Annotated in this window: 44 protein-coding genes and 1 riboswitch (2 of these 45 only partly in view); of the genes, 24 read left to right on the plus strand and 20 right to left on the minus strand. The window is 72.6% G+C overall.

The annotated features are described in order from the left end of the window. The 6 genes from ACFW47_RS06840 to ACFW47_RS06865 all read left to right on the plus strand — a co-directional run. On the plus strand, positions 1-1,733 hold the 3' portion of the coding sequence (locus ACFW47_RS06840; protein WP_386305032.1) for a protein kinase. 1,042 nt of this gene lie to the left of the window's left edge; the window shows 1,733 of its 2,775 coding nt (coding positions 1,043-2,775); its start codon lies off the left edge, out of view; the stop codon is at positions 1,731-1,733. 156 nt (positions 1,734-1,889) lie between these two features. Further along, complete coding sequence (locus ACFW47_RS06845; protein ID WP_386281452.1) at positions 1,890-3,599, plus strand: protein kinase; 1,710 nt, start codon at positions 1,890-1,892, stop codon at positions 3,597-3,599. 124 nt (positions 3,600-3,723) lie between these two features. Further along, entirely contained in the window at positions 3,724-4,824 is a 1,101-nt protein-coding gene (locus ACFW47_RS06850; protein ID WP_386305235.1) for a serine/threonine-protein kinase, read from the plus strand. Positions 4,825-4,906: 82 nt separating this feature from the next. Beyond that, on the plus strand, positions 4,907-6,667 hold the full coding sequence (locus tag ACFW47_RS06855; RefSeq protein WP_386305034.1) for a protein kinase: 1,761 nt from the start codon (positions 4,907-4,909) through the stop codon (positions 6,665-6,667). Between the two features lie 335 nt (positions 6,668-7,002). After that, positions 7,003-8,616 (plus strand): succinic semialdehyde dehydrogenase, encoded by a 1,614-nt coding sequence (locus ACFW47_RS06860; protein ID WP_386305035.1) that lies wholly within the window; start codon positions 7,003-7,005, stop codon positions 8,614-8,616. Positions 8,617-8,664: 48 nt separating this feature from the next. After that, complete coding sequence (locus tag ACFW47_RS06865) at positions 8,665-10,482, plus strand: GMC oxidoreductase (protein WP_386281444.1); 1,818 nt, start codon at positions 8,665-8,667, stop codon at positions 10,480-10,482. 78 nt (positions 10,483-10,560) lie between these two features. On the opposite strand, the gene ACFW47_RS06870 is transcribed toward ACFW47_RS06865, so the two are convergent. After that, the gene (locus tag ACFW47_RS06870) at positions 10,561-11,637 is read right to left on the minus strand and encodes an LAETG motif-containing sortase-dependent surface protein (protein ID WP_386281442.1); all 1,077 of its coding nucleotides are present in this window, start codon (positions 11,635-11,637) and stop codon (positions 10,561-10,563) included. Positions 11,638-12,273: 636 nt separating this feature from the next. Further along, entirely contained in the window at positions 12,274-12,561 is a 288-nt protein-coding gene (locus ACFW47_RS06875) for a chorismate mutase (protein ID WP_217245427.1), read from the minus strand. 376 nt (positions 12,562-12,937) lie between these two features. Here ACFW47_RS06875 and guaA point away from each other — a divergent pair, with 376 nt between their 5' ends. Further along, positions 12,938-14,518 carry a glutamine-hydrolyzing GMP synthase gene (gene guaA / locus ACFW47_RS06880; RefSeq protein WP_386281440.1) on the plus strand — a complete coding sequence of 527 codons (1,581 nt, stop codon included), beginning with the start codon at positions 12,938-12,940 and terminating at the stop codon, positions 14,516-14,518. A gap of 12 nt (positions 14,519-14,530) precedes the next feature. On the opposite strand, the gene ACFW47_RS06885 is transcribed toward guaA, so the two are convergent. Continuing rightward, complete coding sequence (locus ACFW47_RS06885; protein WP_386305036.1) at positions 14,531-15,040, minus strand: pyridoxamine 5'-phosphate oxidase family protein; 510 nt, start codon at positions 15,038-15,040, stop codon at positions 14,531-14,533. Positions 15,041-15,472: 432 nt separating this feature from the next. Between ACFW47_RS06885 and ACFW47_RS06890 the strand changes: the two genes are divergently transcribed. Then, a complete protein-coding gene (locus ACFW47_RS06890) occupies positions 15,473-16,768 on the plus strand; it encodes a hypothetical protein (protein ID WP_386305038.1) in 1,296 nt (431 codons plus the stop codon). A 78-nt stretch (positions 16,769-16,846) separates the two neighbouring features. Here the strand turns inward: ACFW47_RS06890 and ACFW47_RS06895 are convergent, their stop codons facing one another. The 3 genes from ACFW47_RS06895 to ACFW47_RS06905 form a co-directional block, all read right to left on the minus strand. Next, positions 16,847-17,365 (minus strand): DoxX family membrane protein, encoded by a 519-nt coding sequence (locus ACFW47_RS06895; protein WP_386281434.1) that lies wholly within the window; start codon positions 17,363-17,365, stop codon positions 16,847-16,849. 187 nt (positions 17,366-17,552) lie between these two features. Continuing rightward, positions 17,553-17,795 (minus strand): hypothetical protein, encoded by a 243-nt coding sequence (locus ACFW47_RS06900; RefSeq protein ID WP_386281432.1) that lies wholly within the window; start codon positions 17,793-17,795, stop codon positions 17,553-17,555. Next, the gene (locus tag ACFW47_RS06905; RefSeq protein WP_386281430.1) at positions 17,782-19,185 is read right to left on the minus strand and encodes a PspC domain-containing protein; all 1,404 of its coding nucleotides are present in this window, start codon (positions 19,183-19,185) and stop codon (positions 17,782-17,784) included. Before ACFW47_RS06905 ends, ACFW47_RS06900 begins: the two co-directional genes overlap by 14 nt. A 180-nt stretch (positions 19,186-19,365) precedes the next feature. Between ACFW47_RS06905 and ACFW47_RS06910 the strand changes: the two genes are divergently transcribed. Further along, positions 19,366-20,658 (plus strand): PspC domain-containing protein, encoded by a 1,293-nt coding sequence (locus ACFW47_RS06910; protein ID WP_386281427.1) that lies wholly within the window; start codon positions 19,366-19,368, stop codon positions 20,656-20,658. Further along, positions 20,655-21,401, plus strand: a complete 747-nt coding sequence (locus tag ACFW47_RS06915) for a LuxR C-terminal-related transcriptional regulator (protein WP_386281424.1) — start codon at positions 20,655-20,657, stop codon at positions 21,399-21,401. The genes ACFW47_RS06910 and ACFW47_RS06915 overlap by 4 nt, the downstream gene beginning before the upstream one ends. A gap of 23 nt (positions 21,402-21,424) precedes the next feature. On the opposite strand, the gene ACFW47_RS06920 is transcribed toward ACFW47_RS06915, so the two are convergent. Then, positions 21,425-22,480: an NlpC/P60 family protein gene (locus tag ACFW47_RS06920; protein WP_386305039.1), complete on the minus strand. Its 1,056-nt coding sequence runs from the start codon at positions 22,478-22,480 to the stop codon at positions 21,425-21,427. A gap of 316 nt (positions 22,481-22,796) precedes the next feature. Here ACFW47_RS06920 and ACFW47_RS06925 point away from each other — a divergent pair, with 316 nt between their 5' ends. Then, on the plus strand, positions 22,797-23,150 hold the full coding sequence (locus ACFW47_RS06925) for a hypothetical protein (protein ID WP_073724938.1): 354 nt from the start codon (positions 22,797-22,799) through the stop codon (positions 23,148-23,150). On the opposite strand, the gene ACFW47_RS06930 is transcribed toward ACFW47_RS06925, so the two are convergent. Then, positions 23,128-24,159 (minus strand): tellurite resistance/C4-dicarboxylate transporter family protein, encoded by a 1,032-nt coding sequence (locus tag ACFW47_RS06930; protein ID WP_386281420.1) that lies wholly within the window; start codon positions 24,157-24,159, stop codon positions 23,128-23,130. The genes ACFW47_RS06925 and ACFW47_RS06930 overlap by 23 nt on opposite strands. 27 nt (positions 24,160-24,186) lie before the next feature. Beyond that, positions 24,187-25,368 (minus strand): NlpC/P60 family protein, encoded by a 1,182-nt coding sequence (locus ACFW47_RS06935; protein ID WP_386305040.1) that lies wholly within the window; start codon positions 25,366-25,368, stop codon positions 24,187-24,189. A gap of 6 nt (positions 25,369-25,374) precedes the next feature. Continuing rightward, positions 25,375-25,556, minus strand: a riboswitch (cyclic di-AMP (ydaO/yuaA leader). Between the two features lie 231 nt (positions 25,557-25,787). Between ACFW47_RS06935 and pcrA the strand changes: the two genes are divergently transcribed. Then, positions 25,788-28,277 carry a DNA helicase PcrA gene (gene pcrA, locus ACFW47_RS06940; protein ID WP_386305042.1) on the plus strand — a complete coding sequence of 830 codons (2,490 nt, stop codon included), beginning with the start codon at positions 25,788-25,790 and terminating at the stop codon, positions 28,275-28,277. A gap of 71 nt (positions 28,278-28,348) precedes the next feature. Here the strand turns inward: pcrA and ACFW47_RS06945 are convergent, their stop codons facing one another. Both ACFW47_RS06945 and ACFW47_RS06950 read right to left on the minus strand, forming a co-directional pair. Beyond that, on the minus strand, positions 28,349-29,950 hold the full coding sequence (locus ACFW47_RS06945) for a M23 family metallopeptidase (RefSeq protein ID WP_386305043.1): 1,602 nt from the start codon (positions 29,948-29,950) through the stop codon (positions 28,349-28,351). Positions 29,951-30,179: 229 nt separating this feature from the next. Beyond that, positions 30,180-31,136: an esterase/lipase family protein gene (locus ACFW47_RS06950; protein WP_386281412.1), complete on the minus strand. Its 957-nt coding sequence runs from the start codon at positions 31,134-31,136 to the stop codon at positions 30,180-30,182. A gap of 433 nt (positions 31,137-31,569) precedes the next feature. On the opposite strand from ACFW47_RS06950, the gene ACFW47_RS06955 reads away from it, so the two are divergent. Then, positions 31,570-31,986, plus strand: coding sequence for a cobalamin B12-binding domain-containing protein (locus ACFW47_RS06955; protein WP_191884683.1), 417 nt, complete (start codon positions 31,570-31,572; stop codon positions 31,984-31,986). Positions 31,987-32,208: 222 nt separating this feature from the next. Here ACFW47_RS06955 and ACFW47_RS06960 read toward each other — a convergent pair whose 3' ends face one another. Both ACFW47_RS06960 and ACFW47_RS06965 read right to left on the minus strand, forming a co-directional pair. Further along, the gene (locus ACFW47_RS06960; protein ID WP_386305044.1) at positions 32,209-33,903 is read right to left on the minus strand and encodes a DUF5691 domain-containing protein; all 1,695 of its coding nucleotides are present in this window, start codon (positions 33,901-33,903) and stop codon (positions 32,209-32,211) included. A gap of 60 nt (positions 33,904-33,963) precedes the next feature. Then, positions 33,964-35,319: an SWIM zinc finger family protein gene (locus tag ACFW47_RS06965; protein WP_386305046.1), complete on the minus strand. Its 1,356-nt coding sequence runs from the start codon at positions 35,317-35,319 to the stop codon at positions 33,964-33,966. 131 nt (positions 35,320-35,450) lie between these two features. Between ACFW47_RS06965 and ACFW47_RS06970 the strand changes: the two genes are divergently transcribed. From ACFW47_RS06970 to sucD, 7 genes are all read left to right on the plus strand, one after another. Beyond that, positions 35,451-36,605, plus strand: a complete 1,155-nt coding sequence (locus ACFW47_RS06970; RefSeq protein ID WP_386281404.1) for an AAA family ATPase — start codon at positions 35,451-35,453, stop codon at positions 36,603-36,605. A 102-nt stretch (positions 36,606-36,707) separates the two neighbouring features. Further along, complete coding sequence (locus ACFW47_RS06975; RefSeq protein WP_386305047.1) at positions 36,708-39,365, plus strand: DUF5682 family protein; 2,658 nt, start codon at positions 36,708-36,710, stop codon at positions 39,363-39,365. Further along, complete coding sequence (locus tag ACFW47_RS06980) at positions 39,362-40,531, plus strand: vWA domain-containing protein (protein WP_386305048.1); 1,170 nt, start codon at positions 39,362-39,364, stop codon at positions 40,529-40,531. The genes ACFW47_RS06975 and ACFW47_RS06980 overlap by 4 nt, the downstream gene beginning before the upstream one ends. Before the next feature lie 175 nt (positions 40,532-40,706). Continuing rightward, positions 40,707-41,753, plus strand: a complete 1,047-nt coding sequence (locus tag ACFW47_RS06985; RefSeq protein WP_386305049.1) for a hypothetical protein — start codon at positions 40,707-40,709, stop codon at positions 41,751-41,753. A gap of 198 nt (positions 41,754-41,951) precedes the next feature. Then, on the plus strand, positions 41,952-42,935 hold the full coding sequence (locus ACFW47_RS06990) for a hypothetical protein (protein WP_386305050.1): 984 nt from the start codon (positions 41,952-41,954) through the stop codon (positions 42,933-42,935). A 519-nt stretch (positions 42,936-43,454) separates the two neighbouring features. Further along, a complete protein-coding gene (gene sucC / locus ACFW47_RS06995; RefSeq protein ID WP_019330005.1) occupies positions 43,455-44,636 on the plus strand; it encodes an ADP-forming succinate--CoA ligase subunit beta in 1,182 nt (393 codons plus the stop codon). Positions 44,637-44,664: 28 nt separating this feature from the next. After that, complete coding sequence (gene sucD / locus ACFW47_RS07000; RefSeq protein ID WP_386281392.1) at positions 44,665-45,549, plus strand: succinate--CoA ligase subunit alpha; 885 nt, start codon at positions 44,665-44,667, stop codon at positions 45,547-45,549. A 135-nt stretch (positions 45,550-45,684) separates the two neighbouring features. Here sucD and ACFW47_RS07005 read toward each other — a convergent pair whose 3' ends face one another. Continuing rightward, positions 45,685-46,989: a helix-turn-helix domain-containing protein gene (locus ACFW47_RS07005; protein ID WP_386281390.1), complete on the minus strand. Its 1,305-nt coding sequence runs from the start codon at positions 46,987-46,989 to the stop codon at positions 45,685-45,687. A gap of 96 nt (positions 46,990-47,085) precedes the next feature. On the opposite strand from ACFW47_RS07005, the gene ACFW47_RS07010 reads away from it, so the two are divergent. Beyond that, positions 47,086-48,738, plus strand: a complete 1,653-nt coding sequence (locus tag ACFW47_RS07010; RefSeq protein WP_386281388.1) for a DUF6350 family protein — start codon at positions 47,086-47,088, stop codon at positions 48,736-48,738. Positions 48,739-48,948: 210 nt separating this feature from the next. Here ACFW47_RS07010 and ACFW47_RS07015 read toward each other — a convergent pair whose 3' ends face one another. Further along, complete coding sequence (locus ACFW47_RS07015; RefSeq protein ID WP_386281386.1) at positions 48,949-49,737, minus strand: hypothetical protein; 789 nt, start codon at positions 49,735-49,737, stop codon at positions 48,949-48,951. Positions 49,738-50,037: 300 nt separating this feature from the next. Between ACFW47_RS07015 and purN the strand changes: the two genes are divergently transcribed. Both purN and purH read left to right on the plus strand, forming a co-directional pair. After that, entirely contained in the window at positions 50,038-50,676 is a 639-nt protein-coding gene (gene purN, locus ACFW47_RS07020; RefSeq protein ID WP_217249215.1) for a phosphoribosylglycinamide formyltransferase, read from the plus strand. Next, a complete protein-coding gene (gene purH / locus ACFW47_RS07025) occupies positions 50,673-52,250 on the plus strand; it encodes a bifunctional phosphoribosylaminoimidazolecarboxamide formyltransferase/IMP cyclohydrolase (protein ID WP_386305052.1) in 1,578 nt (525 codons plus the stop codon). The genes purN and purH overlap by 4 nt, the downstream gene beginning before the upstream one ends. A gap of 62 nt (positions 52,251-52,312) precedes the next feature. Here the strand turns inward: purH and ACFW47_RS07030 are convergent, their stop codons facing one another. Both ACFW47_RS07030 and ACFW47_RS07035 read right to left on the minus strand, forming a co-directional pair. Then, positions 52,313-52,906, minus strand: coding sequence for a peptidoglycan-binding protein (locus tag ACFW47_RS07030; RefSeq protein WP_386281381.1), 594 nt, complete (start codon positions 52,904-52,906; stop codon positions 52,313-52,315). A 40-nt stretch (positions 52,907-52,946) separates the two neighbouring features. Next, a complete protein-coding gene (locus ACFW47_RS07035) occupies positions 52,947-53,531 on the minus strand; it encodes a peptidoglycan-binding protein (protein WP_386281378.1) in 585 nt (194 codons plus the stop codon). A gap of 439 nt (positions 53,532-53,970) precedes the next feature. Here ACFW47_RS07035 and ACFW47_RS07040 point away from each other — a divergent pair, with 439 nt between their 5' ends. After that, positions 53,971-54,159 (plus strand): DUF397 domain-containing protein, encoded by a 189-nt coding sequence (locus tag ACFW47_RS07040; protein WP_386281376.1) that lies wholly within the window; start codon positions 53,971-53,973, stop codon positions 54,157-54,159. On the opposite strand, the gene ACFW47_RS07045 is transcribed toward ACFW47_RS07040, so the two are convergent. From ACFW47_RS07045 to ACFW47_RS07055, 3 genes are all read right to left on the minus strand, one after another. Further along, complete coding sequence (locus tag ACFW47_RS07045) at positions 54,131-54,778, minus strand: hypothetical protein (RefSeq protein WP_386305054.1); 648 nt, start codon at positions 54,776-54,778, stop codon at positions 54,131-54,133. The two genes, ACFW47_RS07040 and ACFW47_RS07045, sit on opposite strands and share 29 nt — an antisense overlap. Positions 54,779-54,789: 11 nt before the next feature. Continuing rightward, a complete protein-coding gene (locus ACFW47_RS07050) occupies positions 54,790-56,976 on the minus strand; it encodes a glycoside hydrolase domain-containing protein (protein WP_386305055.1) in 2,187 nt (728 codons plus the stop codon). 85 nt (positions 56,977-57,061) lie between these two features. Beyond that, positions 57,062-57,671, minus strand: the final stretch of a protein-coding gene (locus ACFW47_RS07055; RefSeq protein ID WP_386281369.1) for a protein kinase. Its footprint extends 746 nt past the window's final position; the window shows 610 of its 1,356 coding nt (coding positions 747-1,356); its start codon lies off the right edge, out of view — the gene reads right to left on this strand; its stop codon occupies positions 57,062-57,064.

The raw sequence follows: 57,671 nt of genomic DNA on the forward strand, positions 1-57,671 counted from the left end.
GCGCCCGTGCCGCCGCCCGCGTCCAGGAGGGGAGGAACGGCCGCGCGGCCCTGCCCGGCGCCCGCCCCGCCCCCGACGACGGCCCCGACGGCTCTCCCCGCGCCGTAGGCGTCGGCACCGGCACGGAACCCGGCACCGGCACCGACCGGGGACGGCCCTCGTACGCGCCGGACCGGCCCTCGCACCCCGTCGGCCACGACGCGGAGCCCGGCGCCCACACCCCCGGCCCTCACCTCGCCGTCCCCCGGCCCGCCGACGCCACCGGGCAGCACGCACCGCCCGCCGCTCCGCCGGGACAGATCGCCGACCCCTACGGCGTACGCACGACGGCCTCCTGGCACGGCGCCACCCCCCGCGCCACCGGTGAACCGCCCGCCTCCGCCCTGTCCGCCGCCCCGCAACCGGAGACGGCCCCCGCCGCGCCCACCGGGCACGGTCACTGGGACGCCCCGGCCGCCCGCACCCCCCTCCCGCGCGGCCCGGCCACCGCCCTCGCCGCCGAACGGGCCCGCCAGACCCGGATGGCCGTGGTCGGACCGGTGACCGAGCGCTGGGCCCCGGAGCAGGCCGGGCCCGTGCACGAGAACTGGCAGCTGGCCGCGCCCATCGGACCCGCCACCGACCTGTGGGCCCTGGGCGCCCTGCTCTTCCGCGCCGTACAGGGCCACGCACCGTACCCGGAGGAGTCCACCGCCGAACTGGTGCAGATCGTCTGCGCGGAGCCGCCGGCGTTCGCCGAGGAGTGCGGGCCGCTGCGTCCGGTCGTCGAGTCGCTGCTGCGACAGGACCCCACCGAGCGCCTCGACTTCGAGGAGCTGCGCGGCTGGCTGCGCTCCCTCGTCAGGTCGGCGCCCGAGCCGGAGGCGGGCCTGCACGTCGTGTCCGCCCCGCCCGCCGAGACCGGCCGCCTGCCCATCGTGCGCCGCCGGGGCGAGCTGGTGCGCAAGCGGCGCGCCGGCCTGCCCGCACACCACGGACGGCACAAACGCGACCGGCGGGAGACGGCCCGCTCCCCGCGCAGCCTCGGCCGCATCCTGCTCCTGCTGATACTGCTCGCCCTGGCCGGAGCGATCGCGTACGCCATGCTGTTCATGCCCAAGAGCGGCACGGACGGGGCCGGCGACCGCACGGGCGCCGCCGGAGAGGCGAGCCAGGCGCCGCCCGAGCGGTCCCCGGACGGCGGAGCCGGGCCCCGCCCGGAGCAGACGTCACCGGAGAACGAGTCCGCCCCCTCCCGGTCGGCGTCCGGTGCCACCGAGACGCAGGGCAACGCCCCCGCCCTGGCCGACGGTTTCACCCTGCGCGAGGACGCCGAGGGCTTCCGCGTCGCCGTCGCCGAGGGCTGGGAGCGCACACCCCGCAACGGCAGCGGGCAGGTCGTCTACAGCAAGGGCGACTTCGAGCTGATCGTCGTACCGGGCCGGGACCGCGCCGCCGAGTACGGCGACGACCCGATGGCCTACCAGCGCGACGCCGAGCCGGAACTGGCGTCGTACCGCGCCTCCAGCTGGGCCACCTCCAGCGGGCTGAAGACCATCGAGGTCGGCGGACGGACCATGGCGGAGGGCCAGTTCACCTGGACCGGCGCGGACGGCGAGCTGTACGTGCGCAACCTCGCGATGCTCGTCGACGGGCGCTACCACGTGGTCCAGGTCCGCGGCCCGGTGACGGACCGGGACGAGGTGACCCGGCTGTTCGAACAGGCCTCGGTCACCTACCAGTACACCGGCTGACCGTTCAGCGCCCCCCCGCCGTCACGTTGGTTGAGCCATTTCACGGAAAGCGACAACCGTCACAGAGCGGTTTCCATACCGCCCCACCCGTTCCCCGCGGGGTGAGCGGTCCCTAGTCTGACCTTGACCAGATCATTGCGGGGCAACGTGAATCAGATGCAGGGCCGGCTCGTCGCGGGCCGTTACCGGCTCAGCGACGCCATCGGCAGCGGCGGCATGGGCCGGGTGTGGCGCGCACACGACGAGGTGCTGCACCGGGTCGTCGCCATCAAGGAGTTGACCGCCGCGCACTACGTCTCCGAGAGCGACCAGGCGATACTGCTGGCGCGCACCCGGGGAGAGGCGCGCGCGGCGGCGCGGATCAACCACTCGGCCGTCGTCACCGTGCACGACGTACTCGAACACGACGGCCGGCCGTGGATCGTGATGGAGCTGGTCGAGGGCCGCTCCCTGGCCGACGCGGTCAAGGAGGAGGAGCGGGTCGAGCCGCGGGAGGCGGCCCGCATCGGGCTGTGGGTCCTGCGGGCCCTGCGCGCCGCGCACACCGCGGGCGTGCTGCACCGCGACGTCAAGCCCGGCAACGTGCTGCTCGGCGAGGACGGCCGCGTACTGCTCACCGACTTCGGCATCGCCCAGATAGAGGGCGACTCCACCATCACCCGGACCGGAGAGGTCGTCGGCTCCGTCGACTACCTGGCCCCCGAGCGCGTCCGCGGCCACGACCCCGGCCCCGCCTCCGACCTGTGGGCGCTGGGCGCGACCCTGTACACGGCGGTGGAGGGCAGATCGCCGTTCCGCCGCACGTCACCGCTCACCACCATGCAGGCGGTCGTCGAGGAGGAGGCCACCGAGCCCCGGTACGCCGGTCCGCTCGCGCCCGTCATCGACGCCCTGCTGCGCAAGGACCCGGCCACGCGCCCGGACGTGACCGAGGCCGAGCAGATGCTCGCGGAGGCCGCGGAGGGGCGGCGGCCGAAGTCCGCCCAGGCGTATGTGCCGACGCGCTACTCGGGCCCGTCCGGGCAGGACGGCACGGTCCACCAGGGGGCCGCGGGGCCGCCGGGCGGGACCACCGCGACGCCGTACCGGACGGCCACCGGCCCGACGGCGGTCGGCCCGACGCCCGTCGGACACGCCGCGCCCGGCCCCGTGCCGGCGGCCCGCACGGCGGCGGGGTACCCGCAGGCGGCCACCTCCCCGCCCCGCCGCCGTCGCCGCCTGCGCACGGCCGTCCTGGTCGTCGCCGTGGCCGCGCTGATCGGCGCGGGTACCGCCGTGGTGCTGCAACAGCGGGCCGACACGGGCTCGACGGCCGGCCCGGACCCCGCCCGCTCGCCCTCCGCGTCCCCGTCCGCGGCGCAGGGCAAGGGCCCCGGTGGCTCCGTTCCGGCCGACTGGGTGCGCCGCGACGACCCGCTGGGTTTCAGCCTGTACCTGCCCGAGGACTGGCAGCGCGCGGACTTCGGCGGCGACAGCGGCGAACTCCGGCAGATCGACTACACGCCCGACGGCGGTGAACACGTCCTGCGCATATCCGTCGACCGCGCTCCCGACTACAACGACCCGTACGCGCACCAGCTGGACCTGGAGGTGCAGCTCCAGCGGCTGGTCGACTACCGGCGCGTCGTCCTGGAACGGACCGGCTACCGCGACCGCGACAGCGCCCGCTGGGAGTACACCTGGACCGCGCTGGCCAAGGACACCCCCTTCCCCGGGCCGCGCCGCGCGGTGTCGCAGACGTACATGTCCCGGGACGGCGTCGAGTACGCCCTCAACATGTCGGGCCCCGCCGACGACTGGGAGACCACACGGCAGCGGTTCCGTACGGTGCTGCAGAGCTGGCAGGAGAAGACCGGGACCGCCTGACCCGCCTCGCACCGGGCGTCGGACGGACGGTGGCCGGAATTCGTCGCAACGGCGTTCGTACGTTCGTCGGTTGTCGGCCAGCCTGGTGACTGCTGCCCGGAGCCGATGCGTCCGGTGGGGCATGATGGGACGCATGATGACCGAGGGGGCGGGCGGGCGTGTCATCGCGGGCCGTTACCGGCTCCACGAGCGGCTCGGTCGCGGCGGCATGGGCATCGTGTGGCGGGCCACCGACCAGCTGCTCGGCCGCGAGGTGGCCGTGAAGGCGCTCCCCCTCGACGAGACGCTCTCCGCGGCCGAGGCCCGGCGGCGCCGCGAGCGCACCCTGCGCGAGGCCCGCGCGGTCGCCCAGCTCAGCCACCCGCACGTCATCGTCGTGCACGACGTCGTCGAGGACGACGAACGCGCGTACATGGTCATGGAACTGGTCGACGGGGGGTCGCTCGCCGACCGGGTGATCGACCGGGGCCCGGTCGACGCCGCCGAGGCCGCCCGTATCGGCATCGCCCTCCTCGGCGCCCTGCACACCGCGCACGCGGCCGGCATCCTGCACCGGGACGTGAAGCCGTCCAACGTGCTGCTGTCCGAGGACGGGCGGGTGGTGCTCACCGACTTCGGCGTCGCCCAGGTCGCCGGTGCCACCACGCTCACCGAGACCGGCTCCTTCGTCGGTTCCCCCGAGTACACCGCCCCGGAGCGGATGTCGGGCGCCGGGACGGGCCCGGAGTCCGACCTGTGGTCGGTGGGCGTGCTGCTGTGCGCGGTCCTCAGCGGTGCCTCGCCCTTCCACCGGGACTCGCTGGGCGGCGTCCTGCACGCCGTGGTCACCGAGGAGATCCGCCCGCCCGCCGAGGCCGGGCCGCTGCTCCCGGTCGTCCGGGGCCTGCTGGAGCGCGACCCGCGGCGACGTCTGGACGCGGCGGAGGCGGAGCGGATGCTGCGTGCCTTTCTGGCCACGGGCCGTGCGCCCGGGCCGCCCGGGACGGCGGAGCCCCGGCGCACGACCCGGGCCGTGCTCACCGCCGTGCTGCTGGTCGCCGCGGCGGTCGGCGCGGGCGTAACGGCGGCGGCACTGCTCGCCGACGGGGACGGCGGCGACGGGGGTGGCGCGCCGACGCGTTCGCCGTCCGCCACCTCGACGACGGAACCGGCGTCCCCCTCCGGGGTGCCGCCCGTCCCCTCGTCCGCCTCCGGTGCCTCCGCAACACCCTCAAACGGGAGATAAGCGGCAGCCGTGCGTCACGGCTCTGTGACCGCCGCGCACGGGTGGTGGATGCGGGCACGTCCGGCGCGATATGCATGGACCCATGAGCAGCAACGGGGGACCGCACAACGGGCCGGACGAGCCCACGAGTTTCGGCCTGCAACCACCGAACCCGCCCGTGGCGGTGCCCCGTCCCGGCAATCCGTACGCGGCGCCCACCCAGGTCGTGCCGCCGCGGGCGCAGGCCCGGCCGGAGGCCCGAGAGCAGCCGGAGGCCCGGGAGCAGCCGGCGATCCAGATGCCGGCGCCGCCCCGTTCCGCGGGCACCCCGGACCCGGGCGCCGGGCGTCTCATCGCCGGCCGCTACCGGCTGATCGCCAGACTCGGGCACGGCGGCATGGGCACGGTGTGGCGGGCCAAGGACGAGACCGTGGACCGCGAGGTCGCCGTCAAGGAGCCCCGCGTCCCCGACCACCTTCCCGAACGCGAACGGGCCAACGCCTTCGAGCGGATGCGCCGCGAGGCCCGCGCCGCCGCCCGGCTCGACCACCCCGCCGTCGTCGGCGTCCACGACGTGGCGGTGGTGGACGACCAGCCGTGGATCGTGATGGAGCTGGTGCGGGGCCGTTCGCTGGGCGACGCGTTGCAGGAGGGCACGCTCGGCGCCCGCGAGGCGGCCCGGATCGGCCTGGAGGTGCTCGGCGCGCTGGAGGCCGCGCACGCGGCCGGCGTCCTGCACCGGGACGTGAAGCCGGACAACGTCCTGCTCGGCCGGCACGACCGGGTCGTCCTCACCGACTTCGGCATCGCCCAGATCGAGGGCGAGACCAACCTGACCGACACCGGCGGATTCGTCGGCTCGCCCGAGTACATCGCACCGGAGCGGGTGCTGGGCCGGCGCCCCGGCCCGGCGAGCGACCTGTGGTCGCTGGGTGTGGTGCTGTACGCGGCGACGGAGGGCGTCTCGCCGTTCCGCCGCAGCAACACCCCCGCCACGCTCCAGTCCGTGCTCAACGCCGCGCCCGCGCCGCCCGCCGCCGCGCGGGGACCGCTCGCCGAACTCATCACCGGCCTGCTGGACAAGGACCCGGCACGCCGCCCGGACGCCGCCCGCACCCGCGCCCTGCTGGAGGCCGCCGCGAACCCGCCCCAGCCCGCACCCACCCGCGTGGTCCGGGGCGGCGGGGCGGACGGGCCGGAAGGTCCGGGCGGGTCGTCCGGCGCAGGATCCGCATGGAGCGTGCGGCTGGGCCGCAACGTGTGGATCACCCTGGGCGCGGCGGTCGTCGCGGCGGCGGTGGCGTCGTACCTGGTGATCGCGGAGCCCTTCGCGGGGCCGCTGCCGGAGGGGTGGAAGACGCAGGAGCTGAGCGAGAAGGCCGGTGTGAGCGTCGGCCTGCCGGCCTCGTTCGTGAAGGAGAAGGAGCACCCCGACGACTGGGACGGCACCAACGAGACGTTCGCCGACCCGAGCGGCGCCGTGACCGTCCACGTCGACCGCGACATCAAGGCCGAGGACGAGGACGGGGACATGCCGGGCACCGCGATCGCGGGCGCCTGGGCGGACTGGGACATGCTCAAGGACGGTGAGTACTCCTGGGACTTCGCCGACAAGCCCGCGCCCGAGGGGGAGCCGAAGGAGACCGAGTACCGGGGCGAGAAGGCCGCCGAGAACGTCATCGCGTACACGACCACGGACACGCAGGAGCCGCGCGAGCGCGAGTTCCACATCGTCTACTACCGGGCCGCGAACGGCGACATGTACCGGCTGTGGATCGACTACCCCCGCAAGGGCCACTTCGCCGACGAGGGACGCGAGATCGCCCGGACGGTGATCGCCAACTGGGAGGTCGCGAAGCCCTGAAGGGCGTCCGGAACCGGCTGGTCGGGGCAACGGTTGCCCGGCGGCGCCCGGGGCCGCCCGCACCGGGGCCGTGGTCCTGGGCGCGCTGCGCGCCGCGCACTCCCCGGCGCCGCGCAACCGCGGTCCGAGGTCCGACGGCGTCCCGCTCGGCGCCGGGGCCGTCGCCGGCCTCCGGCCCGCCCCGCCGCGAAATGAAAGGATCGGGTGCAACCCTTCCACACAACGCCCTGATCAGCGGGTTTGTTGCCAGCGATCACTGGCAATGTGTGAGCACTCGGTGAATCCCGATTACCGACGGGTACACAAAGCCGTCGCGGCGTCATACCCTGCGGCTCATGACGGACGCGCAGGCCCCGGAAATCACCGGCACCAACCCCCTCGCCCCCAGCCCGGCGGGCGCCCGCACCGCTGCGGACGTGGTCACCCCCGAGCTGGTCGCCCAGCTCACCAAGGGCGTGGCCGGTTCCGGCCGCACCGCCAACCACACGCCGTTCACCGGCGAGAAGCTCGCCGACCTGCCCGAGTCGACGCCCGAGGACGTGGCCGGCGCCTTCGAGCGGGCCCGCGCCGCGCAGGCCGTGTGGGAGCGCACACCGGTACGGCAGCGCGCCGCGGTCCTGCTCCGCTTCCACGACCTGGTCCTGGAGCGGCAGGCCGAGGTCCTCGACCTCATCCAGCTGGAGACCGGCAAGGCCCGCCTGCACGCCCACGAGGAGGTCCAGGCCGTCGCCGTCGCCGCCCGGCACTACGGCCGCAAGGCCCCCGCGTACCTGCGTCCCAAGCGGCACACCGGCGCCGTACCGACCCTCACCAAGGTCACCGAACTGCGCCACCCGCGCGGCGTCGTCGGCCAGATCGCCCCCTGGAACTACCCGCTGGAGCTGTCCGTCGGCGACGCGCTCCCCGCCTTCGTCGCGGGCAACGCGGTCGTCATGAAACCCGACACCGAGACCTGCCTGACCGCCCTGTGGGCCCGCGACCTGCTCATCGAGGCCGGCCTGCCCGCCGAGGTCTTCCAGGTCGTCCTCGGCGAGGGCCCGGTCGTCGGCCCCGAGGTCGTCAAGCGCGCCGACTACGTCTCCTTCACCGGCTCCACCCGCACCGGCCGCGAGGTCGCCCAGGGCGCCGCCGCCCGCCTGGTCGGCGTCTCCCTCGAACTCGGCGGCAAGAACGCCATGCTGGTCCTGGAGGACGCCGACATCGAGAAGGCCGCGGCGGGTGCCGTACGGGCCTGCTTCTCCTCGGCCGGCCAGCTCTGCATCTCCATCGAGCGGCTCTACGTCCACGAATCGGTCGCCGACGCCTTCCTGGACCGCTTCGCCGCCCACACCAAGGCGATGCGGCTCGGTACCTCCCTCTCCTACGGCGCCGACATGGGCTCGCTGGTGGGGGAGCGGCAGCTCCAGACCGTGCAGGCGCACGTGGCGGACGCCGTCGAGCGGGGCGCGAAGCTCGTCGCGGGCGGGGTCGCTCGCCCGGACATCGGCCCGTACTTCTACGAGCCGACCATCCTCGACGGCGTCGTGGCCCCCATGACCGTGTGCACCGAGGAGACCTTCGGCCCGGTCGTCTCCGTCTACCGCTTCAAGACCGAGGACGAGGCGGTCGAGCAGGCCAACTCGACGCCGTACGGCCTGAACTCCTCGGTCTGGACGAAGGACGCCCGGCGCGGCCACGAGGTCGCCGCCCGGATGCGCACCGGCACCGTCAACATCAACGAGGGGTACGCCCCCGCCTACGGCAGCGCCCAGGCCCCGATGGGCGGCATGAAGGACTCCGGCCTCGGCCGCCGGCACGGCTCCGAGGGCATCCTCAAGTACACCGAGGCCCAGACGGTCGCCCACCAGCGGCTGCTGCCGATGGCCCCGTCGCTCGGCATGGACGACGAGAAGTACGCGGCGTTCATGAGCCGAAGCCTGCGGCTGATGAAGGCGTTCCGCTTCCGCTGATCCACCCGAGCAACCCCCACCACCGCCCGTTCTCAACGAGGAGAGCACGTGTCGCAGGAGAACTCTGTCCAGACCCGGGACGAGAACGGGTACGACTACGACGTCCTCGTCGTGGGTTCCGGCTTCGGCGGCTCCGTCTCCGCCCTCCGCCTGACGGAGAAGGGGTACCGGGTCGGCGTCCTGGAAGCGGGCCGCCGCTTCACCCGTCAGTCGCTGCCGAAGAACTCCTGGGACCTCAAGAACTACCTCTGGGCCCCCAGGCTCGGCATGTTCGGCATCCAGCGCATCCACCTGCTCGGGAATGTCATGGTCCTGGCAGGTGCGGGCGTCGGCGGCGGCTCCCTCAACTACGCCAACACCCTCTACGTACCGCCGAAGCCCTTCTTCGACGACCCCCAGTGGCGGGACATCACCGACTGGCAGGACGAGCTGACGCCGTACTACGACCAGGCCAAGCGCATGCTCGGGGTCCGCCTCAACCCGACCATGACCCCCTCGGACGTGCACCTGAAGGCCGCCGCCCAGCGGATGGGGGTCGGCGACACCTTCCACATGGCGCCGGTCGGCGTCTTCTTCGGCGACGGCGAGGACGCCGACGGAACGGCGAAGGCGAAGCCGGGCGAGGAGATACCCGACCCGTACTTCGGCGGCGCCGGCCCCGACCGCAAGGCGTGCAACGAGTGCGGCGAGTGCATGACCGGCTGCCGGCACGGCGCGAAGAACACCCTCAACGAGAACTACCTGTACCTCGCCGAGAAGGCGGGCGCGGTCGTGCACCCCATGACGTCGGTCGTGTCGGTCACCGAGGACTCGCGCGGCGGCTTCGCCGTGGCCACGCTCCCCACCGACCGGAAGAAGAAAGGCGCGGGCCGCACCTTCACCGCCCGCCGCGTCGTCATGGCCGCCGGCACCTACGGCACCCAGACCCTGCTGCACCGCATGAAGGCGAACGGCCAGCTCCCGCACCTGTCCGACAAGCTGGGTGAGCTGACCCGCACCAACTCCGAGGCCCTGGTCGGCGCCCAGACCGACGACCGGCGCTACCGCAAGGCGACCGGCGAACCGCGCGCCGACTTCACGCGTGGCGTCGCCATCACGTCCTCGATCCACCCGGACGCCAACACCCACATCGAGCCGGTCCGTTACGGCAAGGGCTCCAACTCGATGGGCGGCCTGTCCATCCTCCAGGTCCCCTACGCCGGTCACACCGCCTCCGGCGCCTCCCGCGTCCTGGGCTTCCTGGGACACGCGGCCAAGCACCCTCTTCTGGTCCTGCGTTCGCTCTCCAACCGCAAGTGGTCGGAGCGCACCATCATCGGCCTGGTGATGCAGTCCCTGGACAACTCCCTGACCACGCACCTGAAACCGACGGGCGTCGGCAAGGGCCTGCTCACCGCCCGCCAGGGCCACGGCTCGCCCAACCCCAAGCAGATCAAGGCCGCCACCGAGGGCGCCGCCGCGCTCGCCGCCGAGATCAACGGCTTCGCCGGCTCCAACGTCGGCGAACTGATGGGCACCCCGCTCACCGCCCACTTCCTGGGCGGCTGCCCCATCGGCGCCTCCCGCGAGACCGGCGTCATAGATCCGTACCACCGCCTCTACGGCCACCCCGGCATCTCCGTCGTCGACGGCGCCGCGGTCTCCGCGAACCTGGGCGTCAACCCGTCCCTGACCATCACGGCGCAGGCGGAGCGGGCGATGTCGTACTGGCCCAACAAGGGCGAGGAGGACCCGCGTCCGGCGCAGGGCACCGAGTACCGGCGCCTGACGCCCGTCGAGCCCAAGTCCCCGGCGGTCCCGGCCGAGGCCTTCGGCGCGCTGCGGCTGCCGTTCCTCGGGATGCCGGCGGTGCCGCCCAAGAAGTAGCGGGCGATGCACACGCAGAAGGACCTGCGCCCCCCTCCGAGCGCAGGTCCTTCTCGTTCCGTGGAGCCGTGCCGTTGGCTACGCCTCGACACCGGCCCTGCGGCGGCGGACGGCGAACACCGCACCGGCACCCGCGACGACGGCGAGCCCGCCGACGAGGCCGATCATCGGCAGTGCCGAGCTGGAGCCGGTCTCGGCGAGGCTGCCGGTCGGCAGCTCGGAGACGTTGCCCTGCGGCTTCTTCACCGAGATCTTGCCGCCCTTGTCACCCTTGTCGCCGGGCTTGGCGGTACCCGGGTCGGGGTTGCCGGAACCGGCCGAGAGGATCTCGAATTCGTACTGGCTCCAGCCCGCGGCGACGCACTCCTGGCCGTCGACGTTGTCCAGGTAGGCGCCGAAGGCGAAGGAGTACGCGTCACCGGCCGGGGCGTTGGCGTCGACGCTGACCCGCATGTCGACGGTCTGGCTGGCCTTGGCCTTCATCTTCTCCATGTAGAAGAAGTAGTCGCCGGCCCAGTACTCGTCGCCGATGCGCTCCCAGGCCCCGGACTCGGGGTTCTTGAACTCCAGGTCGACGTACGGGCTCAGGAACTTCGACTCGTCCTCGAACTCGTAGTTCTCCACCTCGGCGTAGAAGGCGACCTCACTGACATCGGTCTTCGACTCGTTGGTGACGACGAGCTGGAACGGGTGGTAGCCGTCGCCGGCCACGATCTTGCCGGGCAGTCCCTTGAGGTCCGCGGACACCTTGGCGTCGGCGTAGTCCCCGTCGATCTCCTCGCAGACCGGCGCGTCGGGCAGCTCCGGCTCCGTCGGTCCGTCGGTCGGCGCCGAGACCGACGGCGACGGCGCGGGGCTGGTCGTCCCCGAGCCGGGGGTGCTCTCCTCGGCGGACGGGGTGCTCTGCTTCTCCGAGGGCGTGCTCTCCCCTTCGGACGACGTGCTCTGCGCGTCGGAGGGAGTGCTCTTACCGTCGGAGGGGGAAGTCTGGTCGTCCGTGGCCGTGGCTGTCGCAGTGGCCGTGGCCGTCTCGGACGAGGAACCAGTCGACGGGGAGGGGCTCCCCGTCGCGAAGGCGCCCGGTGCCGACAGCAGTGCCAGCGGGGCGATGACGGACGTCGCGGCCATGGTCACGATGGCGCGGCGAAGCTTCATGAAGACCTCGTGAAGTCAGGCGTACCGCACTCCGGCGGTACGGGGCTCTGAGGAGGCCTCCGCGTGTGGGCGCGGTGGACCCTTCTGCCGATCTACTCGATCGGTTCGGCTTGTTTGATCAGCGAAGCCTGTGAATGGTTGCCCGCGTATTCACGGAATCTTTATGTGTCGTGCGTCACGTACATGTGCTGCACGCATGCGAAGGGCCCCGCAGGGCGTGGCCGCGGGGCCCTTCCTCAGCCAGCACCGGCGTCAGGGCTGCGCCGGTGCCTCGGAGCGGCGCTGGGGGGCGCGCCGCAGGTCCGTCGAGCATGCGGTTGTGAGGGGGAGGGGCGTCCCGGGCCCGGGGCATTTCCCGTCGGCCGGCCCCGGGCGTCCCCGGAGCCGGCCGTTCTCATGGGTGACCGGGCTGCTGTCCCCTGCCGTCCGGTCACTTCCTGGAGCGAGGTCCCACGACGTACGGCACGATCCGTACGTCTCATCGCTCCAGCGAGCCACGCGTGGTTCTTTCGGGCCCGCCCCTGGCTGGCACGGACACCGGGACCAACGAAGCGTCCCGTGCGGCGGTCACGCGCCGTACGGGTGAGAAGTGGCCCGAACTCAGATGCGACGCTCGGCGACGCCCGGCCGCGACGCTCAGACACGCCCCCGGCACAGCTCCAGCAGCGTCATCGCAAGCGACGTACCCGGCTTGCCCAGCGCCTCGCTGTAGTGGCCGAGGACCTCCATCTCGCGGGAGAGATTCACGCGCCGGCCACCGGAGGTGATCCGTGCCTGCTGGATGACGGCGGACACGGCCATCCGTTCCTGGATCAGACCGATGATCCGGTCGTCGAGCGCGTCGATGCGCTCCCGGGCGCCGGTGATCACGTCGGCGGCCTCTGCGGTGCGGGCGCCGGTCTTGTCTGCGGTGGTGACGGTCACGTCGGGGCTCCTCGCCGGGAAGGGGGTGGTGGCGGTGCCCCGGGGCGGCGGGACCCGGAAACGACAGGCGCCCCGGGCCTTGTCGGCCCGGGGCGCCTGGGAAGTAGTCGCTCGTCAGTTGCTCAAGCAGCACGACCATGGCAGCCGGTGGGCCGGTTGCCATAGATAAAGCTGAACACCTGGTACTCGCGCATGGCGCCAGTATGCCCTGCGAACGGTCCGTGGCCAACCCGGTTCGCATGGTGACCCGGAGGCGATCCGCATGGTGAGACGTGCCACCGGGGCGGCGCCGGGCACCGCGGCCGGGACGGGGCGGCCGTCCGCCTCGGTAGAATCGGGAGCACAAGACCCCCGCCCGACCGCCGGAAGGCACCCCGTGTCATCAGCGACTCCCGCTGCCGCCGCCCCCGACACCGTCCTGGTCGTCGACTTCGGCGCGCAGTACGCCCAGCTCATCGCCCGCCGTGTCCGCGAGGCGCGGGTCTACAGCGAGATCGTGCCGAGCTCCATGCCGGTCGAGGAGATGCTCGCCAAGAACCCGGCGGCCATCATCCTCTCCGGCGGCCCCTCGTCGGTGTACGAGCCGGGCGCCCCCACCCTCGACCGCGCCCTCTTCGACGCGGGCGTCCCCGTCTTCGGCATGTGCTACGGCTTCCAGCTGATGGCGCAGACCCTCGGCGGCACCGTCGACAACTCCGGCGCCCGCGAGTACGGCCGCACCGACCTGACGGTCTCCAAGCCCTCCTCCACCCTCTTCGAGGGCACCCCCGCCGAGCAGGCCGTGTGGATGTCCCACGGCGACGCCTGCTCCGCCGCCCCCGAGGGCTTCACCGTCACCGGTTCCACCGACGTCGTCCCGGTCGCCGCCTTCGAGAACGACGAGAAGAAGCTCTACGGCGTCCAGTACCACCCCGAGGTGATGCACTCCACGCACGGACAGCAGGTGCTGGAGCACTTCCTGTACCGCGGCGCGGGCCTCGCCCCCGACTGGACCACGGGCAGCGTGATCGAGGAGCAGGTCGCGGCCATCCGCGAGCAGGTCGGCGACAAGCGCGCCATCTGCGGCCTGTCCGGCGGTGTGGACTCCGCCGTCGCCGCCGCCCTCGTCCAGAAGGCCATCGGCTCCCAGCTCACCTGCGTCTACGTCGACCACGGCCTGATGCGCAAGGGCGAGACCGAGCAGGTAGAGAAGGACTTCGTCGCCGCGACCGGCGTGCAGCTGAAGGTCGTGGACGCCAGCGAGCGGTTCCTGAAGGCGCTGGCCGGGGTCTCCGACCCCGAGGAGAAGCGGAAGATCATCGGCCGCGAGTTCATCCGGGTCTTCGAGCAGGCCCAGGCCGAGATCATCGCCGACCAGGGTCCGGCCGTGGAGTTCCTGGTCCAGGGCACCCTCTACCCGGACGTCGTCGAGTCCGGGGGCGGCACCGGCACCGCCAACATCAAGTCCCACCACAACGTCGGCGGGCTCCCCGAGGACCTCGAGTTCAAGCTCATCGAGCCGCTGCGCAAGCTGTTCAAGGACGAGGTCCGGATGGTGGGCCAGGAGCTGGGCCTGCCGGAGGAGATCGTCCAGCGCCAGCCCTTCCCGGGTCCGGGTCTCGGCATCCGCATCGTCGGCGAGGTAACCAAGGAGCGGCTCGACCTGCTCCGTGAAGCCGACGCCATCGCCCGCGAGGAGCTGACGGCGGCCGGCCTCGACCGCGACATCTGGCAGTGCCCCGTGGTGCTGCTCGCCGACGTGCGCTCCGTCGGCGTCCAGGGCGACGGCCGCACCTACGGTCACCCGATCGTGCTGCGGCCCGTCTCGTCCGAGGACGCGATGACCGCCGACTGGTCGCGGCTGCCGTACGACGTGCTCTCCAAGATCTCGACGCGCATCACCAACGAGGTCAAGGACGTCAACCGCGTCGTCCTCGACGTGACCTCGAAGCCGCCGGGCACCATCGAGTGGGAGTGACCCGAGCGGCCCCTATGCGCGCCTGACGGTGCGCAGGGGCCGGCCGGGCTGCCAGACCTGGACGACGAGGAACGCGTCGTCCTCCACGGAGGTCCGCACGACCTCCGTCAGCTCGGTACGGAAGAGGTGGAACGGCTCCGGCGGTTCCACCTCTTTCACGTACCGGGCCCGCGTCGCGGCGTCCTCGACCTCGACCGCCCGTCCGCCGATCCGGACGTCCCCGCCGCCCATCCCGGTCCCGTCCCCCGGGTTCGCCTGCAAGGCGAACCGCGGGTCACGGCGCAGGTCGAGCGCCTTCACCGAGCCCGGCATCATGCCGAGCCACAGCTCACCGCCCAGGAAGCGCACCTCCAGTCCGGTGGTGCGCGGCGAGCCGTCCCTGCGCAGGGTGGCGAGGACGTGGTGGGTGTACGCGCCGAAGCGCGCCTCGACGGTGGCGGCGAGCGCGGGTTCGGCGGTGGCGAAATGCGACCAGTTCACGGTGGGGCCGGGGGCGGCGGCCGGTGCGGTGCTGACAGACATAGGGCGAGTGTGGACCCGAAAGGCGACACCTCGTGTCCGGTATCGCGCCGGGTCCGCTGTCTGCCCGCCGTCGAACCGTCGTCTGCCCGCCGTCGTTCCGCCGTCTGTCCGTGGTCGGGTCCGTGGTCGGGTCCGTTGTCGGTCGGCCGCCGGTCGGCTCGGCCGCCGGTGGGCTCGGCCGGGTCAACACGCGGGGCCGCATGTCACCCGCGCTGGGCAGTGCGGGCCGGGCCGGCGCGCGCGCAGGGGGCTGCGTACGGCACAATTCGCTTTCGTCCCACGGGACTTAGGGTGCCCGCCGCGGTCGGCGCGGTGGCCGCCCGGGCCGGTGTCGTGCGGACGGCGCGCGCATGTCGTGCGGGTGTCGTTGCTGGGTTCCACCGCGGTTTTCGCGGGGGTTGTCGCAGGGGTCGGGGAAGGCGGGCGTCGGGCGTGGCGGTGCAGGAGGCGAGACGCGGGAGCGACTCGGGCAAGGGCGCGTACGAGGCGGCGCACGGGGGCGGCTGCACCTGCGGGGACTGCCCGCACGGCGCCCGCGAGGGGCATCGCCGGGCGGTCGCGGCGTTCCTGTCGCGGCGGGACGAGTTCGCGGCCGGGCAAGGGCTGCCGGCCGCGGTGGCCCACTCGGCCTCCGCCTCCCGGCAGTGGGTCTCGGAGGAGCTGACCCAGTCCGCGGAACAAGTCGCCGAACGCGGTCGCGCCGAGGGTGAGGCATGGCTCGCGGGCCTCGGGCGTCGCACGGCGGCCGTCGTGTGGGCCGCGGTCGTGCTGCTGCTCCTCGTACAGGCGCTCACCGCCGTCGGCGGCGGCTGGACGGCCGCGCGGACCGCGGGGCTCTCGGCGGCGCTGGTCGTGGCGGGGGCGCTGACGGCGGCGTCGTGGTTCCACCGGGCGCGGGGCGGGGCGCTGGCCCCGGTGATCGGTGAGGACAACCGCCTCTCCACGTCCCGCGCCGTGGCGGCGGCCTGGGTGCTGTTCGTCGCCTACGCCGTGCTCGTCCTGGCCGGACAGCTGGCCCTCGCCTCGGGACACGATCGACGCGACGAGCTGGTCTCCGGGCTCGAACTGGCCCGCGGCGCCGGTGCCGTGACGGTGCTCGCGGTGGTGTGCGGGATCGCCGTCCTCGTACGCCGGGTGGTCGGACTGCGGGTCCTGGGCCAGCGGCTGCAGAAGGTACGGGCGGACCGGCCGCGCGCCTGTGACCTCCTGACGGACGACGCCGGACGCGGCACCTTCGCCGACATCCAGTACGTCGTGATCAGCACGGTCGCCCTCGTCTTCGCGGCGGTACGGCTGGCCCGGCGCCCGGACCAGCTGCCCGACCTGCCGTGGGGCCTGGCCGTCATGGTGCTGGTGTCGGCCGCGACCTACGTGGCCGGCAAGTACGCGGAGGGCGGGCGTCCGGTGATCCTCTCCGTCGTGCGGGCCCGGGAGGCGGGCGACCTGGACGCGCCGATCCGCACGGGCGACGACATCGAGATCCGCGGTGCCGGTTTCGTACCGCCGGGCGCCCAGCGCGCCGACCGCCTCTCCCGCATGGTCGTCCGCATCGGCGCGGTCAACGTCCACGTACCCCTGGTCCCGGTCACCGGCGGCTTCAGCAACCCGACGGACGACCTGCTGACGGTCCCCGTCCCGGCGGACGTCGAACCGGGCCGGGTGGACGTCCAGGTCGTCACGAGCGCGGGGGCGGAGACCAACCGGTACGCCATCGACGTGACGGACTGACCGGCGCGGGCGCGGGGCGGGGCGGGGCGTGGGCGGCGGCAGGGGCCGGGGCCGGCCCCGGGAGGGCAGGGAAGGGGCCTACCGGTACCCGCCCGTCCTTCGGTGTCGTCGGGAGTGCAACGCCGCGTCCAGTGACAGCAGCGGGGCGCCCGCCAGTACGAGGGGGATCCAGGCCATGAGGTAGGCCAGATCGTTGCCGTAGTAGTAGGGGTCGGAGGCCCAGCTGACGGTCAGCCAGAGGCTGAGCGAGATCAGGGCGCCGCCGAGCGCGGCGAGCCGGGTCAGCAGCCCGAGCAGCGTGCCGACGCCGACGGCCAGCTCGCCCAGGGCGATGGCGTAACCGAACCCGGAAGGGCTCTTGAGGGCCAGGTCGACCAGGCCCGGGATGGCCGAGGAGTCGCGGACCGTCCGCATCATGTCGCCGACGGAGCCGGCACCGGAGTCCTTCATGAAGGCACTGTCGGTGAGCTTGTCGAGACCGGCGTAGATGAAGGTGACGCCCAGGAAGATCCGCAGAGGCAGGAGGGCGTAGCGGGCGGCCTGGTCCCGCCAGCCTCCGCCGCCGTCCGGATGTGAGGTGTACGCATCCGTCCGCATACCGTGAGTCATCACTGCCAGCCGCCTCTCGCCCACGCGTGCCGAGACCCCCTCATCAGTCCATACGTACGACGCCGAGGCGCCGCTCAATCCTCCTCCGGCCGGTTTCTTCCTGTCGGTTTCGACAGACTGCCGTGCCGGTGAGCTGCCGGTGCCGGTGCCGGTCGGGGTGGCAGGACGGTGGTCGTCAGCCGGGCAGGTCCGCCCGCGGCCCGTCCTCCTTCGCCCGGAGTCTTCCGCGGCGCCGGTGCACGGACCGGGCCAGGACGCCGACCGCGCCCGCTGTGCAGAGGCCGCCCACGACGAGGGGGATCACGACGAACCACGGTGTCTCCCAGAGCCCGCCCGCATCGCCCGCGTAGACGACGCCCGCCAGAGTCAGGAAGAAGCCCGCGACCAGCCGTCCGGGCTGGAACCTATGACGCAGCACGGGTCACCTCCGCCTGTCCGACGCCGACCTGGAGGTCGAGGTCGAGCGTGCCGGCGTTCTTGCCACCCGCCGTGGGAGGCAGGGTGACCTCCTTGTGCTTGCCCGGTGCCACGTCCACGTCCTTCTTGTCGTCGCCGGGCAACTGGATGTCGCCCACGCCCACCTCGACGCTCAGCCGCACGGTCACCTCCGGCGGCACCACGACCTGTATTCGGCCCATCCCCACGTCGGCCCGGGTGGTCACCGTCTGTCCCTCGGCCAGATCCAGCCGGGACAGGTCCAGGGTGCCGGTGCCGGCCCCGATGTCGTACTGCTCGCGCACGCCGGCCACGGTCGTGGGCTCCCAAGTCCTTCGGACCCAGTCGGTGCCGACGTCCTTGGGCAGGGTGGCCGAGCCGGCCAGCAGACCGGCCGTGATGATCGCGAGGAAGACGGACCCCGCCCCCGTGCGCCCCAGGAAGGCGCTGACCGCGATGCCGACGCCGAAGACGGCGAGCGCGCAGGCCAGGCCGGTCTGCAGGCTGGTGCCGAGCGGCTGCTCGTCCCACGTCAGACGGGTGCCGAGGAAACCGGCGAGCAGTGCGAGGAGGAAGATCCAGCCGCCGATGCCACGTGGACCCCGTGGCTGCGGGGTGCGAGGGCGCCGGTCGCCCACGGGGGCGCGGTCGCCCGGGACACCGCGGCCGATGTTGACGGCCGCCGCGATGTCACGGTCCTCGGAGTCCGGCGGGCCCCACAGATATCCGGTCCCGCCGACGTGGCTGCCGTCCTTGACTATGGGATCGCGCCACCAGGAGGGCCAGGTGTACATGACCGGCGGTGCCTGAGCCTCGGGCGGGGCGTCGGCGACGGCCTGGGTGGCCAGGGGGTCGGGGTCGGGAGTGCGCCGGTGCCGGGACCAGTAGCCGGCGCCCGAGAGGACGAGGGACAGCACCACGGCGAAGGTCAGCACTCCGCCGTTGTTCAGCATCGTCAGGAAGACCCCGCAGCCGACCAGGGCGAACAGCACGGCCGCCAGGGCCTGGCCGTCGACGCGGCCGGTCAGCAGCTTGCGCAGCTCGTTCTCCTCCTCGTCGTCGTACGGGACGAAGAGCCAGGCGAAGCCGTAGAAGATGAGGCCGATGCCGCCGGTCGCGGAGAGCACCGCGAGGGTGATCCGGAAGATCACCGGGTCCATGTCGCACTGACGCCCGAGGCCGGCGCACACGCCGCCGAACGTCTTGTGCCGCCGGTCGCGCCGGAACCGGTGGGGCGGCCCGGGGGCGTCGCTGTCGGCTCCGGCACCCGTGGCATCCGCGGCGGGCGCGGCGTCCTGCGGCCCGGCGCCCAGCGGTGGGCGTGGGCCGGGGCCGGGTCCCGGACCCGTCGCGGCGTGCTCGTGATCTGTCATGGGTCCATGGTGACGGGCGCGGCGTCGTGACGGCAGTCGGTTCGACCCTGGTCGGACCCTGATATCGGCCCTGAGCCGGCGCCGGGGGAGCGTTCGAAGGGCCCGCGGTCCGAAGATCAGGGGAGTCTCGGGGACCGACCCTGATGCTTCGGCTCCCGGGGCCGTGTGACCATCAGTGTCATGCCGGAAGCCGCAGCAGCGCCACTCGTCGAACCGCGGCCGCCGCGCAAGCTCTACCGCAGCAGCGACGGACGCTGGCTCGGCGGGGTGGCGCGGGGGCTCGCCGGACATCTCGGGCTGCCCGTCATCTGGGTGCGGTTCGCTTTCGTCGGCCTCTTCATGGCCGACGGGCTCGGCGCGCTGCTGTACGCGGCCTTCTGGTTCTTCGTGCCGCTGGGCGTCGGCGGCGTCGACTCCCAGAGGCCGCCGTCCCTCGTCACCGCGGAGACCGCGCCGGACGGCCGGCGCAGACTCGTCGCCCGCAAGCCGGACAAGGGCCAGATCGTCGCCCTGCTCCTCATGGTCGTCGTGGCCCTGGTCTTCGTGGGCAATGTCGACCTCGGCGGCGGAGCGAAGGCCTACCTCTGGCCGACCGTGCTCGTCGGTGCCGGTGTCGCCCTCGTCTGGCGCCAGGCGGACAACGCCCGCCGGGCCCGCTGGGCCGAGGTCGGACGCCACCGGCGGACCGTCACCCTGCTGCGCTCCGTGGCCGGCGTCCTGCTGGTGACGGCGGGCGTCACCGGCATCTTCGTCCTCCAGGGGTCCGCCGCCCACCTCGGCTCCGTGCTCCAGGCCGCGCTCGCCGTCCTCGTCGGCATAACGCTCCTCGCCGGCCCCTACCTGGTGCGCATGACCCAGGACCTCTCCGAGGAGCGGCTGATGCGCATCCGCGCGCAGGAGCGGGCCGAGGTCGCCGCCCACGTCCACGACTCGGTGCTGCACACCCTGACCCTGATCCAGCGCAACGCGGACAACGCGGGGGAGGTGCGCCGCCTGGCCCGTGCCCAGGAGCGGGACCTGCGCGCCTGGCTCTACAAACCGGAGGGCAACGGCAAGGACGAGGACGACGAGCCCACCACCCTCGCCGAGGCCGTCAAGCGCAACGCGGCCGAGGTCGAGGACAAGCACGGCGTCCCCATCGAGGTGGTGGTCGTCGGCGACTGCCCGCTCGACGAGAGGATCGGGGCACAGATGCAGGCCGGACGCGAGGCCATGGTGAACGCCGCCAAGTACGGTGGCGAGGGCGGCGCCGTTCAGGTCTACGCCGAGGTCGAGGGCAGGACGGTCTTCGTGTCCGTCCGGGACCGCGGTCCCGGCTTCGACCTCGACTCGATACCCGCCGACCGGATGGGTGTCAGAGAATCGATCATCGGCCGCATGGAGCGCAACGGCGGCACGGCGCGGTTGCGCGCGGTGCCGGACGGCGGCACGGAGGTCGAGCTGGAGATGGAGAGGGCGGAGAAGACGTCATGAGCGACCCGACCGAGGCGAACGGAACGGCGGGAGCGGGCGAGGCGGCCGAGCCCGCACAGCCGGCGAACGCGGGCGCGGGGGAGCGTCACGTGCGTGTGGTGCTCGTCGACGACCACCGTATGTTCCGCACCGGCGTCCAGGCCGAGATCGGTCAGACCGCGCAGACCGGTGTGGAGGTCGTCGGTGAGGCAGCCGACGTCGACCAGGCCGTCACCGTGATCACCGCCACCCGGCCCGAAGTGGTGCTCCTCGACGTCCACCTCCCCGGTGGCGGCGGTGTCGAAGTACTGCGCCGCTGCACCCCCTTGATGAGCGACACCGAGCGGCCCGTCCGCTTCCTCGCCCTCTCCGTCTCGGACGCGGCGGAGGACGTCATCGGCGTGATCCGCGGTGGCGCCCGGGGCTATGTGACCAAGACGATCACCGGCACGGACCTGGTCGACTCCATCTTCCGCGTGCAGGAGGGCGACGCCGTCTTCTCCCCGCGTCTGGCCGGGTTCGTTCTCGACGCGTTCGCGTCCACCGACGCCCCGCCGGTCGACGAGGACCTCGACCGCCTCACCCAGCGCGAGCGCGAGGTGCTGCGCCTGATCGCCCGCGGCTACGCGTACAAGGAGATCGCCAAGCAGCTGTACATCTCGGTGAAGACGGTCGAGTCCCACGTCTCGGCGGTGCTGCGCAAGCTCCAGCTGTCCAACCGGCACGAGCTGACGCGGTGGGCGACGGCGCGGCGGCTGGTCTGACTCGCCCCACCGCCGTCCAGGCATCACGCCACCCGCGCGGCGCCCGCGAACGGCATCTGGTCCACGGGTGCCACGCGCACCGGCGCCGACGGGTTCGGGGCGTGGATCATCTTGCCGCCGCCGACGTAGATGCCGACGTGGCTGATGCCGGAGTAGAAGAAGACCAGGTCGCCGGGGAGCAGTTCGGAGCGGGCGACGCGGCGGCCGGCGTCGATCTGGGCGTAGGTCGTGCGGGGCAGGGAGACGCCCGCGGCGCGGTAGGCGGCCTGGGTGAGCCCCGAGCAGTCGAAGGCGTCGGGGCCGGTCGCGCCCCAGACGTAAGGGCTGCCCAGCTTCTGGTAGGCGTAGGCGACGGCCGCCGCCGCGCGGGAATTCGGTGCCTGGGCCGAGGCGGAGAGGCCGTCCCGGGGGCCGGGCGAGGAGCGGGAGGCACGGTCACCGGTGCCGTCGCCGAGGCGGGCGCGTTCCTCGTCGGTCAGCCGGGACAGCAGGCGTCGGGCCGCCGCCAGCTTGCCGGTGATCGTCTCGCGGTGACGTTTCAGCTCCTCCCGGCGTGACGTGAGCGACGCGGCCTCGACGCGTGCGGCGCCACGCAGTTGCTGGATCTCCCGCAGTTCCTTGCGCGCCCGGCCCACGGCGGCCTGCTGCCGGCTGCCCGCCCGCTCGGCGAAGGCGGCGCCGGCGAGGTACCGGTCGGGGTCGGCGGAGAGCACGAGTCGCAGCGCCGGGTCGAGGCCCCCGCTCCGGTACTGGGCCGCCGCGACCGAGCCGAGGTCCTCGCGCGCCGAATTCAGCCGGTCCTCCTTGCGGGCCACCTCGTCCCGCAGTTCCTCGAGGCGCTGCTCGGCGGCGTCCGCCTTCTCCTTCGCGCCGTTGTACTTCTCGGTGGCGACCTCCGCCTCCTGGTAGAGCTTGTCCACCTCGGTCTTGACCTGAGCCGGTGTCGGCTCGGGGTCGGCGTGGCCGGTGCCGCCGCCCAGGCCGGTCGCGGTGGCGGCACCGGCCAGGGTGACGGTGGCCGCCGTACGGACTCTCCCGCCGCCCGTCATGCGCTGTCGCGGCCTGCGGTGCCTTCCCACCTGCGATCCACGTCCTTCCCTACGACTCGGCTCGGCCGGGTTGCCTGGGGGAGGACGCTAGGCGTGACGGTAACGGTCCGGTGACGGGTTGTGCGGAACTGGCGGTACCGGCCCGTCGGGCGACCGTAAGTGACCGCCGTCCTGTTCTGCGGCCGTCGCCTTCACGCTGGGTGATGACCGATGTGCCGCATCGGGGGCAGGAGGGGAGGGCGAGGTGTTATGGGACGCATATGGAGGCTCCAGCCCGGCGCACGGCACCGGGTCCGGACGGCCCGGTGTCGGAGCGTGTCCGGCTCCCTGATTAGGCTCCGGCCTCATGGACGTACTCATCCACATTTTCGTCGGTCTGCACATCATCGGCATCGCGTCTCTCCTGGGCGGCTTCCTGACCCAGATGAAGGCCATGGGCCAGGGCACGGCCCGTTTCGTTCCCGCGATGCTGCACGGCGCGCTGACGATGCTGGTCACCGGCGTCGTCCTGATCGGCCTCAACCAGGCCGACGACCAGTCCGTCGACAACATCAAGATGGGCGTGAAGCTCGCCCTGCTGATCGTGATCCTCGGGTTGGTCTACGTGAAGCGAGACGACGAGAAGGTGGAGAAGCCGCTGTTCGGCCTGGTGGGCCTGCTGACCGTGGCGAACATCTTCATCGCCGTGCTGTGGACCTGACGGCCGCCTGGTCCGCGCCCGCCGGCCGCAGCCCGGCCCGGGCCTGGAAGACCGCCCCCGCCGCGACCGCCAGCCACGCGGCGACCGCGGCCCACAGCAGCGCCTGACCGGGCGCGTCCAGCCACGGCACGTCGACGGCGGCGGCGACGGAGAGCGTCGCCGCCGCCGTCATGCCGAGCGGGAAGACGGTCGACCAGCGGCGCACGTCGTAGCGGAGCCGCGGCCACGCGATCTCGGCGGCGAGCAGGACGGCGTACCAGGCCAGGTCCAGAAAGAGCAGGAAGACGGTCACGTCGTGCAGCACGGCCTGGTCGTCCGCGTTCCACAGGTACATGCCCGTCCCGGCCGCGGCGAGCAGCTTGGCGCCGGCCAGTGCCGAGATGGCGAGCGCGCCGCCCGCCACCCAGTGGTCCCCGGAGCCCCGGGCCACCTGCCGGAGATCGAAGCGGAACAGCGCGATCAGGTAGAGCACGATGCCCAGCCAGAACGGCACCAGGGACGCGTGCGCGAGCCACGGCGTCGTCGTCGCCGCGGCGAGCGTGGCGCCGAGCACGGCGAGACCCTCCGTGGCCACGCAGCCCAGGAACACCGCCCCGGGCATCCGGCGCCCCCAGTGCTGTACGACCAGGAAGAGCAGTCCCGGCCACAGCAGTGCCGCCAGCGCCAGCAGCGCCGCCGCCAGGGGCGTCCAGCCGAGCAGCGAGAAGCGGGTGCCGAGCACGGTCGTGGCGGCGACGGCGGTGAGCGCACCCGGCGTCCCCGCCCGTGTCACCCACTGCGCACGCTCGACCAGCAGCAGGTAGACGAAGTTCGCCGCGAGGGTCAGCCAGGCGGCACAGGCCAGGACCAGGGCAATCCGGGACAGGATCTCGTGGCCGGTGAGGTGCAGGCCGACCGACAGGATGCCGGTCGCCATCACCGCGGCACCGGCCGCCGGCGGGCGCTGCGCCCACCAGGCGCGCAGAGGGTAGGGGGAGGCAGGGGAGGCGGGAGAGGCGCCGGACGACATGCCCCCGATGCTAGAGAGCCTCGCGGGTCAGGCCGGTCGCACCACGCTGTGGATCGACCCCTCGCCGTCGTAGTAGACCGACTCCTCGCGGACGTACGCACCCGGCTTCGGGGCGTGGATCATCATGCCGTTGCCGATGTAGAGGCCGACGTGGCTGAGGTCGTCGTAGAAGAAGACCAGGTCACCGGGTTGTGCCTGGGAGACGGGGACGGTCGTGCCGGCGTCCACCTGGTCGTAGGTGGTGCGCGGCAGGGTCACGCCCGCGGCCTTCCAGGCGGCCTGGGTCAGGCCCGAGCAGTCGTAGGAGCCGGGGCCGGTGGCGCCCCAGACGTACGGCTTGCCGATCTGGGCGCGGGCGAAGGCGAGTGCCTTCTCCGCCTTGGTGCCGTAGGAGGCGTCCGGTGCGGAGGGCTCGGTCGTGCCGGTGCCTGAGGAGGTGCCGCCGGACCCGCTCTCCTGCGCCTCCGCCTGTTCCCGTGCCCGCTGCTGCCGCTCCCGTTCCTCCGCCTGCTGCTTCGCGAGTTCGGCGGCCTTGCGGGCGGCCTCCTCCTGCTTCTTCTTCTCGATCGCCGCGAGCCGGGCCTTCTCCTCGGCGGTCAGCTCCGACAGCAGTTCGCGGGCGGTGGCGAGCTTCTTCTGGACGGTGGCCTTCGCCGTCTTCAGGTCGTTCTGCGAATCGGTGAGCGTCTTGAGGCTCTCGGTGGCCTCACGGCGCTTCTTCATCGTCTCGGACTGCTGCGTGACGTAGTCGTCGACCGCGTCCTTCTGGCGGCCGGTGAGCCGGCTCATCAGCTGGTTCTGGTCGAAGTAGTCCTGCGGCGAGTCCGCGAGCAGGAACGTCGCGGTCTGCGGGACCGCGGCGCCCGTACGGTACTGGGCGGAGGCGAAGGACCCCAGCTCCTCGCGTGCCTCGTTGAGCTTCTGGGTGCGCTGGGCGACGTCGTCGAGGAGGTCGTCGACGCGCTTGCGCTGCTTGGCGGTCTTCTCCTTGGCCGCGTTGTACTTCTCGGTCGCCGAACCCGCCTGACGGTAGAGGTCGTCGACCTTCTTCTCGACCTCTTCGAGGCTCGGTCTGCCGTCGTCCGACGGCGTGGCGTTGGCCGACTGGGACAGCAGGGCCACGGAGGTGAGGGCCGCCGTGGCGAGGGCGGGGGTCCGTATGCCTGCGACGCGCGTACCCGTGGGGCGCGGCTTGCGGTGCGACGCCAAGGAGGCGACTCCTTCCAAAGATCCGCCTACCGGGTTAGCTGTCGGGTTCGGGCGGAGTGGTTCCGGAAGGGTTGCCCTACGGCGTGCGCCCCGGCGAGGGCGGTGTGCGCCGATTCACCCCAAGGTTCTCGGTTGGGTCCCCGGCTCCGGGCGCCGTGCGGGCACGCCGGACTCGGCGGAGGCCGCGCGGCCCGGCGAGGTTCGCCGGAGGGGGTCGTGCGGCCTGCCCGCACCGTAGCCAACTCGTGTGGCGGCTGTGAAGGTTGGTGGGTGATATGCCCGATACATTTTCGTGACCTTCGGTGGGAGGATCACTCCAGGTGTGCCGTTCGGTCGCGGGGCGTGTCCGGTGCGGGGGCCACGGCCATTTTCCGGGGCGGGAACCGGTTGTCGGTGGGGCGCCCTAGACTCGGAGAGCGATGAGCAGCCTCTTTGACGACAGCTTCCTGGCGAGCCTCCAGACCCCCCGCGGTCACGAGGAAGAACCTCCGCCGCCGCCCGAGGACGATCACGGACCGGAGCCGGTCCCGCACGATCTGTTCGGCGGGAAGTTCGACGTGCCTCCGGACCGGGACCAGCACTACCGGGACGGCGCCCCCCGCCCCGCCCTGGACCCGGCCGCGCTCCTGGAGGGGCTGAACGAGAACCAGCGCGCCGCCGTCGTCCACTCCGGTTCCCCGCTGCTCATCGTGGCCGGTGCAGGCTCCGGCAAGACGCGCGTGCTCACCCATCGCATCGCCCACCTGCTGGCCGACCGCGGCGTCCACCCCGGCCAGATCCTCGCGATCACCTTCACCAACAAGGCCGCCGGTGAGATGAAGGAGCGCGTCGAGCAGCTCGTCGGCCCGCGGGCGAACGCGATGTGGGTGATGACGTTCCACAGCGCCTGCGTCCGCATTCTGCGCCGCGAGTCGAAGCGGCTCGGCTTCACGTCGTCCTTCTCGATCTACGACGCCGCCGACTCCAAGCGTCTGATGGCCCTGGTCTGCCGCGACCTCGACCTGGACCCCAAGCGCTTCCCGCCCAAGTCCTTCAGCGCCAAGATCTCGAACCTGAAGAACGAGCTGATCGACGAGGAGGACTTCGCCGCCCAGGCCGCCGACGGCTTCGAGAAGACGCTCGCGCAGGCCTACGCCATGTACCAGTCGCGGCTGCGCGAGGCCAACGCCCTCGACTTCGACGACCTGATCATGACGACGGTCAACCTGCTGCGCGCCTTCCCGGACGTCGCCGAGCACTACCGCCGCCGCTTCCGGCACGTCCTGGTCGACGAGTACCAGGACACCAACCACGCCCAGTACGCCCTGGTGCGCGAGCTGGTCGGTACGCCTGCCGAACACCCCGTCGACGTGCCGCCCGAGGCCGAGGTCCCGCCCGCCGAGCTCTGCGTGGTGGGCGACGCCGACCAGTCGATCTACGCTTTCCGCGGCGCCACCATCCGCAACATCCTCCAGTTCGAGGAGGACTACCCGGACGCGACCACGATCCTCCTGGAGCAGAACTACCGCTCCACCCAGACCATCCTCAGCGCCGCCAACGCGGTCATCGAGCGCAACGAGTCCCGCCGCCCCAAGAACCTCTGGACCAACCAGGGCGCCGGCTCGCAGATCACCGGGTACGTCGCCGACACCGAGCACGACGAGGCCCAGTTCGTCGCCGACGAGATAGACCGCCTCACGGACGCGGGCGAGGCCAAGGCCGGCGACGTCGCCGTCTTCTACCGCACCAACGCGCAGTCCCGCGTCTTCGAAGAGGTCTTCATCCGCGTCGGCCTGCCCTACAAGGTCGTCGGCGGCGTCCGCTTCTACGAGCGCAAGGAGGTCCGGGACGTCCTGGCCTACCTGCGGGTGCTGGCCAACCCGGAGGACTCGGTGCCGCTGCGCCGCATCCTCAACGTCCCCAAGCGCGGCATCGGCGACCGCGCCGAGGCGATGATCGACGCCCTCGCCCAGCGCGAGAAGATCAGCTTCCCGCAGGCGCTCAGGCGCGTCGACGAGGCGTACGGCATGGCCGCGCGCTCCGCGAACGCCGTCAAGCGGTTCAACACCCTCATGGAGGATCTCCGCACCGTCGTCGAGTCCGGCGCCGGACCGGCGACCGTGCTGGAGGCGGTCCTCGAGCGCACCGGCTACCTCGCCGAGCTGCAGGCCTCCACGGACCCGCAGGACGAGACCCGCATCGAGAACCTCCAGGAACTCGCGGCGGTCGCCCTGGAGTTCGAGCAGGAGCAGGGAGAGGGCGAGGAGACCGGCACCCTGGCGGACTTCCTGGAGAAGGTCGCCCTCGTCGCTGACTCCGACCAGATCCCCGACGAGGAGGACGGCGACGGCGTCGTCACCCTGATGACCCTGCACACCGCGAAGGGCCTGGAGTTCCCGGTCGTCTTCCTCACCGGCATGGAGGACGGCGTCTTCCCGCACATGCGCGCCCTCGGGCAGGCCAAGGAGCTGGAGGAGGAGCGACGCCTGGCGTACGTCGGCATCACCCGCGCCCGTGAGCGGCTGTACCTGACCCGGTCCACGCTGCGCAGCGCCTGGGGCCAGCCGTCGTACAACCCGCCCTCGCGCTTCCTGGAGGAGATTCCCACCCTCCACCTGGAGTGGAAGCGGACCGGGGCGAACGGTCCGGCGTCCTCCGCGCCGGTCTCCGCGGTGGCCGCCTCTCTGTCGTCGTCCCGCTCCCGCTCGTCGGCGTCGGGCGCCTCCGGCTTCGCCACGCGCCGGTCCGCCGCGGCCGACCAGCCGACGGTGTCGCTGGCCGTGGGCGACCGGGTCACGCACGACCAGTTCGGGCTCGGCACCGTGGTCGGAGTCAAGGGCACGGGCAGCAACGCAGAGGCGACGATCGACTTCGGGGACACCAAGCCGAAGCGGCTGCTGCTGCGGTACGCGCCGGTGGAGAAGCTCTGAGGAGCCTGGTGCGGGGAAAGGGTCCGGGCCGGAGGGCTCGGACCCGCCCGGCGTGCTGAGACGTTACTCCGCTACGTCGGGTTGAGGCCGTGGCTGCGCAGCCAGGAAAGCGGGTCGATGGCCGAACCACCCGAGGGACGCACCTCGAAATGCAGGTGCGGACCGGTCGAGTTGCCCGAGTTGCCGGAGAAGGCGATGGCGTCGCCGGCCTTCACCGTCGTACCGGAGGGCACCTGGTAGCTGGAGAGGTGGCAGTACCAGGTCTCCGTGCCGTCCTTCGCGGTCACGATCATCATGTTGCCGTAAGCGGAGTTGTACTGCGTGCGGACCGTGCCGTCGGTCGCGGCCATCACCGTCGTGCCGTACGACACGGGGAAGTCGATGCCGCTGTGGACGGACATCCAGTTGATGCCGGCCTGGCCGTAGTACGCGCTGAGACCGTGTTGTTCGACGGGGAGTGCGAACTTCGGGCGCAGCCGCTCCTTGCGGGCCGCCTCCTCCGCCGCCCGCCTCTTCTCGGCGGCCTGCTGCGCCTTGAGGTCGATGCGTTCCTGGGTCCGGCTGGCCCGGTCGGCGAAGTCGTCGGCACCGGCGGCGAGGCTGGTGAGCTGGGTGTCCAGCTTGTTGTTGGCGGCCGACGGCTTGACCGGGGCCGCCTTCCCCTCACCCGTGTCCGCGTCCGCCGCGGACGCAGCGGCCTCCGTGCCCTCGTCGCCGCTGAGGCCGCCGACGGAGGCTGCCGCGATGCCCGCGACGCTCATCACGCAGGCCGAGGGTACGGCGATGGTCATCAGTGCCGAGCGCTTGGCGGGCTGGCGGCGGCGGGAACGGGCGCCGCTGCGGGAGCCGGCGCGTGGGGCCGGGATGGGGGCGGCCGGGGTGACGACCTCCTCCTGTTCCTCCAGGAGGGCGGTGACGGTGGGGAGTTCGCCGGTGGCGGCCAACTCGTCGTCGGGTGAGTCGGGGTTCGAGCCGGTCGAGCCGGCCTCATGGGAGGCCGGTGCGGCGTCGGGCGCGGCGTTCTCCGGCGCCTCGGGCGTCTCCGGGGCGGTGCCGGCCGAGTTCCACTGCGTGGCGTCGTAGGCGCCGGTGTCGAACGCGCCGGCGTTGAAGGTGCCGGTCGTGAACGAGCCGGTCTCGAAGGTGCCCGTCTCGAAGGTGCCCGTCTCGAAGGCCTGCGTGCCCCAGTCCCACTGTTGGGTCCGGTCGGCGGGGCTGCCGGACTGGTCCGGCTGGTTCCAGGCGCCCGTGTCCCACTGCCCGGTGGCCTCGGCGTTCGCCGCCTGTGGCTGTACGGAGGCGGGCTGCTGGTACTCGGCCGCCCAGGCGGTGGTGTCGTAGGCGCCGGTGTCGTAGACGGCGTGGTGCTGTGCCGCGTAGGCGTCGTAGCCGGGCGTCTGCCCGCTGCCGGTGGACCACTGGGTGGCGTCGTACGAACCGGTGGTGTCGTAGGTGCCGGTGCCCTGGCCCGGGAGACTGCCGAAGAGAGGGTCCGTGGCGAAGGTCGCCGTGGTGGTGGCGCCGGTGGGAAAACCAGTGGTGCCGTAGTCGCCGTACGTGGTGAGGTCGCCGTACTGGGCCTCCCTTGTGCCGTACGACGCGTACTGCGCCGGATCGGCGTCGGAAGCCGAGGCCGGGGTGGTCATGGTCCCCGACGGGTGACGGTCGTTCACCAACTTCTCTTTCGCCTCGACAACAGGGGCTGCCAGAGCAGTGCGGCGACTGTACCCGGCGGTATACGGGCACGACAATCTTCGTCAGGTTTCGCGCGCGCAGGAAACGGGCAATCGGCCGTGTTTTGGGGGACGGCGGGCACGAGTTTGGCTTTGTGTTCGGGGCTTGTTCGAATCTGATCGGGTGGTGGCCGCGCGGTTCCGTGCCTCCGGCCGGCTGCGGCAGGTCTCAGGCGACCGTCAGGCCGCCGGTGCCTTCGCCCGTACCCGTGCCCGCCTGCGGCGCGACGGCGTCGAGCGCCTCACGGATGCCGGTGGCCACGGCGGGATGAACGGGCAGAGCCAGGTGCCCGATGCCGCTCACCCGTACGTTCTGTACAGACAGATCGGGGTGGTCCAGGCAGGCCGTCTCGAGTGGGTCCATCACGCGGTCCAGGTCGCTCCAGAAGCTGACGAACCGCGTGCGGCAACCGGGTGACGGCCGGGTCAGCTCCTCGATCACCGCGGAACCGGGGCGCATCTGGCGCACGATCGGGTGCGCGTTCGCCAGGGGGACCACGCGGGTGCCGGTGTGCGGGGTGCCGAGGGTGACGAGCGTCCGGACGCGGAGGTCGCCGCCGAGGCGCTGCACGTAGTACCGCGCGATCAGCCCGCCGAGGCTGTGCCCGACGACGTCGACCCGCTCACTGCCCGACCGTTCGCAGATCTCCTCGATGTGCCGTCCGAGCAGTTCGGCCGCGGTGCGGATGTCGCAGGTCAGAGGCGAGTAGTTGAGTGATTCGATCTGGTGCCTGCCGTGCTGGGCCAGGCTGCGGCGCAGCAGGAGGAAAACCGACCGGTTGTCGATGAAGCCGTGCAGCAGGACGACCGGGGGGCTGGTGGGGGCGGGAAGCCGAGGAGTAGGGGGTGAGGTCTCGGGCCCGTGGGGGTCCGGCGACGGGAGGGCACAGGCGGAGCGGCGCTCCTGGATGATCCCCGAGGGGTAGAGCAGAAGATGCCCGGCGAGGATCGCGACCTCCAGGGCGCTGGCCTTCAGGAGGGTCATGGAGAGCCCGGTCAGCCGACCCGGGAGGCTCGTCAGACTCGTCAGCCCTGGTAGTCCCGGGAGACCGGGCAGGCCCGGCAGGCCCGGCAGGAGACGCTGGCAGAGCGGGAGAAGGGGCAGTGCTGCCGTGGTGACCTTCATGGGCCGACCTCCTGTCGGCACGCGCGGGGACGCCTCTGTCCCCCGTGTGCCCTCGTGGAGAGTCGTGACACCAGTGATCGGTGCTGTTTGCGAGGTATGCCTGAATGGGTGTGCGCAAGTGACATCCGGTGCTCGGGTGCTCAGTGAGCCCTGTGGTGTCGGGTGTTACGGCGACGAGGCCGGCTGCTGCCCGGTCCTGCCCTCGCTGCGGCTCTCCGTACGCGTGATGCCGCCGCGTCCCGTGAGCGGTGCGCGGCGAACGTGTCCCACCGTGTGATTTCCCCCTCTGTATCCACCGCGAAACTGCCGGTTGCGGGATGCTGGCGATAACGTTCGTTCACTTCCCCGGACGACGTGGTGCGGGGTGTCCGCGCCGACGAGATGTGCGGTACTTGTCGGTACGGATGGATGTAGTCGCTTCATGGAGGCAGTGATGGGTGTGGCAGCCGGTCCGATCCGCGTGGTGGTGGCCAAGCCGGGGCTCGACGGCCACGATCGCGGGGCGAAGGTGATCGCGCGGGCGCTGCGCGACGCCGGTATGGAGGTCATCTACACCGGGCTCCACCAGACGCCCGAACAGATCGTGGACACCGCGATCCAGGAGGACGCCGACGCCATCGGGCTGTCCATCCTCTCCGGCGCCCACAACACGCTCTTCGCCGCCGTGATCGAGCTGCTCAAGGAGCGGGACGCGGCGGACATCCTGGTCTTCGGCGGCGGGATCATCCCGGAGGCGGACATCGCCCCGCTGAAGGAGAAGGGCGTCGCGGAGATCTTCACTCCCGGCGCGACGACGGCGTCGATCGTGGACTGGGTACGGACGAACGTGCGGGAGCCGGCGGGGGCGTAGCCGCGCAGCCGGCGGTGCGGGCCGACGGGCGCCCGACCGTTGGTCCGGCCGTGCGGTGCGGTGGTGCGGTCCGCGTGTGTGGGCCGCGCAAGCGTGCCGATGCCGGCGGCTGGGCCGCCGAGTTCGGCCGCCGGAGTGCCAGGGCGGGTGATCGCCTGGGCGGCGGGCCGCGCGGTGGCCGGTCCGGCGTTCGACGTCGCGCGTCTCCACCCGCCCCGTCCGCTACTCCGCGCCCAGCTCCTCGGCCATCACCGCACGCAACCGCAGGGTCGTCACGAGCCGTTGGAACGCCTCCGCCCAGTAACCACCGGCTCCCGGCGACGCGTCGTCCGGTTCGTCGGGTATCGCCAGCAGGCCGTCGAGGCGGCCCGCCTCCGAGGGATCGAGGCAGCGTTCGGCCAGACCCATGACACCGCTGAAGCTCCAGGGGTAGCTCCCGGCGTCCCGGGCGATGTTGAGCGCGTCGACCACCGCACGTCCGAGCGGCGGGGCCCACGGCACCGCGCACATTCCGAGCAGCTGGAACGCCTCCGACAGGCCGTGCGTCACGATGAACCCGGCGACCCACTCGGCCCGTTCGCCGGCCTGCAGGGTGCCGAGGAGTTTGGCCCGCTCGGCCAGTGACACCGCGCCCGGCCCCCCGGCCTCGGGCGCCGTGGGCGCGCCCAGCAGCGCCCTCGCCCAAGCGCCGTTCCGCTGCCGTACCGCGGCACGGCACCACGCCGCCTGCAGATCGCTCCGCCAGTCGTCCGCCACCGGCAGGGCGACGATCTCCTCGGGCGTACGCCCGCCGAGCCGGGCCGGCCACGTCCCGAGCGGCGCCGCCTCCACCAACTGACCGAACCACCAGGACCGTTCCCCCCGCCCCGACGGCGGCTTGGCAATGACACCGTCCCGCTCCATGGCCGCGTCGCACTCGTGCGGAGCCTCGACTGCGATCGCCGGTGGGTCCAGGGAACGGTCGAGGGACACGCACGTCGCCGCGCGCGCCGCCATGCGCGCGGCGAGCGCCGACTCGGGCAGCGCCGACAGCAGCTCCGCCGCCGTCGCCCGCACGTTGCGGCTGCGGTCGGCCAGCGCCTGCTCGAGGAACGGCTCGTCCGCCGGTTCCAGCCCCGTCCGCAGCGAGTCGAGGAACATCAGCCGGTCCTCGGCCCGCTCCGTCGCCCACGTCGAGGTCAGCAGAGCTCGGGCCGCCGCCGGGTCGCGGGCGCGCAGGGACGCCAGCAGGGCCACTCGCTCGGCGAAGAGGCCCTCCTCCCACAGTCGGCGTATCCGTCCCGCGGCCTCCGGGCCGGGCAGCGCGGCGCCGCTTCCCGGCGTCGCCCGCAGGGCGAACCGCCAGTCCGGGTTCAGCCGGGCCAGCCACAGGGCGCGGGGCCCCGCGAACGCCAGCGCCGCCGGACGCAGGTCCGTGCGCCCCCGTGCCGCGTCCAGCAGGGCCGGGACCGACTGGGGCGGTGCCGCGAACCCCCGGGCGTTCGCCGCTGCCAGCCACTGGGGGAGCAGTTCCATCAGGTCGGGCGCGGTGCCTCGGCGGCCGCCGCCCGCCGTGCCCGACCGGTCGGTGAGCAGCATCGTGAGCCGGTGGGCCGCGGCGGGCGGCAGAGGCGGGCGGGGGTCCCGCGGAGCCGGTTCCGGACGCCGGGCCGCGGGGACCGGGCACAGTCCGGCACGCCTTCGGACGGTCTCGGCGGCCGCCGCGTCCAGCAGCGCCGCCGGCGCACGCGCCCCGGGCTCGCAGCCCGGGGGAGTGCGCCGATTGGTACCGAGCAGCGCTGCGGTGACCAGGTCCTCCCAGAGGCTGGGTGCGGGTGCGGGTGCGGGTGCGGGTGCGGGCCTCGTGGCGGTCTCGGGCGCGGAGGCGGGTGCTTGCGCGGGTGTGTCCGCGTCCGCGGTCGCGGGCGTCCTGGTCATGCGGTTCCCTTCCGGTTCCGTGTCGTGGGGCGGGTCGGCGGGGGCGGGTGCGTGTGCGGGTCAGCACAGCGGCACTGCCCGGCCCGGCCCGTCCGGCCAGGCGGTCAGGGGCGTGAAACCCCGGTGGCCGCACTCGCCGAACACCTTCACGGGCGCGCCACCGGACAGGGCGACGAGGCGCCACAGCCCTGTACGGTTGCCGACGGTTGGGGTGAGCGGCAGCGCCGTGTCCTCGGCGGCGTCCGCCAGCTGCCAGAAGTCGCCGTCCGGCACCGGAACGACACGTTCCAGGGTCACCGGCACCGACTCCAGCCACGGATCGTCACGGAGGGCCCTGCCGTAGTGGGCCACCGCCTGGGAGGTCGTGACGCCTTTCGGACGCATCTCCGCGGGTACGGGCGGCGCGAGCTGTTCACCCAGGGCCGCCCGCTGCCGGCCGGCGCCCGGATACGCCGACAGCTCCGCGTCCAGGCTCAGTCCGACGGGCAGTGTCAGCTCCGGGGCCCGGCCCGCGGCGCCGTAGGAGAGGAGCAGCGCGGCACGGTCCGTCTCCGTGCCGTACAGCCAGACGCGACGGGTCGTCAGCCGGGCGTCGGCGGTGTCGTACTGAGCGAGGACCAGCCAGTGGTCCCGCACCGGCGGGCCGTCAGCCGTCGACGGTAGACCGACGCGCGTGCGGACCGTCGCCGCGAGGTCCTCGGGCAGCCGATCGCGCCGCAGCCAGCCCTGGTCGAGGAGGTGGAGCAGGGCGCACTCCTCCAGCAGCCGGACCGGCCAGCCGGGACCGGACGACGGTATCGACCCCAGTTCACGCACGCGCGAGGCGAGCCCCGGGGCCTGGGCGTCGACCATGCGGGCCGCCGTCTCCTCCCACAGCCCGTACCCCGCCCGTTCCGCCTCGGCCAGGCCACCGCGCAGCACGTCCGCCAGGCGTTGCTCCAACTCCGTCGCGCCCGCGGTGACCCGCTCCGCCCGCTGTGCGGCGCGCCGCCGCGCCGCCGCCGGATCACCGGGCCGAGTGGCGGACCCCGGCGCTCCCGCGGCCGTCCTCTCCGGTGCGCGCGTGCGTCGCCCGGAAACCCACTGCTCCGCCCAGCCCGGCGGCTCGCCCGCCGGGACCGCACCGTCACCGCCCGCCCAGAGCAGCAACAGCCCGAGCGCGTGCTTGCACGGGACCTTGTTGCTCGGGCAACCGCACGTGTAAGCGGGCCCGGACACGTCCGCGACGTCGACGACCGTCCGATACGGCTGGCTGCCGCTGCCCTGGCACAGTCCCCACACCGCCCCCTCCTCGGAGCTGCCCACCTCCGACCACGGGCCGGCCGTGGCGAGTTCGCCGCCCGCCCTGCGTGATGCCGCGTCAGGTGCCAGTGCCAGCACCTGGTCCGCGGTCCAGCGCGCCCCCTGCTGAGTCATGCCATCGAAGGTAGATCCCGCCACTGACAATCGGCGCCGAGCGGGTATTTCCGCAGGTCACAGCGATTGTCAGTGGCGTAGTGCACCGTGGATGGCAGATCGAACCGGCCGAGCTGGAGGGGGAATCAGCCATGCCTGTGTCCGTAGCGCCGACGTCCGCGGCACCGACGTCCGTCGACCCGAGCCGGGACGGCGACGCACCGGGAGCGGAGGTCCTGCGTCCGCACGCCGAGCACGAGTTCGCGGCCGAACTCGACGCCCTGGCGGCGCAGGACGACCGCCCACGCCCGCCCCGTTGGAAGCTGTCACCGTGGGCGGTCGCCATCTACCTGCTCGGCGGCACCCTGCCCGACGGCACGGAGATCTCGCCGAAGTACGTCGGCCCGCGCCGCGTCGTCGAGGTGGCCGTCAGCACGCTCGCCACCGACCGAGCCCTGCTCCTGCTAGGCGTGCCCGGCACGGCGAAGACCTGGCTGTCCGAGCACCTCGCCGCGGCCGTGAGCGGTGACTCGACCCTGCTGGTGCAGGGCACGGCAGGCACTCCCGAGGAGGCCATCCGCTACGGCTGGAACTACGCGCGGCTCCTCGCCCACGGCCCCAGCCGCGACGCCCTCGTGCCCAGCCCCGTCATGCGCGCCATGGCGGAGGGCATGACCGCCCGGGTGGAGGAACTGACCCGCATCCCGGCCGACGTCCAGGACACGCTGATCACGATCCTGTCGGAGAAGAACCTGCCGATACCGGAGCTGGGCCAGGAGGTGCAGGCGGTCCGCGGATTCAACCTGATCGCCACCGCCAACGACCGCGACCGCGGGGTCAACGACCTGTCCAGCGCCCTGCGCCGGCGTTTCAACACCGTGGTGCTGCCGCTGCCCGAGACCGCGGAGGCCGAGGTCGAGATCGTCTCGCGCCGTGTCGACCAGATCGGCCGCTCCCTCGACCTGCCGACGGCGCCGGACGGAGCCGACGAGATCCGCCGCGTCGTCACCGTCTTCCGCGAGCTGCGCGACGGTCTGACGGGCGACGGGCGGACGAAGGTGAAGTCACCCAGCGGCACGTTGTCCACGGCGGAAGCCATCTCCGTCGTCACCAACGGCCTGGCACTGGCAGCCCACTTCGGTGACGGGGTGCTCCGGCCCGGTGACGTCGCCGCGGGCATCCTGGGCGCCGTCGTCCGTGACCCGGCCGCCGACCGTGTCGTCTGGCAGGAGTACCTGGAGACGGTCGTCCGGGAGCGCGACGGGTGGAAGGACTTCTACCGGGCGTGCCGGGAGGTGAGCGCGTGAGCGGCGTGCGGACGTGGGCGCCGCCGCGGACGGGCACTCCGGCGCCCGGCGCCACGGCGGACGACGAGGACTCGTCCTGGTCCCGCAGGCGAGGGGGACGGCGTGGCGGGCGCTGAGAGCACCAGGAGCGGCCGGCCGGGCGGGAACGGGGGCGGCGACGCCCGGACAGACGGGGCCGACGGGGGCGCGAGGGCCGGCAGCGGGCCGCTGCTGCTGGGCGTACGCCATCACGGGCCGGGGTCGGCACGGGCGGTCCGGGCGGCGCTGGACGCGGCCCGGCCGGGGATCGTGCTGATCGAAGGGCCGCCCGAGGCCGACGCCCTGATCCCACTGGCCGCGGACGAGGGCATGCGTCCCCCGGTCGCGCTCCTCGCCCACGCCGTGGACGAACCCGGGCACTCGGCGTTCTGGCCGCTGGCCGAGTTCTCCCCGGAGTGGGTGGCCGTCCGCTGGGCCCTGGAGCACGACGTACCGGCCCGCTTCATCGACCTGCCGGCAGCGCACACGCTGGCGTGGCGGGCATCCGGGGGCGAGGGGGAGGAGTCCCGAGGGGGTGAGGGGAACGAGCCCGGTGCTGCCTCCCCCGGCCTCCGGGGTGATCCGCTCGCCGTGCTCGCCGAGGCCGCGGGCTACGACGATCCCGAGGTCTGGTGGGAGGACGCCGTCGAACACCGGGACACGGGCGGCGGGGACGTGCTCGCACCGTTCACGGCGCTCGAGGAGGCCATGGCGGTGCTGCGGGAGACCGAGGAGGGCGGCGGGCACGGCCGGGAGCCGGTGCGGGAGGCGTACATGCGGCTCCAGGTGCGGGCGGCGCAGCGCGAGTTCGCCCAGGGCGCCGCCGTGGTCTGCGGGGCCTGGCACGTGCCCGCGCTCCGGCGCAAGGTCACGGTCGGCGCCGACCGGGCGCTGCTGAAGGGGCTGCCCAGGACCAAGGTGGACATGACCTGGGTGCCCTGGACCCACCGCAGGCTGTCCCGGGCCAGTGGGTACGGGGCCGGTATCGAGTCGCCGGGCTGGTACGGGCACTTGTTCAACGCGCCGGACCGGCCCGTGGAGCGGTGGCTGACCAAGGTGGCCGGGCTGCTGCGGGCGGAGGACCGGCTCGTCTCCTCGGCGCACGTCATCGAGGCGGTGCGGTTGGCCGAGACCCTCGCCGTGCTGCGCGGCCGACCGCTGCCCGGGCTGAGCGAGACGACGGAGGCCGTACGGGCGGTGATGTGCGAGGGCTCGGACGTGCCGCTGGCGCTGGTGCACGACCGGCTGGTCGTCGGTGACGTGCTGGGCGAGGTGCCCGCCGGCGCGCCCGCGGTGCCGCTGCAGCGTGACCTGGCCCGGCTGCAGCGGCGGCTGCGTCTGAAGCCGGAGGCCTCGGGGCGGGAGCTGGAGCTCGACCTGCGCAAGGAGACCGACGCGGGGCGCAGCCGCCTGCTGCACCGGCTGCGGCTGCTCGGCATCGGCTGGGGGGAGCCGGCCTCCTCGCGGGGCAGCACGGGTACGTTCCGGGAGACGTGGCGGCTGCGGTGGGAGCCGGAGTTGTCGGTGCGGGTCGCCGAGGCCGGGGTGTGGGGCACCACCGTGTTGGCCGCCGCGACCGCCAAGGCGGAGGCGGACGCCGTCACCGCGCAGACCCTCGCCGAGGTCACCGCGGTCACCGAACGCTGCCTGCTGGCCGAACTGCCGGACGCGCTGGGCCCGGTGATGCGGATACTCGCCGACCGCGCGGCGCTCGACACGGACGTCGGCCACCTCGCCCAGGCCCTGCCGGCCCTCGTCCGTTCACTGCGCTACGGCGATGTCCGCGGCACCGGCACCGGCGCGTTGGCCGAGGTCGCCGCGGGCCTCGCCGAGCGGATCTTCGTGGGGCTGCCACCGGCCTGCGCCGCGCTGGACGCCGACGCGGCGCAGGAGATGTGCCGGCATGTGGACGCCGTGCACGGCGCGGTGGGACTGCTCGGCGACGCCGCGGCGCCCGGCCACGGCGCCCTGCGAGTCCGCTGGCGGGCCGTGCTGCACACCCTGTCCGGCCGGGACACCGTGCCCGGTGTCGTCCGGGGGCGTGTCGTCCGGCTCCTGCTGGACGACGGCGAGCTCGCGCCGGAGGGAGCGGCGCGGCTCATGGGCCTGGCGCTGTCCCCGGGGACGCGCCCGGCGGACGCCGCGGCGTGGATCGAGGGCTTCTTCGGCGGCGGCTCGGGCGGCGGCATGCTGCTCCTCCACGACGAGCGGCTGCTCGCACTGGTCGACGGGTGGCTGACCGGCGTACCGGCGGAGGCGTTCACGGACGTACTGCCGCTGTTGCGGCGCACCTTCTCGGCCTACGAGCCGGGAGTCCGCCGCGGCATCGGCGAACTGGTCCGGCGTGGCCCGGAAGGGCGGGGGAGGGCGACGGCGTCTGACGTCGGCGCCCCCGGTTTCGCCATCGGCCTCGACGCCGGGCGTGCCGACGCCGTGCTGCCGGTGGTCCGGTTGCTGCTCGGCATCGAGGGAGTGGATGAGGTTGGCGGAGCGGGCGAGGCGGACCCGGTGGGCGACGCCCGTCCGTCGGGCCCGGCGGACCGAGCCGTGCCGACGGACCCGGCCCGCCCGGCAGGCCTGGCGGGTCGGACGGGCCCAGCGAATCGGGCGGATCCGTCCAGCCGGGCGGACTCAGCGGATCGTGCGGGCTCAGTGAATCGGGCGGAATCGGCGCATCAGGCCGGCCCGAGCGCCGTCCCCGTGGGCGGTGCCCTCAACGTGCCAGTGGAGGTGGACGCGTGACGACCGAGCCGGTGGACGCCGAGGCGGCGCAGGAACGGGTGCGGCGTTGGCGGCTCGTGCTGGGTGGTGACCAGGCCGACGGCACCGGTCACCCGCTCTCCGGACCGGACGCCGCGATGGACGCGGCGCTCACCGCGCTCTACGGGAAGAGGGCGGAGCCACGGACGGGACGGGACCGTTCCGGGGGGCTGGGGGCCTCCGCCCCGGCCGTGGCTCGCTGGCTGGGGGACATACGGACCTACTTCCCGTCCTCCGTCGTCCAGGTCATGCAGCGGGACGCCATCGACCGGCTCGGCCTCGCCACACTCCTGCTGGAACCGGAGATGCTCGAGGCCGTGGAGGCCGACGTGCACCTCGTCGGCACCCTGCTGTCCCTCAACAAGGCGATGCCGGAGAGGGCGAAGGAGACGGCACGTGCCGTCGTCCGCAGGGTCGTCGAGGATCTGGAGAAGCGACTCGCCGGCCGTACCCGGACCGCCCTCACCGGCGCCCTCGACCGCAGTGCGCGCGTCAGCCGGCCCCGCCACCACGACATCGACTGGAACCGCACGATCGCGGCCAACCTCAAGCACTACCTCCCCGAGCACCGGACGGTTGTGCCGGAGCGGCTCGTCGGCCACGGACGCGCGTCCCGCTCCGTGAAGAAGGAGGTCATCCTCTGCGTCGACCAGTCGGGGTCGATGGCGGCGTCCGTCGTGTACGCCTCCGTGTTCGGGGCGGTGCTCGCGTCCATGCGGTCGATCAGCACGCGGCTCGTGGTCTTCGACACGGCGGTGGCCGACCTCACCGAGCAGCTCGACGACCCGGTCGACGTGCTGTTCGGCACCCAGCTCGGCGGCGGCACGGACATCAACCGTGCGCTGGCCTACTGCCAGTCGCGGATCAGCCGGCCCGCGGAGACGGTGGTCGTGCTGATCAGCGACCTGCACGAGGGAGGCATACGGAACGAGATGCTCAAGCGGGTCGCCGCGATGAAGGCCGCCGGCGTGCGGTTCGTGACGCTGCTGGCGCTGTCGGACGAGGGGGCGCCCGCGTACGACAGGGAGCACGCGGCGGCACTCGCCGAGCTGGGCGCACCGGCCTTCGCCTGCACGCCCGACCTCTTCCCGGAGGTGATGGCCGCGGCCATCGAGCAGCGGACGCTGCCGATACCGGATGCCGGGTGACGATTTGTCGACCCGGGTGGCCCGATTCCTTCCGTCAAAACGGACATGACTGACCATCGGTGCGGCCAGGCTTGCGTGACCCACGGAGTCACGTGCGAGGATCGCGCGTCGTATCGACAGGTCGTGTGAATACGACGTGTGAACCGTTCCGCCGCACGGGAGGAATCTCCCCCTCTTGATCTGGTCAGCAGTTCTGCCCGAGGCCGCCTGGCGCGTGATGCGCACGGCGGGCGGGCGGCGTGCGCCGCACGTGATGCTGCTGGTGGGCGGGTTGTTCGTGCTGGGGGTGCTCTGCGGAGAGCGGGCACAGGCCGCCGAGGGTGTTCCGTCGCCGAAGGACGTCACCGGTCAGGTCGTCGACGCCTCCCCGCAGCGCCCGAGCGAGGAGCCGGCCGCCCGGGGACCCGCCGTCCCGCGGGGACTTCGGAGCGGTCAGGACTCTCCGATCGCCGCCCGGGCACACAAGGTGGCCGTACCCGACCTCGGTCTTCGTCATGCGACCGAGGATGTCGTCCGGCTGAAGGACCGGCCCGTGAAGGACCGGCCCGTGAAGGACCGGCCCGTGAAGGACCGGGTCGTGGAGGACCGGGTCGTGCGGCCGGTCGTCGACGTGGCGGAGGCGGTGGCGGACGGGCTCGGTTCGGCCGCGCGGGCGGAGGTTCCTCCGTTGGAGGTGCTGACCACCGCGCCCGGCTTGAACCCGCCCGGCCTGACTGACCCGCCCGGTCCGGGTGGCCTGCCCGAGCTGTCCGGCCTGCCCGGTCGGGTGGTCCCCGTCGACCCGCTCCCGCAGACCTTGCCGTCGGTCACGGAACCGGCCGCATCCGACGCGTCCGACGCCGTGGCCGACTCCGTGGCCTCGGCAGCCGCCTCCGGCGCCCGGCCCACCGAAGGGGCCGCGCGCTCGGCGTCCGCCGCCTACGGTCCGCAGCCCGTCACGCCCACTGCCTGGTCCGCGGCGCGCGACACCACCGACCGCGCGGTGTCGCCGTCCCCGGCGACCACCCCGAGCCCCGCCCCCGCCCGCCAGTCGCCCACCGGTGATCCGGACGGCGCCCTGGGCGCTGCCGGTGCCGACCATGGCACGCCCCGCCACGGTGACGCGCACGCGGTCACCCCGCATCACGGGATCCCGTTCCGACTCGTGCCCGGCGCCCTCGTGCGCGCCGACGCCGCCGAGACACGGGACCGGTACCGGGACATTCCGGTCTCTCCCGCCTAGCGGCGGAACCCTCCCCCGCCGCAGACCCGCCGCGCGGGGGCGGAGAGGTCTGCCCGCCGCCCGGACGCCGCCGGCCGCTCTCCCAAGCCGCTCGCCCCGGTCCGCCCTCGGCGGCCGACCGCAGTGGCGCGACGCCGGCAGGCACCCGGAATTCGGAAACGTCCCCAAACTCAGCTCTTCGAAGGACCTGACGTACCCATGAACAAGAACATCCGCCGCTCCATCGTCATCACCGCAGGCGTCACCGGCGCCTGGGCACTGGGTTCCGCCGTCGCCAGTGCCGACGAACTGCCCGCCGCCTCCGTGTCCGTCCCCGACGTCGCGACGGACACCGCGACCGGCGCCGTCACCGACGCCCCCTCCGCGTCGGACACCCTCACCTCCGCGGCGGACACCGTCCCGGCCCCCGAGGCCGCCTCCGTCACGACCTCCGTGACGACCCCCGTGGCGGACGCGGACGGGGCCACCGCCGACGTCGACTACCTCTTCGGCCCCCTCTCCGCCTTCGCGCCGGAACTCGACCAGGCACAGCACGCCGCCCGGGAGACGGCCGGCACGGTCACCCCGCCGGTCGCCGAGCGGGCGGTGAGCGGCGCCGTGCCGATCGCCGAGGGGATCGTCGGCGACGTGCGGCCGTACGCCACCGGGCTGGCCGGTGAGGTCACCGGCGACACCAGGGACGCCGTCCTGCCGCCGGTCGCGAACACCGCCGTGGACGGGGCCGTGCCCGTCGCCGGGCAGGCCGTGAGGGACACCGGCGACCTGGCCGACGGCGTCCTGGGCGACGTACGCCCGTTCGCGGACGGTGTCGCCGGGGCCGTGCCGCCCCTGGCGCAGGGCGTGACCGGGCACGCCGGTGCGTTCGCCGAGGGCGTCGACGGTGCTGTGCGCCCGGTCGTCGACACCGTGACCGACGCGGTGCGGCCGGTCGTCGGGGGCGTCGGTGAGAGCGCCACGGCGCTGGCGTACGGAGTCGCCGGCGAGGCGGTCCCCTTCGCGCACGACGTCGCAGGGCAGGCCGCCCCCTTCACGCGGGACCTCACCGGCACCGTCCGGGACACGCCGCTGGCGGGCAACGCCGTCACCGGCGCGGAGAACGTCGTCAAGTCGGTCACCCCGGAATACGCCCAGGACCTCCAGGGCGCCGCCTACGGCGCGCTCGGCAACCCCTACGGGGTCTGACGCCGCCCCTGCCCCGGAGAAGGCCTGAAATTCGTCCACCGGGACATCGGACGGACGTCAGGTGACCAACGGGCTTCGCGGAGCGCGCGGCCCGGACGGTCCGGCCGAAAGCCGTCGGCCTCCGTCCGGCCGTAGCTGCGCGGACCGGGCGGCCGGTCCCCATTGGGGTGGGGACCGGCCGCCCGCACTCCGGAGGGCCGCACTCCCGCGGCCGTCCGGGGCGTTCCACGGGCCTCACCGGGTCAACCCCAACCCGGTGAGGCCCTTATCTGCGTTTTCCGCCCTCACACCAGGCACCGCGTGCCAGTGAGCGCGGCATCATGTGACAGGCATCACCGCTCAGGTGTGACCCACGATTTAGAGACCCCCTGCAAGCGGCGATAACCTGCGAGACGGACATGCCGCGCGCTCGGACACCGTGTGCGCCTCCCTTGTGACTCACAGCGGACGTCACGTTGCCCTTCGCGGCACGCCCACGCATCCAACGAACCGCGAGATCACTGATAGGGACGGAAGCGCGTGGACCTGTTCGAGTACCAGGCGAGGGACCTCTTCGCCAAGCACGATGTACCGGTGCTGGCCGGTGAAGTCATCGACACGCCTGAGGCGGCGCGCGAGATCACCGAGCGTCTGGGCGGCAAGTCCGTCGTCAAGGCCCAGGTGAAGGTCGGTGGCCGCGGCAAGGCCGGTGGCGTGAAGCTGGCCGCCTCGGCGGACGAGGCCGTCGCCCGCGCGACGGACATCCTCGGGATGGACATCAAGGGCCACACGGTCCACAAGGTGATGATCGCCGAGACCGCCCCCGAGATCGTCGAGGAGTACTACGTCTCCTTCCTCCTCGACCGTGCCAACCGCACCTTCCTCTCCATCGCCTCCGTCGAGGGCGGCGTGGAGATCGAGGAGGTGGCGGCCACCCGTCCGGAGGCCGTCGCCAAGACCCCGATCGACGCGATCGACGGCGTGACGCCCGAGAAGGCGCGCGAGATCGTCGAGGCCGCGAAGTTCCCGGCCGAGGTCGCCGACAAGGTCGCCGACATCCTGGTCAAGCTGTGGGACACCTTCATCAAGGAGGACGCCCTCCTGGTCGAGGTCAACCCGCTGGCCAAGGTCGCCTCCGGCGACGTCATCGCCCTCGACGGCAAGGTGTCGCTGGACGACAACGCCGAGTTCCGTCACCCCGACTTCGAGGCCCTCCACGACAAGGCCGCGGCCAACCCGCTCGAGGCCGCCGCCAAGGAGAAGAACCTCAACTACGTCAAGCTCGACGGCGAGGTCGGCATCATCGGCAACGGCGCGGGTCTCGTCATGAGCACCCTGGACGTCGTCGCGTACGCCGGTGAGAAGCACGGCAACGTCAAGCCCGCCAACTTCCTGGACATCGGTGGCGGTGCCTCCGCCCAGGTCATGGCGAACGGCCTGGAGATCATCCTCGGCGACCCGGACGTCCGCTCCGTGTTCGTCAACGTCTTCGGCGGCATCACCGCCTGCGACGAGGTCGCCAACGGCATCGTCCAGGCGCTGAAGCTCCTCGAGGACCGCGGCGAGAAGGTCGAGAAGCCGCTCGTCGTCCGCCTCGACGGCAACAACGCCGAGCTGGGCCGCAAGATCCTCACCGACGCCAACCACCCGCTGGTCCAGCGCGTCGACACCATGGACGGCGCGGCCGACAAGGCCGCCGAGCTGGCCCACGCCGCCAAGTAAGCACTCAGGACGAGGACACCAACACACCATGGCTATCTGGCTCAACAAGGACAGCAAGGTCATCGTCCAGGGCATGACCGGCGCCACCGGCATGAAGCACACCAAGCTCATGCTCGGCGACGGCACCAGCGTCGTGGGCGGCGTGAACCCGCGCAAGGCGGGTCAGTCCGTGGACTTCGACGGCAACGAGGTACCGGTCTTCGGCACCGTCAAGGAGGCCATCGAGAAGACCGGCGCCAACGTCTCCGTCATCTTCGTGCCGGAGAAGTTCACCAAGGACGCCGTCGTCGAGGCCATCGACGCCGAGATCCCGCTGGCCGTCGTGATCACCGAGGGCATCGCCGTGCACGACTCGGCCGCCTTCTGGGCCTACGCGGGCAAGAAGGGCAACAAGACCCGCATCATCGGCCCGAACTGCCCCGGCATCATCACCCCGGGCCAGTCCAACGTCGGCATCATCCCGGGCGACATCACGAAGCCGGGCCGCATCGGCCTGGTCTCGAAGTCCGGCACGCTGACGTACCAGATGATGTACGAGCTGCGTGACATCGGCTTCTCGACCGCCGTCGGCATCGGTGGCGACCCGATCATCGGCACCACCCACATCGACGCGCTCGCCGCGTTCGAGGCCGACCCCGAGACCGACCTGATCGTCATGATCGGCGAGATCGGCGGCGACGCCGAGGAGCGCGCGGCCGACTTCATCAAGGCCAACGTGACCAAGCCGGTCGTCGGCTACGTCGCCGGCTTCACCGCGCCCGAGGGCAAGACCATGGGCCACGCCGGCGCCATCGTCTCCGGTTCGTCCGGCACCGCCCAGGCGAAGAAGGAGGCCCTGGAGGCCGCCGGCGTCAAGGTCGGCAAGACGCCGACCGAGACGGCGAAGCTCGCCCGGGAGATCCTGGCCGGCTGAGCGCCTTCCGCGCCGCGGCGCGCAGCGCACCACACCGAGTGGGCCCGTCCTCGTCAGAGGGCGGGCCCACTCGGTGTACGGCGGTGTGTCCCGAGGCGGCGCGTCGTCGGAGTGGGACCGGTGTCGTTCGATCCGTCACTCGATCCGGGGCGTCAGCCGTTCCGGGCCGTCCTGCAACTGGTCCCGCAGCTTCTGGCGCAGCTCCAGCTGCTCGTCCGACAGAGGTCCCGGCGCGACCCTGGGCGGCACCCCGCGCACCGTCTGCCCGGGGGACACGGGCGGTTCGTAGTGCGTGGGCGCGGTACGCAGGGTCAGGGCCGTGGTCCCGATGAGGGCGACCGTGAAGGCGATCGCGGCCCGGGTCAGGAAACGCGCCCGGCGTTCGCTGCCCGTGCGCACCGCCGTCGGTCCGGCCGCCCGCAGCCGTTCGGCCGACGCCAGCTCGGCCAGCCGCCGGTGCAGCACCTGCGGGTCGGCCAGCTCGGGCAGCCGGCCGGCGAGGGCCTCGCGGGCGCGCATCAGCCGGCTGGCGGCCGCCGGGGTGCTCGCCTCCGTCTCCGCCGCGGTCTCGGGCAGGCCCAGACCCACACCGTCGTACAGCAGGAGCGTGCGGCGGTGCGGCGGGGGGAGCCTGAGCAGGGTGTTCAGCAGAGTCCGGTCGCCGGGGTCGGCGGGGGGCGGCTCCGGGTGCCGGTGGCGCAGCCGGAACCGCTGCCAGGGCGAGAGCGCGTACTCGTACGCCGCCGCCCGCACCCAGCCCACCGGGTCGCGGTCGCGGGCCACCTCGGGCCAGTGCTCCCAGGCGACCTGGAAGGCCCGCTCTACCGACTCGCGCGCCAGTTCGCGACGGCCGGTCAGCAGATAGGTCTGCCGCACCAGGGAGGGGGCGCTGAATTCGTACAGTGCGTCGAAGGCCTGAGCGGGGGTCAGCTCGTCCGGGCCGGGGCGTGCTGTCCCGGGCATCGGCTCCGAGTGGGATTCCGTTTCCGCGCTGCGGTCCGGCCGTTCCCCCGGATCTTGCTCGTCCAGCGGCTTCGCGGGGAGTACGAGGCTGTCGACGGCTCCCTGGGCAGGCCCCTGGGCGGCGTCCTCGACGGTACCCGGCTTCCCGGGTCCCACGGCCACGACGACGGGCACCGGTGACTGTTCCGTTTCGGGCTCCGGTCGCGCTCGCGGCCCTTCCGGCTGAGGCTCCGGCTCCGGCGTGAGCGTCGGCTTCGCCCGCCGTGCCGCCGCCTCCTCGGCCAGTGTGCTCAGCAGCTTCGCGTACGCCTCCCGTTTGCGGCCGCGTGGAGTGGTGCGGCCGGACTCCCACGCACGGACCGTCTCGCGGGTGACCCCCACCCGCGCCGCGAGCTGAGCCTGTGTCAGCGCGGCCGACTCGCGCAGGCGCCTGCGTGCCTTGGGGGGAGGGAGCGGGGTTGCGGGGCTCCGTGTCACAGGACGCCCCTTCGTACGAAAAAGTACATAAACATATATTGAGCGACACAGCGGTGCTTCGCCTGTTACGCCGGGAAAGCGCGTGTCGTTGGGAGCATGGCGGACGTGATGCAGACGACCGCCCGCCCAGCCCCGCTGTCCCTGCTGCGCACCCGGTGGCGCGACCGGTCGCCCGGTCTGTCCGACGGCCTCCTCGGCGGCGCGGTCGCGGCCGGGCTGGGACTGGCGTCGTGCGCGGTGCTGGTGACGGTGCTTTGGATCAGTTCGCCCTACCCCGACAACGGGCCCGGCGGCACCCTGCACGTCGCCGCGGCGCTGTGGGTGCTCGCGCACGGGGCCGAACTGGTCCGTGCCGACACGCTCTCGGGAACTCCCGCGCCCGTCGGTGTCACCCCGTTGCTGCTGCTCCTGCTGCCGGTGTGGCTGCTGCATCGCGCGGCCAGGGACGCCACCGACCCCGGGGACGGGGTGGGGGTGGCAGTGGGAGCGGGCGCGAAGGCAGGGGCCGGAGGCCTGGGGGCGGGCGGGCGCCTGCGGGACGCCGGACCACCGCCCGTCTCCGCGCGCAATGCCTGGGCGGGGGTCGTGCTCGGCTACCTCGCCGTCGCCACGCCCGTCGTGCTGTACTCGGCCGACGCCGCCCTGCGGCCGTCCTTGTGGTGGGCGGCGACGTGCCTGCCCCTGGTCACCATGGGCGCGGCGGGCGCGGGAGTGTGGACGGCGTTCGGCCGCCCGGGCGGCCCGGTGGGCCGCGCCCTGCGGGTGCTGCCCCGGAACCTGCGGGAGCTGATGGTGGAGCCGGACGCGCGCCTGGGTGCCGCCACGCGCGCCGCGGGCGCCGGTGCGGCGGTGCTCGTCGGGGGCGGGGCGCTGCTGCTCGCCGTGTCGCTGGTGTGGCACGGGGGCGCCGCGCAGGAGGCGTTCCTGCGGCTGACGGAGGGGTGGTCGGGCCGTTTCGCCGTGCTGCTGCTCTGTCTGACCCTGGTACCGAACGCGGCGGTGTGGGCGGCGGCGTACGCCCTCGGTCCGGGGTTCGTGCTCGGCACCGGTCATGTCGTGGGCCCGCTCTCCTCCGCGCCGGCACCGCTGCTGCCGCCGTTCCCGCTGCTGGCGGCGGTACCGGACGCGGGGCCGGGTACGCCGCTGCACTGGGCGGCCGGGACGGTGCCGTTGGCGGCGGGGGCGGTGGTGGGGTGGTTCACGGCGCGGGCGGCCACGGCGGGTGTGGGCCGGGAGGCGGCGCCGGGGACCGCCGCGGTGTGGTCGTGGCGGCGGACCGTCGGCGCCGCCCTTCTGGCCGCCGTGCTGTGCGCGGTGCTCGTCGCCCTGCTGGCCGCGTTGGCGGGCGGTCCGCTCGGGAGCGCCGCGCTTGCCCGGTTCGGGCCGGTGTGGTGGCAGGTCGGGGGCGCGGCGCTCGGGTGGATCGCGGTGGTCGCGGTGCCGGTGGCGGTGGTGGCGCGGGGGGCGCGGGTGTGGCGGGGGCGGGGGGCCGCGGCGGGAGCCGTGGCGGAGGCTGCGGTGGAGGCGCCGGGAGCGGGAGCGGGAGCGGAGGGGGGCGATGGTGGTGGGCGTCGGTGGGGGTGGGTGCGGTTGCCGTTCCGGGGGCGGCGTGGGGAGGGCGGGGGAGCGGGGGAGGAGCCGGCCGACGAGGGCGCGGTGCCGTTCGGGCTGTACGACGGGGGAGGAGCTGGTGCGCCCTACGACCTGCTGCCGGCCGACTCTCCTGGGGAGCCGCCGCGGGCACCGTGAGGGGCGGGGCCGGGCTCGAGCGGGTGCCCGGGAGGGGTGCGGTCGCCCCCGCCGCCCCTGCCCCTCGGCGTGCGTGGGGGCTGCCGCCCACTGACATCCGCCGTCGGCCTGTACGGCCTCGTCCTCACACGCCGGACGGGCTGAAGTGGCCGCGCCCGGCTTCCCGGACCGTGAGCGCCGGACGGAGCGGGGGTTGCCGCCCCCGCCGTCTCAGTCCTCCGTGCCCAGCAGATCCCGCAGCTGTTCCGGCAGGTGGCGGTCGCACGCCTGTTTCGCCTCGTTGGTGAGGGCGTCGTTGCGGCAGGTGTAGTAGTCGTTGTAGACCAGCTGGGCGCCGAAGGACGCGGCGACCAGGAGGACGGCCAGGGAGGCCGTGACCAGGCCGCTGATCGCCGCGGTGCGCTGCGGTCGGCCGGTCTGGTCGGCGGGCCGGGCCGGGGTGTCCGGGTCGGAGGCGGCGCGGGGCTTGGCGCGCAGGGAGCTGATACCCCAGTAGAGGGCGAGCGCGCCGAGCAGCAGGGCCACGTACGGCCAGGTGAAAAGGGCGAAGAACAGGGCCCACATGCCGCTCAGCAGGGCGTAGCGGGCACGCCGCTGGACCGGGTCCGTCGGGTCCCAGCGCGGACCGGGACCGCCGCCCGGGCCCTCGGGGCCGGAACCGGAGCCGCCGGGTCGCTCGCCGAAGTTGCCGGAGGAGCGGCCGGGCTGCCGGTCGCTCCACTGGCCACCCCACGGGGAACGCCCGCCGCCACCCCGCGAACCGGAAGAACCCTGGGAGTCGTCGTCGCCCGACGGGTGCCGTGGCTGCCAGGGGCGGTCCGGCGTGCCCTCCGGGGGCGGTGCGAACGGGTTGTCCCTGTCGGTGTCCTTGTCGGCGGCGCCGTCCGAGGGGGTGTCGGGCGGTGAGGAGGGACGCTCCCGCAGCAACACGGTGCTGCGCTCCCCTGGCTGTGCCGACTGCTGGGGGAGCGTGAGCAGTCGCAGGCTGCGGTCCGGCATCAAGTGAGCGTCTTCCCCTTGGCGATCTTGACGGTAAGGAACGGGCGAACTGGTCGGCCCGACCTGTGAACGCGTGACGCGCGGGCCGCGTTCCCGGTCCGGCTCCACGCAGACGCTACCTTCCGGCCACGCCCCCGTCCCGAGGGGGCCGCCCGGTGTGCCGGTATCGTTGCTGACGGTCGGCCGCTTCGTAGACTTCCCCGTATCCCGGGGCGCGAAGCATTCGTACGACCACACAAACGGATGAACGTACAAAACGTACGGCCGTGAAGACCCGCTCCCCCGAGAAAGGCCCCCACCGTGGCCGCCAAGCCCGTGGCCCAGCGAGCCAAGCGCCTAGTGGTGCTGGTCTCCGGATCCGGCACCAACCTGCAGGCGCTCCTCGACGAGATCGCCGCCACCGGCGTCGAGGCCTACGGCGCCGAGGTCGTCGCCGTCGGCGCGGACCGCGACGGCATCGAGGGGCTCGCGCGAGCCGAGCGCGCCGGCCTGCCGACCTTCGTCACCAGGGTCAAGGACCACGGGACCCGTGAGGAGTGGGACGCGGCGCTCGCCGAGGCCGTCGCCGCCCACGAGCCGGACCTGGTGGTCTCGGCCGGGTTCATGAAGATCGTGGGGAAGGAGTTCCTGGCGCGGTTCGGCGGACGGTTCGTCAACACCCACCCCGCGCTCCTCCCCAGTTTCCCGGGAGCCCACGGTGTGCGGGACGCGCTCGCGTACGGCGCCAGGGTCACCGGCTGCACCGTCCACTTCGTCGACGACGGCGTCGACACCGGGCCGATCATCGCGCAGGGCGTGGTGGAGGTCCGGGACGAGGACGACGAGAGCGCTCTGCACGAGCGCATCAAGGAAGTCGAGCGAAGGCTGCTCGTCGATGTCGTGGGGCGGCTCGCCCGCAACGGCTATCGCATTGAGGGACGAAAGGTAGTTATCCAGTGACCGCCACCGCCACCGCCGGGAGCAACAAGCGGGCCATCCGTCGCGCGCTCGTCAGCGTCTACGACAAGACCGGGCTGGAGGAGCTGGCGCGCGGGCTGCACGAGGCCGGCGTCGAGCTCGTCTCCACCGGCTCCACCGCCGGACGGATCTCCGCGGCCGGCGTGCCCGTCACCAAGGTCGAGGAGCTGACCGGCTTCCCCGAGTGCCTGGACGGCCGGGTCAAGACCCTGCACCCCAAGGTGCACGCCGGTATCCTCGCCGACCTGCGTCTGGAGAGCCACCGGCAGCAGCTCGACGAGCTGGGCGTGGCGCCGTTCGACCTGGTCGTGGTCAACCTCTACCCGTTCCGCGAGACCGTCGCCTCGGGTGCCACCCCCGACGAGTGCGTCGAGCAGATCGACATCGGCGGCCCCTCCATGGTCCGCGCCGCCGCCAAGAACCACCCCTCCGTCGCGGTCGTCACCAGCCCCGCCCGGTACGCCGACGTGCTGTCCGCGGTGAAGGACGGCGGATTCGACCTCGCCGCCCGCAAGCGGCTGGCCGCCGAGGCCTTCCAGCACACCGCCGCGTACGACGTGGCCGTCGCCTCCTGGTTCGCCTCCGAGTACGCCCCGGTCGACGAGTCGCGGTTCCCGGACTTCCTGGGCGCCACGTACGAGCGCGCCCGCACCCTGCGCTACGGCGAGAACCCGCACCAGCCCGCCGCGCTCTACACCGCCCCCGAGGGCGGCGGCCTCGCCCAGGCCGAGCAGCTGCACGGCAAGGAGATGTCGTACAACAACTACACGGACACGGACGCCGCCCGCCGTGCCGCGTACGACCACGACGAGCCCTGCGTCGCGATCATCAAGCACGCCAACCCGTGCGGCATCGCCGTCGGCGCGGACGTCGCCGAGGCGCACCGCAAGGCGCACGCCTGCGACCCGCTGTCCGCGTTCGGCGGCGTGATCGCCGTCAACCGCCCGGTCTCCAAGGAGATGGCCGAGCAGGTCGCCGAGATCTTCACCGAGGTCATCGTCGCCCCCGACTTCGAGGACGGCGCCCTCGAAGCCCTCACCAAGAAGAAGAACATCCGCGTGCTGCGCGCCCCCGAAGCCCCCGCCGCCCCGGTCGAGGTCAAGCCCATCGACGGCGGCGCCCTCCTCCAGGTCACCGACCGCCTCCAGGCCGAGGGCGACGACCCGGCCACCTGGACCCTCGCGACCGGCGAGGCGCTGTCCGAGGCGGAGCTGGCCGAGCTGTCCTTCGCCTGGAAGGCGTGCCGGGCCGTCAAGTCGAACGCGATCCTCCTCGCCAAGGACGGCGCGTCCGTCGGCGTCGGCATGGGCCAGGTCAACCGCGTCGACTCCGCGAAGCTCGCGGTGGAGCGGGCGGGCGCCGAGCGCGCGCGGGGCGCGTACGCCGCCTCCGACGCGTTCTTCCCCTTCCCGGACGGCCTGGAGATCCTCACCGCGGCCGGCGTGAAGGCCGTGGTCCAGCCGGGCGGCTCGGTCCGTGACGAGCTGGTCGTCGAGGCCGCGAAGAAGGCCGGCGTGACGATGTACTTCACGGGGACGCGGCACTTCTTCCACTGACGCGTACGCCGGTGTCCCGTGCCGGCCGGCCGGCACGGGACACCGGAGAGACCGGTCTCTCCTCAGTAGTGGTCCACGGTCTTGCTGCGGTGGTAGACGCGTGTCCCCGTCGCGAAGACGTGCACCCCGTCGCCCTGCATCACCTTGTGCAGGTGGTAGGCGCCGCCGTCGTGGTTCTTGGAGCTGTCTCCTCGGTGGAACTCGACGAAGCCGAAGGGCCCTCCGCTGCGGTATCGCAATGTCGAGCCGTACCACCGGAGCCGGTCGTCGGCCTTGCTCCACGTGGCATTGCCGACCATGCCGTCGTCGTCGAGGCCGTGGCGCTGCTGCCACTTGATGGTGGCGGCCCTGGTCCGCGAACCGAAGTACCCGTCGATCTCATGGAAGTCGAGCAGGTGCTCCGAGGCCAGGATGCTCTGCCAGAGCATGACGATGTCGGTGTTCGAGGATTCACCGCAGCCGTCGCAGAGGGAGTTGCCGAGTTCGTTGAAGTGGTCGCCGAAGTCGTCGGTGAGCGAGCCGGCACCGTCCACGTAGGAGGTGCTGTAGGCCCCGGAGTTCCCCGCGTACGCCGCCTGCGCGGGGCTGACGGTCAGCATCGTCGACAGCCCCGCGGCGAGTGCCCCGAGACCGAGCTTCCAGCGAGTCCTGCGCATGAGTACGTCCTCCTGGCATCGAGGGACCGGGTGTGCGGATTCAGAGGGTGGTCAGGGAGCGGAACTGGATCCGCGAGCCGCGCATCGACTCGACGCCGTCGTACTGGTAGACCTCGTCGAGTTTGTAGGCCCCGCTGTCCTTGTCCTTCGACGTGCTGCCGCGGTGGAAGACCACCGCGCCGGTGTTGTACTTACCGGTGTAGGTCACATCGACATTGGAAAGCCACCGGAGCCGGTCGTCGGCCTTGCTCCAGGTTCTGTCGCCGACCATTCCGTCCGCGCCGAGGCCGTAGCGCTGCTGCCACTTGATGGTGGCGTTCCTCGTCGCGGGGCCGAACTGCCCGTCGATGTCGCCGAGACCGAGCAGATCCTCGGCCACGAGAATGCTCTGCCAGAGGACGACGACGTCGGTGTTCGAGGATTCCCCGCAGCCGTAGCAGAGAGAATTCCCCAGTTCGTCGAAGTGGTCGCCGAAGTCGTCGGTGAGTGAGCCGGCGCCGTCCACGAACGAGGTGCTGTACGCACCGGAGTTCTGTGAGTAGGCGGCATGCGCGGGGCTGACGGCGAGGACCGTGGCCATCACCGGGGCCAGCGCGGCGAGGCCGATCTTCCATCGCTTCTTCAACACAGCGTCCTTTCCGCAGAGGTCGTGTACTCAATGTGGCCGATCCGCGGGCGCAGGAGTACCTGCAAAGTTCGAGGGCGCGGCCGCTCGCACCGCCGGCGGGTCCGTGGGAACCTCGCACCACACGGGTGCGACGAGCCGAGTCCGCGAGTCGGGGTCGGTGACCTCCGCCCGTACGCAGTCGTCCCGGCCGGCGGCCAGCCGGACGGTCACCGGTGTGCCCTCGCCGACGTGTGCGATCACGTTGGCGAGCAACTCGGTGATGCAGAGCTGGGCTTCCCGCCTTCCGTCCCCGTACGCACTGTGACGAATCACTCGCAGAGTGGTACGGGTCGGCGTATCGTGAAAGACCGCCTCCTCGTAAGGACACTGACGCTTCGGTGAGCGTCCCTTGCTTCTACGGCTTGACGTTGGAGCAGTTGGCTGACGGAAGTGCTCCGTGCAGTGGCGCACGAGCGGCTACAGCAACGGGACCGGCGGTGAATGCGTCCAAGTAGCCGACACCATCCCCGGCACCACCCCCGTCCGCGACTCCAAGAACCCGGCAGGCCCCGTCCTCCTCTTCGCGGACGGGGCCTGGGCCCTGTTCGTCGGTGGGCTCAGCCTCGGGCAGCCCAGGGCGCGGTGATGACACCGGACCCGGCGCCCAGCCGGTCGGACCACTCCTGGAACTTCGGAGCGACGCGCAGCATGTCTTCGCTGTCCGGCCCGACCGCCAGGTAGTAGAGGGACTCGTCCACGGAGTCGTCGTCGCCGCCCCAGCGGACCGTACCCGCGCAGTCCCCGACGATCTCCCGGATGGTCCGGACCTGCTGCGGGAAGTAGCTGCCCTGCGCTCTTGCCCCGGGGACGATCCGCAGAGCCGTGCCCGACGACAGGTTCGAGGCGGGGCTGGTCAACGGCGTACGGCCTATTTCGCTCCAGCCCCGTACCTCGTCGGCGCGGAGCTCCCGAACCTCGTAGTGGAAGCGGCGCGCTATGTGGAGCAGGAGGAGTTCCGGCAGCCCGATCCTCACGTCGACGCGGATACCCGCTCCGGAGACGGAGCGGGACCAGACCGTCGAGACGTGGTTGGTCTGGGTCTGGATCTCCCAGCCGTTCTGCGACAGCGGGATCTTCGCCGGCCGGAGACCGGACGTCGGTCCGGTGCGGTCGGCTGCCGTGGCGGTGCCGGTCGGAAGGAGATACGCGGCCGTGGCCGCGGTGCCGACGGCCAGGACGGTACGCCGGTTGGGGTGTCCGCTCATGTCGAAGCCCTTCAGCTCGTCCGGCTGATCAGATTGAACCGCTCCAGGACCCGGTACAGGCCGATCAGTTCACGGCCGTACTTCTGGGCCCCCTCGCCCGTGCCGTTGTAGCGGGCGAGGATCTTTTCGGTGTCGCTGTCGCTCGTGTCGAGGCCGGGGCGCGGGACGTGCGTCTGGTACGCGTTGTAGATGGTGAGGTAGGCCGCGGTGGTGATGTTGTACGTCGGTTCGTCGTGCAGGCGCTCCCACACGGACGCCTTGTCGTCGTCGGTGAGACGGTCGCCGTTGATGATGCCGTTGTCGATGCAGTAGTTGCGGGCCGCAATGGCCACCCAGGCGAAGATCTGCCCCCAGCCGGTGCTGCAGTCGCTCAGGTTCCCGTCTTTGACCGCCTCGTCGGCTGCCTTGTCCAGGACGTTCCACTTGCGCAGCTCCCACAGGACGGGCGCCTGCACCAGGGCCTTGCGCAGGCGCAGGAGCCTGGCGAGGTCGGTGAACAGCCAGTCCATGCTGATGACGTCGTCGAAGGAGTCGGTGGTGGAGTTGCCGCCGATGGTCGCCCAGTCGCGGTCGGTCCAGCCGTCGCCGCCCGTCTCGGGAACCCCGATCGACTCCAGGTATCTCTGGACCTCCTGGAGGGCGGGGCCGCGGAGGGCGGGGTCGAAGCCGGTGTCGAGACCGGTGGTGTCCAGGGCCGGGTCGAAGGAACTCTGCCCCCGGTCGCGGCCGGAGACGATGTCCACGTCCAGCTCGATCCTGCCCTCACCGGAGCCGACCCACTTGGTGACGATCTGATCGAACGCCCAGTTGCGAGGGAGGGGATGTCCGATGTTCCCGGAGAACCCGGCCGACATGTCGGACACGAAGCTCGTGACGGCGTACCCATGGTCGGCGACACGCTGACACACGTTGCGAGCGCCGTAGATCCCCACGTTGTAGGCGGAGTTCTCGCCGACCGTCCGGTGCACGGCCTTGAAGTGGGGGATGATGTGGCGGCTGACCTCCCAGTCGACGGCGTCGTAGTCGACGGCGAAGTAGATGGTGGTGCCGTTCTTGAACCCGTAGCGTTTCGCCAGGTTGATCGCCGAGAACGCGGCTCGCACGCCCGCGTCGGCGGAGAAGTCGTCCGCGGATCGGTTCCACGTCTGGTAGATCGGGAAGCAGCGCAGGCCGTTGGCGGCGATGGTGTCCAACTCGCCGGGCTGGATCTGCTTCTCCGGCAGAGAGCTCCCGCCGGGGGTGAGATAGCGGCCGACGATCTCGATGCCCTCGGACTTGAGGGTCGCGGCCCGAGCGTCCGTGATCTTCGTGACGCCGTCGCAGCCGGCTCCCTTGCGGTACTGGTCACCGTAGGAGACCAGCAGTGACGCCCAGGTGGAGGCATCCGCCCTGCCGGTTTCGTCGAGTGCCACGAACCGCTGGAAGGCGCGGACGGCGCTCGCCATGCTGGGGCTGAAGGTCGCGGTGAACGTGGTGGAGCGCTTGGCGAAGCAGAGCGCCGCGGAGAAGAGGCGGACCCAGTCTCCCGTGTCGCCGACGGCCAGTTCGTGTCTCTCCAGCGAGGCCAGTGTCTTCGTACCGAACCACCCGGTGGCGATGTCGTCGCTCATGCCCACGTCGTACTGGACGGCGTAGATCATGGCCGTGGCGACGTTGCGGGAGTAGTGGCCGTCGCACGGCATGACGAAGAAGTCGCGGCGCTCGACGTAGCGGCCATTGAGCCACCGCTGGATGTCACGGACCGTGTCCGACCCGTTGTTCACCACCACGTAGGCGTCCATGGTCAGCAGGGCCTTGAAGACCTTGGGCACGAGATTCGACCCGGGATAGGCGGAGGCGACGCCCATTCGCTGCATCATGAGGGTGACCGCGTCGGCGGTGCGTTCGTCGTAGATCCCGTTGATCCCGCTTCCGTCGTAGCCCTTGGCGTAGAGCGCGGACTGGATGATCATGGTGACGTTGGCGGGGGTGTCGCGGAAGCCGATGCTCGGCCAGGTCGCCTGCAGGTTGGACAGGGTCTTCGGACCGAAGGCGTTCGACAGGTCGGTGATACCGAGTTCGTACTGCAGGGCGCGGGTCAGTGCATACATCAGCTGCCAGCCGGTCTTGCCGTCCTCCTCGACCTCCATGCCGATCTTGGCTTCGCCGTAGACGCTGTTCACGAATCTCTGGGCGCTGCGGACCATCTCGTCTGCCACGTGACGTCCCTTTCCGGATGGGTAGGGGGTCCACCGTGGCGGGGATCCGAGTGCAGGGGTACCTCCAAAGTTGCAGGGCGGACGTTCAGCGGTGCCGGGTGCGCAGCGCCCGCCAAGTCGCCGGTCCGACCATCCCGTCCGCGTCCAGCCCCGCCCGCTTCTGGAAGATGACGACCGCGCTCTGGGTCTTCGGGCCGAAGTCGCCGTCCACCTCGCCGACCTCCGTGATCCCGTGGAGGTGGCGGAGCAGGCACTGCAACTCCCTGACCTGGCTGCCGCCGTCGCCGCGCTTGATGGTGAAGTCCCAGGTGCCGCTGTGGCCCGCCATGTAGCCGCGGCCGTCGGAGCTCTCGTACACCACGGGCTTCTCGCAGGTGGGCGGCGCCGCGGCGGCTGGGGCCGATTCCCACGGGGTCGTGTAGGCGAGGCTCGCCACGCCCACGATGGCCGCAGCGGTCGCCGCCGCCAGGACGGGGCGGCGCCACCGCCGGGGGCGGAGCCTCGGGAGCCGGGCGGACCGGGAGGCGCCCGCGGCCTCCTCGACCCTGCGCAGCAGCGATGCGGTGTCGGTGGTGCGCTCCGCGTGGCTGGGGGCCAGGCAGTCCCGCAGGATGTCCCGCCAGGCGTCCGGAAGGCCGGGGGACAGGCGCAGTTCCTCGTGTCCCCGGGCGTAGCGCATCGCCGCGTCGGAGCGG

Origin of the sequence: Streptomyces sp. NPDC058796, assembly GCF_042745235.1 — a bacterium.
Classification (GTDB): Bacteria; Actinomycetota; Actinomycetes; order Streptomycetales; family Streptomycetaceae; genus Streptomyces.

What these genes read in the sequence shown, in the direction of transcription:
- ACFW47_RS06845 (WP_386281452.1), top strand. Translation starts at nt 1,890, where the DNA reads ATGCAGGGCCGGCTCGTCGCGGGCCGTTACCGGCTCAGCGACGCCATC.
- ACFW47_RS06850 (WP_386305235.1), top strand. Translation starts at nt 3,724, where the DNA reads ATGGGACGCATGATGACCGAGGGGGCGGGCGGGCGTGTCATCGCGGGC.
- ACFW47_RS06855 (WP_386305034.1), top strand. Translation starts at nt 4,907, where the DNA reads ATGAGCAGCAACGGGGGACCGCACAACGGGCCGGACGAGCCCACGAGT.
- ACFW47_RS06860 (WP_386305035.1), top strand. Translation starts at nt 7,003, where the DNA reads ATGACGGACGCGCAGGCCCCGGAAATCACCGGCACCAACCCCCTCGCC.
- ACFW47_RS06870 (WP_386281442.1), bottom strand. Translation starts at nt 11,637, where the DNA reads ATGAAGCTTCGCCGCGCCATCGTGACCATGGCCGCGACGTCCGTCATC.
- ACFW47_RS06885 (WP_386305036.1), bottom strand. Translation starts at nt 15,040, where the DNA reads ATGTCTGTCAGCACCGCACCGGCCGCCGCCCCCGGCCCCACCGTGAAC.
- ACFW47_RS06895 (WP_386281434.1), bottom strand. Translation starts at nt 17,365, where the DNA reads ATGCGGACGGATGCGTACACCTCACATCCGGACGGCGGCGGAGGCTGG.
- ACFW47_RS06905 (WP_386281430.1), bottom strand. Translation starts at nt 19,185, where the DNA reads ATGACAGATCACGAGCACGCCGCGACGGGTCCGGGACCCGGCCCCGGC.
- ACFW47_RS06910 (WP_386281427.1), top strand. Translation starts at nt 19,366, where the DNA reads ATGCCGGAAGCCGCAGCAGCGCCACTCGTCGAACCGCGGCCGCCGCGC.
- ACFW47_RS06915 (WP_386281424.1), top strand. Translation starts at nt 20,655, where the DNA reads ATGAGCGACCCGACCGAGGCGAACGGAACGGCGGGAGCGGGCGAGGCG.
- ACFW47_RS06925 (WP_073724938.1), top strand. Translation starts at nt 22,797, where the DNA reads ATGGACGTACTCATCCACATTTTCGTCGGTCTGCACATCATCGGCATC.
- ACFW47_RS06930 (WP_386281420.1), bottom strand. Translation starts at nt 24,159, where the DNA reads ATGTCGTCCGGCGCCTCTCCCGCCTCCCCTGCCTCCCCCTACCCTCTG.
- pcrA (WP_386305042.1), top strand. Translation starts at nt 25,788, where the DNA reads ATGAGCAGCCTCTTTGACGACAGCTTCCTGGCGAGCCTCCAGACCCCC.
- ACFW47_RS06950 (WP_386281412.1), bottom strand. Translation starts at nt 31,136, where the DNA reads ATGAAGGTCACCACGGCAGCACTGCCCCTTCTCCCGCTCTGCCAGCGT.
- ACFW47_RS06955 (WP_191884683.1), top strand. Translation starts at nt 31,570, where the DNA reads ATGGGTGTGGCAGCCGGTCCGATCCGCGTGGTGGTGGCCAAGCCGGGG.
- ACFW47_RS06960 (WP_386305044.1), bottom strand. Translation starts at nt 33,903, where the DNA reads ATGACCAGGACGCCCGCGACCGCGGACGCGGACACACCCGCGCAAGCA.
- ACFW47_RS06965 (WP_386305046.1), bottom strand. Translation starts at nt 35,319, where the DNA reads ATGACTCAGCAGGGGGCGCGCTGGACCGCGGACCAGGTGCTGGCACTG.
- ACFW47_RS06970 (WP_386281404.1), top strand. Translation starts at nt 35,451, where the DNA reads ATGCCTGTGTCCGTAGCGCCGACGTCCGCGGCACCGACGTCCGTCGAC.
- ACFW47_RS06990 (WP_386305050.1), top strand. Translation starts at nt 41,952, where the DNA reads ATGAACAAGAACATCCGCCGCTCCATCGTCATCACCGCAGGCGTCACC.
- sucD (WP_386281392.1), top strand. Translation starts at nt 44,665, where the DNA reads ATGGCTATCTGGCTCAACAAGGACAGCAAGGTCATCGTCCAGGGCATG.
- ACFW47_RS07010 (WP_386281388.1), top strand. Translation starts at nt 47,086, where the DNA reads ATGGCGGACGTGATGCAGACGACCGCCCGCCCAGCCCCGCTGTCCCTG.
- ACFW47_RS07015 (WP_386281386.1), bottom strand. Translation starts at nt 49,737, where the DNA reads ATGCCGGACCGCAGCCTGCGACTGCTCACGCTCCCCCAGCAGTCGGCA.
- ACFW47_RS07030 (WP_386281381.1), bottom strand. Translation starts at nt 52,906, where the DNA reads ATGCGCAGGACTCGCTGGAAGCTCGGTCTCGGGGCACTCGCCGCGGGG.
- ACFW47_RS07045 (WP_386305054.1), bottom strand. Translation starts at nt 54,778, where the DNA reads ATGAGCGGACACCCCAACCGGCGTACCGTCCTGGCCGTCGGCACCGCG.